The 54,648-nt window shown below is 62.0% G+C and carries 67 protein-coding genes, 1 tRNA gene and 1 pseudogene (2 of these 69 only partly in view); 15 read left to right on the forward strand and 54 right to left on the reverse strand.

Annotation, left to right across the window (positions count from 1 at the left end):
• From O6W96_RS07010 to O6W96_RS07045, 8 genes are all read left to right on the forward strand, one after another.
• Positions 1-540 carry the final stretch of a lipopolysaccharide biosynthesis protein gene (locus O6W96_RS07010; RefSeq protein ID WP_353468881.1) on the forward strand. Its footprint begins 813 nt before the window's first position, so the window shows 540 of its 1,353 coding nt (coding positions 814-1,353); its start codon lies off the left edge, out of view; the stop codon is at positions 538-540.
• Positions 541-642: 102 nt separating this feature from the next.
• Positions 643-1,104, forward strand: coding sequence for a DUF2141 domain-containing protein (locus O6W96_RS07015; protein ID WP_353468882.1), 462 nt, complete (start codon positions 643-645; stop codon positions 1,102-1,104).
• A 201-nt stretch (positions 1,105-1,305) separates the two neighbouring features.
• The gene (locus O6W96_RS07020) at positions 1,306-2,313 is read left to right on the forward strand and encodes a diacylglycerol/lipid kinase family protein (protein WP_353468883.1); all 1,008 of its coding nucleotides are present in this window, start codon (positions 1,306-1,308) and stop codon (positions 2,311-2,313) included.
• Positions 2,310-3,209, forward strand: coding sequence for a hypothetical protein (locus O6W96_RS07025; protein WP_353468884.1), 900 nt, complete (start codon positions 2,310-2,312; stop codon positions 3,207-3,209). The genes O6W96_RS07020 and O6W96_RS07025 overlap by 4 nt, the downstream gene beginning before the upstream one ends.
• Positions 3,206-3,961 carry a nucleotidyltransferase family protein gene (locus tag O6W96_RS07030; RefSeq protein ID WP_353468885.1) on the forward strand — a complete coding sequence of 252 codons (756 nt, stop codon included), beginning with the start codon at positions 3,206-3,208 and terminating at the stop codon, positions 3,959-3,961. The genes O6W96_RS07025 and O6W96_RS07030 overlap by 4 nt, the downstream gene beginning before the upstream one ends.
• Positions 3,962-4,063: 102 nt before the next feature.
• Positions 4,064-4,834: a 4-hydroxy-tetrahydrodipicolinate reductase gene (dapB, locus tag O6W96_RS07035; protein WP_353468886.1), complete on the forward strand. Its 771-nt coding sequence runs from the start codon at positions 4,064-4,066 to the stop codon at positions 4,832-4,834.
• 4 nt (positions 4,835-4,838) lie between these two features.
• The gene (gene nth, locus O6W96_RS07040) at positions 4,839-5,534 is read left to right on the forward strand and encodes an endonuclease III (protein ID WP_353468887.1); all 696 of its coding nucleotides are present in this window, start codon (positions 4,839-4,841) and stop codon (positions 5,532-5,534) included.
• Between the two features lie 57 nt (positions 5,535-5,591).
• Positions 5,592-5,668, forward strand: a tRNA-Arg gene (locus tag O6W96_RS07045).
• A gap of 4 nt (positions 5,669-5,672) precedes the next feature.
• On the opposite strand, the gene O6W96_RS07050 is transcribed toward O6W96_RS07045, so the two are convergent.
• Genes O6W96_RS07050 through O6W96_RS07070 form a run of 5 tightly spaced genes read right to left on the reverse strand, consistent with a single transcriptional unit; the run spans position 5,673 to position 7,669 of the window.
• A complete protein-coding gene (locus O6W96_RS07050) occupies positions 5,673-6,779 on the reverse strand; it encodes a site-specific integrase (RefSeq protein ID WP_353468888.1) in 1,107 nt (368 codons plus the stop codon).
• Positions 6,776-6,946, reverse strand: a complete 171-nt coding sequence (locus tag O6W96_RS07055; RefSeq protein ID WP_187502704.1) for a hypothetical protein — start codon at positions 6,944-6,946, stop codon at positions 6,776-6,778. Before O6W96_RS07055 ends, O6W96_RS07050 begins: the two co-directional genes overlap by 4 nt.
• The gene (locus tag O6W96_RS07060) at positions 6,943-7,293 is read right to left on the reverse strand and encodes a hypothetical protein (RefSeq protein ID WP_353468889.1); all 351 of its coding nucleotides are present in this window, start codon (positions 7,291-7,293) and stop codon (positions 6,943-6,945) included. The genes O6W96_RS07055 and O6W96_RS07060 overlap by 4 nt, the downstream gene beginning before the upstream one ends.
• Entirely contained in the window at positions 7,290-7,511 is a 222-nt protein-coding gene (locus O6W96_RS07065) for a hypothetical protein (RefSeq protein ID WP_353468890.1), read from the reverse strand. The genes O6W96_RS07060 and O6W96_RS07065 overlap by 4 nt, the downstream gene beginning before the upstream one ends.
• Entirely contained in the window at positions 7,511-7,669 is a 159-nt protein-coding gene (locus tag O6W96_RS07070; RefSeq protein WP_353468891.1) for a hypothetical protein, read from the reverse strand. Before O6W96_RS07070 ends, O6W96_RS07065 begins: the two co-directional genes overlap by 1 nt.
• Before the next feature lie 104 nt (positions 7,670-7,773).
• On the opposite strand from O6W96_RS07070, the gene O6W96_RS07075 reads away from it, so the two are divergent.
• Positions 7,774-7,935: a hypothetical protein gene (locus tag O6W96_RS07075; RefSeq protein WP_353468892.1), complete on the forward strand. Its 162-nt coding sequence runs from the start codon at positions 7,774-7,776 to the stop codon at positions 7,933-7,935.
• A 271-nt stretch (positions 7,936-8,206) separates the two neighbouring features.
• Here the strand turns inward: O6W96_RS07075 and O6W96_RS07080 are convergent, their stop codons facing one another.
• From O6W96_RS07080 to O6W96_RS07090, 3 genes are read right to left on the reverse strand one after another with little or no spacing between them, the layout of a single operon-like run.
• Complete coding sequence (locus O6W96_RS07080; protein WP_353468893.1) at positions 8,207-8,545, reverse strand: ogr/Delta-like zinc finger family protein; 339 nt, start codon at positions 8,543-8,545, stop codon at positions 8,207-8,209.
• Positions 8,542-9,036, reverse strand: coding sequence for a hypothetical protein (locus O6W96_RS07085; RefSeq protein WP_353468894.1), 495 nt, complete (start codon positions 9,034-9,036; stop codon positions 8,542-8,544). The genes O6W96_RS07080 and O6W96_RS07085 overlap by 4 nt, the downstream gene beginning before the upstream one ends.
• Entirely contained in the window at positions 9,033-9,392 is a 360-nt protein-coding gene (locus O6W96_RS07090; RefSeq protein WP_353468895.1) for a hypothetical protein, read from the reverse strand. The genes O6W96_RS07085 and O6W96_RS07090 overlap by 4 nt, the downstream gene beginning before the upstream one ends.
• On the opposite strand from O6W96_RS07090, the gene O6W96_RS07095 reads away from it, so the two are divergent.
• The gene (locus O6W96_RS07095; protein ID WP_353468896.1) at positions 9,391-10,203 is read left to right on the forward strand and encodes a S24 family peptidase; all 813 of its coding nucleotides are present in this window, start codon (positions 9,391-9,393) and stop codon (positions 10,201-10,203) included. The two genes, O6W96_RS07090 and O6W96_RS07095, sit on opposite strands and share 2 nt — an antisense overlap.
• A gap of 32 nt (positions 10,204-10,235) precedes the next feature.
• Here the strand turns inward: O6W96_RS07095 and O6W96_RS07100 are convergent, their stop codons facing one another.
• The 20 genes from O6W96_RS07100 to O6W96_RS07195 form a co-directional block, all read right to left on the reverse strand.
• Positions 10,236-10,424, reverse strand: a complete 189-nt coding sequence (locus tag O6W96_RS07100; protein ID WP_353468897.1) for a hypothetical protein — start codon at positions 10,422-10,424, stop codon at positions 10,236-10,238.
• Positions 10,425-10,515: 91 nt separating this feature from the next.
• A complete protein-coding gene (locus O6W96_RS07105; RefSeq protein ID WP_353468898.1) occupies positions 10,516-11,526 on the reverse strand; it encodes a contractile injection system protein, VgrG/Pvc8 family in 1,011 nt (336 codons plus the stop codon).
• Complete coding sequence (locus O6W96_RS07110; protein ID WP_353469379.1) at positions 11,523-11,915, reverse strand: phage tail protein; 393 nt, start codon at positions 11,913-11,915, stop codon at positions 11,523-11,525. Before O6W96_RS07110 ends, O6W96_RS07105 begins: the two co-directional genes overlap by 4 nt.
• A gap of 2 nt (positions 11,916-11,917) precedes the next feature.
• The gene (locus O6W96_RS07115) at positions 11,918-14,449 is read right to left on the reverse strand and encodes a phage tail tape measure protein (protein WP_353468899.1); all 2,532 of its coding nucleotides are present in this window, start codon (positions 14,447-14,449) and stop codon (positions 11,918-11,920) included.
• A 4-nt stretch (positions 14,450-14,453) separates the two neighbouring features.
• Complete coding sequence (locus tag O6W96_RS07120; RefSeq protein WP_353468900.1) at positions 14,454-14,570, reverse strand: GpE family phage tail protein; 117 nt, start codon at positions 14,568-14,570, stop codon at positions 14,454-14,456.
• Positions 14,571-14,581: 11 nt separating this feature from the next.
• On the reverse strand, positions 14,582-14,887 hold the full coding sequence (locus O6W96_RS07125) for a phage tail assembly protein (protein WP_353468901.1): 306 nt from the start codon (positions 14,885-14,887) through the stop codon (positions 14,582-14,584).
• Between the two features lie 61 nt (positions 14,888-14,948).
• Complete coding sequence (locus tag O6W96_RS07130; protein ID WP_353468902.1) at positions 14,949-15,455, reverse strand: phage major tail tube protein; 507 nt, start codon at positions 15,453-15,455, stop codon at positions 14,949-14,951.
• A gap of 38 nt (positions 15,456-15,493) precedes the next feature.
• Positions 15,494-16,663, reverse strand: coding sequence for a phage tail sheath subtilisin-like domain-containing protein (locus O6W96_RS07135; protein ID WP_353468903.1), 1,170 nt, complete (start codon positions 16,661-16,663; stop codon positions 15,494-15,496).
• Between the two features lie 10 nt (positions 16,664-16,673).
• A complete protein-coding gene (locus O6W96_RS07140) occupies positions 16,674-17,042 on the reverse strand; it encodes a GPW/gp25 family protein (protein WP_353468904.1) in 369 nt (122 codons plus the stop codon).
• Between the two features lie 11 nt (positions 17,043-17,053).
• Complete coding sequence (locus O6W96_RS07145; RefSeq protein WP_353468905.1) at positions 17,054-17,224, reverse strand: hypothetical protein; 171 nt, start codon at positions 17,222-17,224, stop codon at positions 17,054-17,056.
• Positions 17,221-17,802 carry a phage baseplate assembly protein V gene (locus O6W96_RS07150; RefSeq protein WP_353468906.1) on the reverse strand — a complete coding sequence of 194 codons (582 nt, stop codon included), beginning with the start codon at positions 17,800-17,802 and terminating at the stop codon, positions 17,221-17,223. Before O6W96_RS07150 ends, O6W96_RS07145 begins: the two co-directional genes overlap by 4 nt.
• 65 nt (positions 17,803-17,867) lie before the next feature.
• A complete protein-coding gene (locus O6W96_RS07155; RefSeq protein ID WP_353468907.1) occupies positions 17,868-18,095 on the reverse strand; it encodes a hypothetical protein in 228 nt (75 codons plus the stop codon).
• Between the two features lie 35 nt (positions 18,096-18,130).
• The gene (locus tag O6W96_RS07160; protein ID WP_353468908.1) at positions 18,131-20,236 is read right to left on the reverse strand and encodes a hypothetical protein; all 2,106 of its coding nucleotides are present in this window, start codon (positions 20,234-20,236) and stop codon (positions 18,131-18,133) included.
• A gap of 12 nt (positions 20,237-20,248) precedes the next feature.
• A complete protein-coding gene (locus O6W96_RS07165; RefSeq protein ID WP_353468909.1) occupies positions 20,249-20,794 on the reverse strand; it encodes a phage tail protein I in 546 nt (181 codons plus the stop codon).
• Complete coding sequence (locus O6W96_RS07170) at positions 20,791-21,690, reverse strand: baseplate assembly protein (protein WP_353468910.1); 900 nt, start codon at positions 21,688-21,690, stop codon at positions 20,791-20,793. Before O6W96_RS07170 ends, O6W96_RS07165 begins: the two co-directional genes overlap by 4 nt.
• Positions 21,691-21,790: 100 nt before the next feature.
• Positions 21,791-22,003, reverse strand: a complete 213-nt coding sequence (locus O6W96_RS07175) for a hypothetical protein (RefSeq protein ID WP_353468911.1) — start codon at positions 22,001-22,003, stop codon at positions 21,791-21,793.
• Positions 22,004-22,112: 109 nt separating this feature from the next.
• Positions 22,113-22,373, reverse strand: coding sequence for a hypothetical protein (locus O6W96_RS07180; RefSeq protein ID WP_353468912.1), 261 nt, complete (start codon positions 22,371-22,373; stop codon positions 22,113-22,115).
• Positions 22,374-22,608: 235 nt separating this feature from the next.
• Complete coding sequence (locus O6W96_RS07185) at positions 22,609-23,460, reverse strand: hypothetical protein (RefSeq protein WP_353468913.1); 852 nt, start codon at positions 23,458-23,460, stop codon at positions 22,609-22,611.
• A 195-nt stretch (positions 23,461-23,655) separates the two neighbouring features.
• Complete coding sequence (locus O6W96_RS07190) at positions 23,656-23,928, reverse strand: hypothetical protein (RefSeq protein ID WP_353468914.1); 273 nt, start codon at positions 23,926-23,928, stop codon at positions 23,656-23,658.
• Between the two features lie 265 nt (positions 23,929-24,193).
• On the reverse strand, positions 24,194-24,892 hold the full coding sequence (locus O6W96_RS07195; RefSeq protein WP_353468915.1) for a Crp/Fnr family transcriptional regulator: 699 nt from the start codon (positions 24,890-24,892) through the stop codon (positions 24,194-24,196).
• A gap of 241 nt (positions 24,893-25,133) precedes the next feature.
• Between O6W96_RS07195 and O6W96_RS07200 the strand changes: the two genes are divergently transcribed.
• Positions 25,134-25,475: a hypothetical protein gene (locus tag O6W96_RS07200; RefSeq protein ID WP_353468916.1), complete on the forward strand. Its 342-nt coding sequence runs from the start codon at positions 25,134-25,136 to the stop codon at positions 25,473-25,475.
• A gap of 165 nt (positions 25,476-25,640) precedes the next feature.
• Here the strand turns inward: O6W96_RS07200 and O6W96_RS07205 are convergent, their stop codons facing one another.
• From O6W96_RS07205 to O6W96_RS07285, 17 genes are all read right to left on the reverse strand, one after another.
• On the reverse strand, positions 25,641-25,958 hold the full coding sequence (locus O6W96_RS07205; RefSeq protein ID WP_353468917.1) for a hypothetical protein: 318 nt from the start codon (positions 25,956-25,958) through the stop codon (positions 25,641-25,643).
• A gap of 394 nt (positions 25,959-26,352) precedes the next feature.
• The gene (locus O6W96_RS07210; protein ID WP_353468918.1) at positions 26,353-26,640 is read right to left on the reverse strand and encodes a hypothetical protein; all 288 of its coding nucleotides are present in this window, start codon (positions 26,638-26,640) and stop codon (positions 26,353-26,355) included.
• Positions 26,641-26,900: 260 nt separating this feature from the next.
• Entirely contained in the window at positions 26,901-27,491 is a 591-nt protein-coding gene (locus O6W96_RS07215; RefSeq protein ID WP_353468920.1) for a hypothetical protein, read from the reverse strand.
• 153 nt (positions 27,492-27,644) lie between these two features.
• Complete coding sequence (locus O6W96_RS07220; RefSeq protein WP_353468921.1) at positions 27,645-28,115, reverse strand: phage virion morphogenesis protein; 471 nt, start codon at positions 28,113-28,115, stop codon at positions 27,645-27,647.
• Complete coding sequence (locus tag O6W96_RS07225) at positions 28,112-28,612, reverse strand: phage tail protein (RefSeq protein ID WP_353468922.1); 501 nt, start codon at positions 28,610-28,612, stop codon at positions 28,112-28,114. Before O6W96_RS07225 ends, O6W96_RS07220 begins: the two co-directional genes overlap by 4 nt.
• A gap of 303 nt (positions 28,613-28,915) precedes the next feature.
• On the reverse strand, positions 28,916-30,148 hold the full coding sequence (locus tag O6W96_RS07230) for an SGNH/GDSL hydrolase family protein (RefSeq protein ID WP_353468924.1): 1,233 nt from the start codon (positions 30,146-30,148) through the stop codon (positions 28,916-28,918).
• Complete coding sequence (locus tag O6W96_RS07235) at positions 30,145-30,936, reverse strand: Calx-beta domain-containing protein (protein ID WP_353468925.1); 792 nt, start codon at positions 30,934-30,936, stop codon at positions 30,145-30,147. Before O6W96_RS07235 ends, O6W96_RS07230 begins: the two co-directional genes overlap by 4 nt.
• A gap of 3 nt (positions 30,937-30,939) precedes the next feature.
• Positions 30,940-31,146 carry a hypothetical protein gene (locus O6W96_RS07240; RefSeq protein WP_353468926.1) on the reverse strand — a complete coding sequence of 69 codons (207 nt, stop codon included), beginning with the start codon at positions 31,144-31,146 and terminating at the stop codon, positions 30,940-30,942.
• A gap of 40 nt (positions 31,147-31,186) precedes the next feature.
• On the reverse strand, positions 31,187-31,651 hold the full coding sequence (locus O6W96_RS07245) for a hypothetical protein (protein WP_353468927.1): 465 nt from the start codon (positions 31,649-31,651) through the stop codon (positions 31,187-31,189).
• On the reverse strand, positions 31,648-32,163 hold the full coding sequence (locus O6W96_RS07250) for a lysozyme (RefSeq protein WP_353468928.1): 516 nt from the start codon (positions 32,161-32,163) through the stop codon (positions 31,648-31,650). The genes O6W96_RS07245 and O6W96_RS07250 overlap by 4 nt, the downstream gene beginning before the upstream one ends.
• Positions 32,163-32,516, reverse strand: coding sequence for a hypothetical protein (locus tag O6W96_RS07255; RefSeq protein WP_353468929.1), 354 nt, complete (start codon positions 32,514-32,516; stop codon positions 32,163-32,165). Before O6W96_RS07255 ends, O6W96_RS07250 begins: the two co-directional genes overlap by 1 nt.
• A 4-nt stretch (positions 32,517-32,520) precedes the next feature.
• The gene (locus tag O6W96_RS07260) at positions 32,521-32,736 is read right to left on the reverse strand and encodes a tail protein X (RefSeq protein WP_353468930.1); all 216 of its coding nucleotides are present in this window, start codon (positions 32,734-32,736) and stop codon (positions 32,521-32,523) included.
• On the reverse strand, positions 32,736-33,218 hold the full coding sequence (locus tag O6W96_RS07265) for a head completion/stabilization protein (protein WP_353468931.1): 483 nt from the start codon (positions 33,216-33,218) through the stop codon (positions 32,736-32,738). Before O6W96_RS07265 ends, O6W96_RS07260 begins: the two co-directional genes overlap by 1 nt.
• On the reverse strand, positions 33,215-33,409 hold the full coding sequence (locus O6W96_RS07270) for a hypothetical protein (protein WP_353468932.1): 195 nt from the start codon (positions 33,407-33,409) through the stop codon (positions 33,215-33,217). Before O6W96_RS07270 ends, O6W96_RS07265 begins: the two co-directional genes overlap by 4 nt.
• A 113-nt stretch (positions 33,410-33,522) precedes the next feature.
• Positions 33,523-34,266 (reverse strand): phage terminase small subunit, encoded by a 744-nt coding sequence (gpM, locus tag O6W96_RS07275; RefSeq protein ID WP_353468933.1) that lies wholly within the window; start codon positions 34,264-34,266, stop codon positions 33,523-33,525.
• 95 nt (positions 34,267-34,361) lie between these two features.
• Positions 34,362-35,429 carry a phage major capsid protein, P2 family gene (locus O6W96_RS07280; protein WP_353468934.1) on the reverse strand — a complete coding sequence of 356 codons (1,068 nt, stop codon included), beginning with the start codon at positions 35,427-35,429 and terminating at the stop codon, positions 34,362-34,364.
• 50 nt (positions 35,430-35,479) lie between these two features.
• Entirely contained in the window at positions 35,480-36,304 is an 825-nt protein-coding gene (locus tag O6W96_RS07285; protein ID WP_353468935.1) for a GPO family capsid scaffolding protein, read from the reverse strand.
• 171 nt (positions 36,305-36,475) lie between these two features.
• Here O6W96_RS07285 and O6W96_RS07290 point away from each other — a divergent pair, with 171 nt between their 5' ends.
• From O6W96_RS07290 to O6W96_RS07300, 3 genes are all read left to right on the forward strand, one after another.
• Complete coding sequence (locus O6W96_RS07290) at positions 36,476-38,296, forward strand: terminase large subunit domain-containing protein (protein ID WP_353468936.1); 1,821 nt, start codon at positions 36,476-36,478, stop codon at positions 38,294-38,296.
• Positions 38,296-39,330, forward strand: coding sequence for a phage portal protein (locus tag O6W96_RS07295; protein ID WP_353468937.1), 1,035 nt, complete (start codon positions 38,296-38,298; stop codon positions 39,328-39,330). The genes O6W96_RS07290 and O6W96_RS07295 overlap by 1 nt, the downstream gene beginning before the upstream one ends.
• Positions 39,331-39,478: 148 nt before the next feature.
• Positions 39,479-40,282, forward strand: coding sequence for a DNA adenine methylase (locus tag O6W96_RS07300; protein ID WP_353468938.1), 804 nt, complete (start codon positions 39,479-39,481; stop codon positions 40,280-40,282).
• Between the two features lie 39 nt (positions 40,283-40,321).
• On the opposite strand, the gene O6W96_RS07305 is transcribed toward O6W96_RS07300, so the two are convergent.
• The 4 genes from O6W96_RS07305 to O6W96_RS07320 all read right to left on the reverse strand — a co-directional run bounded on the left by O6W96_RS07305 (position 40,322) and on the right by O6W96_RS07320 (position 44,895).
• Positions 40,322-40,582, reverse strand: coding sequence for a hypothetical protein (locus O6W96_RS07305; protein ID WP_353468939.1), 261 nt, complete (start codon positions 40,580-40,582; stop codon positions 40,322-40,324).
• A gap of 626 nt (positions 40,583-41,208) precedes the next feature.
• Positions 41,209-41,733, reverse strand: a complete 525-nt coding sequence (locus O6W96_RS07310; RefSeq protein ID WP_353468940.1) for a hypothetical protein — start codon at positions 41,731-41,733, stop codon at positions 41,209-41,211.
• Positions 41,734-42,133: 400 nt separating this feature from the next.
• Positions 42,134-44,011: an ORC-CDC6 family AAA ATPase gene (locus O6W96_RS07315; protein ID WP_353468941.1), complete on the reverse strand. Its 1,878-nt coding sequence runs from the start codon at positions 44,009-44,011 to the stop codon at positions 42,134-42,136.
• Entirely contained in the window at positions 43,984-44,895 is a 912-nt protein-coding gene (locus O6W96_RS07320; protein WP_353468942.1) for a phosphoribosyltransferase-like protein, read from the reverse strand. Before O6W96_RS07320 ends, O6W96_RS07315 begins: the two co-directional genes overlap by 28 nt.
• Before the next feature lie 255 nt (positions 44,896-45,150).
• On the opposite strand from O6W96_RS07320, the gene O6W96_RS07325 reads away from it, so the two are divergent.
• Positions 45,151-45,294, forward strand: a complete 144-nt coding sequence (locus O6W96_RS07325) for a hypothetical protein (protein ID WP_353469401.1) — start codon at positions 45,151-45,153, stop codon at positions 45,292-45,294.
• A gap of 240 nt (positions 45,295-45,534) precedes the next feature.
• Here O6W96_RS07325 and O6W96_RS07330 read toward each other — a convergent pair.
• The 5 genes and pseudogenes from O6W96_RS07330 to O6W96_RS07350 form a co-directional block, all read right to left on the reverse strand.
• Positions 45,535-46,161, reverse strand: a pseudogene (locus O6W96_RS07330) (N-6 DNA methylase); the annotation flags it as partial.
• 294 nt (positions 46,162-46,455) lie between these two features.
• Positions 46,456-47,169, reverse strand: coding sequence for a replication protein A (locus O6W96_RS07335; RefSeq protein ID WP_353468943.1), 714 nt, complete (start codon positions 47,167-47,169; stop codon positions 46,456-46,458).
• 399 nt (positions 47,170-47,568) lie between these two features.
• Positions 47,569-49,863 carry a GDSL-type esterase/lipase family protein gene (locus O6W96_RS07340; RefSeq protein ID WP_353468944.1) on the reverse strand — a complete coding sequence of 765 codons (2,295 nt, stop codon included), beginning with the start codon at positions 49,861-49,863 and terminating at the stop codon, positions 47,569-47,571.
• Positions 49,864-50,354: 491 nt separating this feature from the next.
• Complete coding sequence (locus O6W96_RS07345) at positions 50,355-52,406, reverse strand: discoidin domain-containing protein (protein WP_353468945.1); 2,052 nt, start codon at positions 52,404-52,406, stop codon at positions 50,355-50,357.
• Between the two features lie 37 nt (positions 52,407-52,443).
• Positions 52,444-54,648, reverse strand: partial view of a TonB-dependent receptor gene (locus O6W96_RS07350; RefSeq protein WP_353468946.1) — the 3' portion only. It continues 675 nt past the right edge of the window; the window shows 2,205 of its 2,880 coding nt (coding positions 676-2,880); the start codon falls outside the window, past its right edge; it ends in the stop codon at positions 52,444-52,446.

A 54,648-nucleotide genomic window follows, 5' to 3' on the forward strand; every position in this document is an offset into this window, starting at 1 on the left:
GGCGCGTCGATCGGCCCGGCCGCGGCGGGCGCGTTCCGGCTGGCGACGCAGTTGGCGCAGGCGCTCGCGAAACTGTCGCAGATGCTGTCGCGCGCCGCCTTCCCGGAAATCGTCCGTGCGGTTCGCACCGCCGAACCCTCGCGGCTTCGCCGTATCCTCGTGCGGACGATGCTGGCCAGCACCGCGGCGGCGCTCGTCATCCTCGCGGTCGTCGCGCTGGTCGGCGAGCCGATCCTCAAGCTGGTCGGCGGCAAGTCGTTCGGCGGCGCGTACCCGGTATTGCTGTGGCTCGCCGCCGCCGGGTGTTTCGATCTCGCCACCGTCAGCCTCGATACGGTGATGACCGCGCTGCACCGCGCCGGCACGGTGTTCGCGATTCGCGCGGTCGGCGTCGCTCTGATGTTCGTGGCGGCGTTCGCGCTGATGCCGGCCTACGGGTCGGCAGGTATCGCAGCTGCCGTGGCCGCCGGATCCGTCGCCGTCGCGATCCTGCTCGGGTTCGCGGCCGCCCGGATGACCCGTACGCCAGACCAAGCGTAGCCGGTACAGAACGACGGGCGTTTGCGATAAACGCCTCGTTCACGTCGCAAATGTCATGTGCGCGCCGCTCTATCGCCACTATTTTCGGGTCTAGGTCTGCCGATGAACGACGTAATCCTTATCGCGCTGGGCGCCGTTGCGGCGCTAGCACCGGTCCAGGCTCGTGCCGCCGAAACGTGCGAAGGCACGCCGGGCAACGGCAATGCCAAACTGGTGCTCGAAGCAACGACGCTGCGCAACACCGCCGGCGAGGTCGCCTTCGCGATCTATCCCGACGACAAGTCACGGTTTTTGGCAAAGGGCGCGAAGGTCGGCCGTGCCCGGGTATCGGCGACGAGCCCGCGCGCCTGCTTCTGGATGAAGCCCGGTCACTATGCGATCGCGCAATATCACGACGAGAATGGCGACCATAAGTTCAATCGGACGCTGTTCATGCCGAAAGAAGGTTTCGGCTTTTCGAACGACGCGCCGACCTCGATCGGGCTGCCGTCGTTCGACGCGGTCCGTACCACCCTGCCCGCATCTGGCGCCGTCGTACGGATGAAGATGCGGTACCGCGGATAATTTGCGTCCGGGCTGCGACAGATTTGGGCTTTCGCCCGAATTGCGACCGACGCGGAACGGAAATCTTGCTGACACAAAATTGTAGCGGTTCTGTACCGTGACGGGTATCTCTATATCGTGGCCGATGCTGTTTCGAACTTTGATGCCTTTGGCAGGCAATTGCTCCCCCCTCCAGCGGCACCCGCGTGGTTGCCCGAGGGCATGTTCGATTCGGCCCTGTCGGAACGGTCTGGCGTGAACCCGCGCGAAGCCGCCGCAAAAATCCGCACCGGGATCATCTGCAACCCCAAGAGCCACCGCAACCGCAGTAGCGTCGAGGCAACCAAGCCCTTCCTGTCGGGCACGGTGCTCGCCGTCACTCCGCGTACACAGGACGAACTCGCCGAGGTACTGACCGACTTCGCACGGCACGGCATCGAGCTGCTTGTGATCGACGGCGGTGACGGCACGATCCGCGACGTGATGACTGCCGCCGCGCGAGTCTGGACCGGCGCGGCGCCGCGCGTCGCGATCGTTCCCTCGGGCAAGACCAACGCTCTCGCGCTGGATCTTGGTATTCCCGATACCTGGACGCTGGATCAGGCGTTGACGGCCGCACGGCATGGTCGCGTCAAGCTACGCAGCCCGGTCGAGGTAATCCGCAAGGACAGCGGCGCGAAACTGTGCGGCTTCCTGTTCGGCGCAGGCGCGTTCGTCGACGCCACCGCGCTCGCGCAACGCACGCACCGCGCAGGCGCCTTCAACGGAGTCGCGGTCGGTCTCGCGTTGTGCTGGGCGATCCTGCAGACGCTGTTTGGCGGCGCGAACAGCGCATGGCGCGCGGGCAACCGGATGCGTATCCGCTTCCAGTCGCGCGGCAACGAAGGCGCTCATGCCGCCGGCGAGCATGCCAACACCGATCGCGCGCGCTACATACTGCTCGCGTCGACACTGAAGCGCATGCCGATCGGTATCCGTCCGTTCGGTGCACCGCGTGTCGGGTTGAAGACGCTGGTGGTCGACGCACCGCCGCGCTGGCTTGCCGTCGCGACGCCGCTGATCGTCACCGGGTCGCCCGCCGCGTGGCTCGATCGCGCGGGCTATCACCGGATCGATTCGCCAAGCTTCGACCTGTCGATAGATTCGGGCTTCATCCTTGATGGCGAAGTCTATCCCGGCGGCGACCTTACCGTCCGCGAAGCGCGCGCGATCAGTTTCGTCGTTCCGTGATCACGCTCGGCGACATCGTCCACCGCCAGTTGCACGTCCCGACCATTCCCGCGGTTCGCGACGTCGCGCAGAGGCTGGCGCAAGGTTCGCCTGATGCCGTCGCGGTGCTGTTCTACGGTTCCAATCTGCGCACCGGCGCGACCGAGGGCGTGCTCGATTTCTACGTGCTGACCGCAGGTCCGCCGGAACGAGGCATGTGGCCGACCGTCAGCTACCGCGAATTTGACCTGGACGGCGAGACGGTGCGCGCGAAGATCGCCACCATGCGGATGGCGACCTTTGCCAGGGCAGCGGCGGCGCGGACGCTCGACACGACGATCTGGACCCGGTTCGTGCAACCTTCCGCACTGGTCTGGGCACGCGATCCGGGTACCGCTGTGCAAGTAGCTGCAGCGATCGGCGACGCCGCAAAGTCTGCCGCGCGGTTTGCCGCCGCGCTGGGGCCCGAGACGGGCACCGCCGATGACTATTGGCGCGCACTGTTCCGCGAAACCTACGCCGCCGAGCTCCGAGTCGAGCGCAAGGGCCGCGAGGGACAAATCCTCGATTTCGACCCCGCGCGATACGCCGAACTCCTGCCGCTCGCCTGGACCGCCGACGGCATCGCATTCCGCGACGACGCCGGCGTGCTGAGGCCGGATCTGACGACGCGCCGGGCCGCGTTGCTCGGCGCGTGGCGCCGGCGACGCCGCGCCGGCAAGCCGATCAACGTCGCTCGCCTGGTCCGCGCTGCCTTCACCTTCGATGGTGCCGCACGCTATGGCATCTGGAAAGTCGAGCGCCATACCGGCGTGTCCGTGCCCCTGACCCCGTGGCGGGAGAAACATCCGATCCTCGCGGCGCCGGGCGTGTTCTGGCGTGTGTGGCGTGCGCGTAGCGGGCCCAAGGCGGTATGAGCGATCGGTTCCGTGCGCTGATCCTCGCCGGATCGCGCGGCGGCGTGGATCCGGTCGCAGCTTATGCCGGCGTAGCGCACAAGGCGTTGATCGAACTCGACGGTCTTACCCTGCTCGACCGGGTATCGCGGGCATTGCGCGACGCCGGCGCTACCGAGATCGCCGTCTCCGTCTCCGACGATGCGGTCCGCGCCGCCTCTACCATGCTCGGGCTCACCGTCCTGACCGCCGCATCCGGCCCCAGCCATAGTGTTCGCGACGGCATCGAGGCGCTTGGTGCACCGCTGCTTGTCACCACCGTGGATCACGCGCTGCTCCAGCCCGAATGGATCACGCGCTTTCTCGCCGACGTGCCTGCCGACGCCGACGTCGCCGCGATGCTCGCGCGCCAGGATGTGATCGAAGCCGCCGCGCCGGGCACGCGCCGCACCTACCTGCGCTTTGCCGACGGTGCCTGGTCGGGGTGCAATTTGTTCTACTTCGCTACCCCACGCTCGGTCGCCGCACTCGATCTGTGGGCACAGGTCGAGGCGGATCGCAAACGACCGTGGCGGATCGTCCGCAGGCTCGGGATCGGCACGCTGGTCCGGTATATGTCCGGTCGCCTGACACTGGTCGCCGCGTTGGCACATCTGGGGCGCCTCGCCGGCCTCGAAGCCGCCGCGGTCGCGACCCCGTTCGGCCTCGCGGCGGTCGACGTCGACAAGCCTGCCGACCTCGATCTTGTCCGGGACCTGGTTGCACGGGCCTGAGGCTGGCACGGCGTGGATGGCGGTGCCGTCTTTCGCGGAGAAATCACCTCGGGCTACCGCTCCCCCCTGTCCCCGAACCGCGGCATGGTGCAAAGCAAAGCCATGCAGACGCTCGCGCCCCAACTCGCCCCGCCTATCGCCGGAACGACCTCGATCGGCATCTACGGCAGCGCCGGCCGCATGGGTCGTGCGATCGGTGACGCGATCGAAGCCGCCGGGGCAACGCTGGCCGGTGGTGTCGACGCCGGCGAGGACCCTGCCCCGCTCGCCCGCACCGCCAACGTGCTCGTCGACTTCTCGACTGCCTCTGCGATCGAGGCCCATCTGAGCGCCGCGCGCGCGGCTGGTACCGCTATCGTGATCGGCACGACCGGCCTGTCGCCGCAGCACCAGTCGATGATCGACGACGCCGCGAGGGACATCGCAATCCTCCAGACCGGCAACACGTCGCTCGGCGTGACGCTGCTAGGGATCCTCGTGCGCGAGGCTGCCGCGCGGCTCGGACCGGACTGGGACGTGGAAATCGTCGAGATGCATCACAAGCACAAGGTCGACGCGCCATCGGGCACGGCCCTCCTGCTTGGCGACGCCGCCGCCAAGGGTCGCGGATCGTCGCTCGCCGAACTGCGCGTCGACAGCCGCGCCGGCCTGGTCGGCGCGCGAACAGAAGGCACGATCGGCTTCGCGAGCTTGCGCGGCGGATCGGTAATCGGCGATCACAGCGTGATTTTCGCAGGCGAAGGCGAACGGATCGAGCTCAACCACCGCGGCGACGATCGCTCAATCTTCGCACGGGGTGCTGTCCGTGCCGCGATCTGGCTGGCGGAGCAGCCTGCCGGACGCTACCGGATGGGCGACGTGCTCGGCCTGTGACGCTGTGAAGAAAGCCGACGTCGTCGAGTTTTACGCGCGTCTGGCCGAGGCCGATCCGCACCCCGAGACCGAACTCGAATTCGTCAATCCGTACACGCTCGTCGTAGCGGTCGCGCTCTCCGCGCAGGCGACCGACGTCGGCGTCAACAAAGCGACGCGCGCGCTTTTCCGGGACGTCGATACGCCTGAGAAGATGGTGGCGCTCGGGCTCGACGAGCTGAAGCGCCACATCAAGACGATCGGCCTGTTCAACACCAAGGCGAAGAACGTCATAGCGCTCTCGCAGATGCTGATCGACGACTATGGCGGCGAGGTGCCCAACGATCGCGCGGCGTTGGAACGCCTGCCCGGCGTCGGTCGCAAGACCGCCAATGTCGTGCTCAACGTCGCGTTCGGCGCGGAGACCTTCGCCGTCGACACGCACATCTTCCGGGTCGGCAATCGCACCGGTCTCGCTCGCGGCAAGACGCCGCTCGCGGTTGAACTCAAGCTCGACAAGGCCACCCCGCAACCCTTCCGCCTGCACGCCCATCACTGGCTGATCCTGCACGGCCGCTATGTCTGCAAGGCAAGGACGCCCGAATGCTGGCGGTGCATTGTCGCCGACCTCTGCGCGTTCAAGCCGAAGACCCCGCCCCCAAAGAGCAGATCGGGTAGGAGTTCGGTTGCGGGGGAGGTCCCCGATCTGGCCGCTGGGTAGCCATAAACACGAAAACGTCTGGCGCACCCCGTTTCGCTTTGCTAGGCGGACCATCCGGCACCCGTAGCTCAGCTGGATAGAGCGCTGCCCTCCGAAGGCAGAGGCCACTGGTTCGAATCCAGTCGGGTGCACCAAACTTCATTTATTTTCCCCTGTTTTCAATGCCTTAGCGGCATCTTTGGCTAACCTTTCCGCAAGGTTAGCCAAAAGCTTGTCTGCGGCGGTGTCTGAAAGCGTGCGCTGATCGGCCGCTGCGGTGTAGCGCGCGACCTCGCTGTCGGTCGTGTGACCGGTCCAGGCCTTGATCTCTTGGTTCGAGCAACCTGCCTCGGCGAATCGCCGCGCGGCGGCCTTGCGAAGGCCGTGCGCCGAGCAGTTCGGCAAGCCGGCCTCGTCACACCATTGGCGAAATTTGTTGCCGAAACCCTTTACCGAGAATTGCTTGCCGAACTCGGTGACGACAAAGAACGCCCCAACGGTCGGCGTTGCTAGGATCGATTCCGCCAAGCCGGGCATGATCGGCAGTGACACGAAGACTTTCGTCTTTTCCTGAGTCAGTTCGAGCCGGGTATCGTGGACGCTGGCCGGCCCCATCTTGCGAGCATCACCACCGCGCTGGCCCGTCCAGATCATCAGGTCGAACGCAAGGCGCGCGACCGTACCGATCGGGTGGCGCCGTTCGTAAGCCGCGATCTCTTCCTCGGTCCAACTGTGGAACCCTCCGCCGCTCACCTTGAAGGGGCGGGTGACGATGACCGGGTTCGTACCGGCCATGCCGATCCGCATCGCGAACTTCATCAGCGCCGACAGCCGCTTGCGGAGCATGTTCGCCGAGGTCCGGTGAGGTAGCAGCTCGGCGAGCATGGCCTCGACGTGCCGCGGCTGCAGCTCGCGCACCATGATCTCGCCGTAGCGCCGCCCTTTCCGGCTCCGCGCGCGCCAGCGCTCCAGCGTCCCGCGATAAACTACACGAGTACGTTCGCCCGGATCGAGAAAATCGGGCGACCGGTAGTAGCGCGACAGCAGGTCGTCGAACGTGCCGACCGTGGCGCGGTTGGCGCCGGCCTCGATCTCGGGAGCACTGACGCCGTCGTTGCAGGCGCGCAGCTCCGCAAGAAACGCGTCGGTCCCCGGCTCGTTCTTGAAATAGTAGGTAACGAAGCCGGTGCGGCGATACCGGTAATGAGCCTTCCCATGCCGATCGCGAAACGTGCTGACATGCTTCGGTAGCCAACGCCGCTTCATGCAAACATCTCGTCTAAGCTGTTGGCGCCGGCGGGCACGATATCCCTGCCCGTCGTGACAACGATCCGGCCGGGCTCGATCTCAACCCGAACGGGGATGCCGACTTTCTCCGCAGCGCGAAGAACACGCGCAAGGTCAGCTTGACGGATCAGGGCGCGCGCGCTCATGCAGCATTTCCCATGCATTTGGCTTGAGGTTCGATCTCATCACGTAGCTTGCGAGCATGATCGAGCATCTTCATACCGCGTGTTTCGAGCGTGTTTGCCGCCAACGTCAGGTCCAAGTTTGACACGCCACGCTCAGCGTTTAACTTGTAGTTTAGCGAGCGGACGGTGATGCCTAGAGCGCTCGCCAGCCTGCCCTTACCGCCGAGGATTTCGAACGCGGTTTGCATGCCCACCATCCTCCGTATCTCGATCGGATAGCCCCGCTGTTCCTGCTTTTGGGAACAGTTGACTGGCTGTGGCGACAACGGGGTCTGGCGAGGTTCGTTGGGCGCAGCGCTGATCATCATGAATGACCCTGCTTTTGGATGCGTTGATGACCACTGCCATTCGGCGAAAGGTGTGAAATGCCGTCCGACACTTGCAGCGGCAGTTCGCTTTCACCGAGGGCGAGCCTGACGATGCGCGGCCACTGCGGAATTAGGCTGTTGGCGATGGCGCCAACCGCAGTCGCACCTGAGGCAACGAACAGTCCGACACCGATGTCGTGAAACAGAGCAACCGACATTACGCGCGCCGATCCGGCATGCCCGCGACGACCATCATGATCGCGACCGGGATCCACACGAAAGCGAACGCAATCAGCAGGGCCACCTTTGCGATGCGGCGGCGACGCATGCAACGTTCGACCTGGCGCGGCGCCGTCGAGGCGGTGGCGACGTTCACTGGTACACCGTGAGCGGAAAGGCCGTACCACTGCAGCGCGTGCAGGTCTTGTCGTCCGCGAATGTGCAAGTGCCGACGTCATCGGGCGCGACGCACGGATCCCAATGACTGCATCCGCAACCGGCGCAAATTCGCGGATGCGTGGCGGCTGGGCCGTCACGCAGCTGGAGGTAGACATCGGCGTCGACAGGGTATGCGTCGCGGAGTGCGTGGATCGTTTCGACATACCGGGCAGCGGCACCGTCGGTTTCAAGCAGGCGGATTAACGCAGCGCCTTCAGTCCGATTGTTCGGTGCGATGACTTTGGCGGCGTCTGCTACCGAAACGCCGGCGGCGTTTCTGCGGAGACGAAGGTACCCTGCCGGGGTGACCGGCGCGATCAGCGCAGTCTTCAGGGTCACGCAGCGATGGGTCGACGAAGATACGTGAAGCATGGTTCAATCCTCTTCGGGCAAAGGTGTGGCGTCACCGAAAGCTGGGGCTTGCGGCAGGGTGTTCAGTCAGCGGGGACGAGGAGCGCGGCGTTACCGCGCGGGATCAGCTGGGCGCGGGTCCAATCGCGGCCGGCGACGTCACGACGTCATCGTTGGCCGGTGCACGGGTGTCGTCATTCGCCGGTACCGGTCGGGTCCGACAGACGTTCGGATTTGAAAAAGGGAGACGGATATCCGGGTTCGGACGGGCGCTCGGTACGATCGTGCGGATGACCTGCAGTTCGGCGACGAACACATGACCGCACTCGTCATTCTCGCAGCGATAGCGAATGTGACGAACCGTCGTAGTCAGTGCCGCGCTGTTACGGATGCCAGCCGGACCGTCGCAATGCGGACAGGAAAGGCCGGGAATTCTGTGCTTGGTAGGCTTCGAGATAGTCATTGGGTCCCCCCGGTGTTCCCCGAGTGCGACCCCGCGCCGAACCGGAAGAAACTTGGTAGGCGTCGCATGAGCGCGCCTAGTGCTGTCTCAACCTCGTGTGCCTCGACCAGCGCACGGCTATGCGCGTGCGGGGAGGCACCGGGTTGGCCGGCTTCAATAAGGGCTGCACCGAGTTCACCGGCTTCGCGAACGAACTTGGCGGTGTCGGCAGCGAGCGCCTGGTAACAGGCAATTTCGCTGGAATACTCGACGTCGACCGCGAAGGCGAGTGCCTGGGCATAGGGTGCATATTCACCGCCGGCTGCGAGATACGCGGCATCGAGCGCAGCCGCTTGGTGCAGCATCGGCGTCGTCTTGCAGTTCGGCTGGCTCCAGTACCGGATCGTACGCGTCGACCGCTTGACGATCTTCTTCATGGCCTCCCAGCTCAGCAGACCAGCGATCGTCGTCGTTGCCTGCGCGAAAGTCTTAGGCGGGCGGGCGATCGTCATGCCCCTGCCCGCTTCAAAACCGGCAATCGATCGAAAGCGACGGATGCGTGATTCGCGCCGTATGGATGCGGCATGGTGTTAGCAGGGAGAGGTGGGCGACCGATGCTGATTAATGCGGCAACCGCGTCACGGGGTATTGTATGATCAGGCCAATTCGCAGGTACCCGAAACCACGAAGCGAACTTTTCCAGATTGGTGACGGAGAAGGTCTTTCCATCGCGCAACCGGTTAAAAAATGCTCCGCTGCTCACGACGATCGTTGCTACTCGCGACAGCGATTTGCCACCCCAGCGGGTGACTTCGGCATCGTACGAATCGGCGATGGTTCGCAATGCGTTCTGATATGCAGCACTCATGACGCATGTTTACGTCACATTTACGGCAGTCGTCAACGTAAATATTCCGCATGCTATGCGTCACTTCATGCGTCATGAGTGCAGCATGAGAAAGAACGTACCTGACGTGTTGAAAGAGCGCCTCTCGGCAAAGATTGCCGAGAAGAATATGTCGGCTCGTGAGGTGTCGATTGCGGCCTTGAACAAGCCAGACGCTATTCGCGCGATCTTGGCTGGTCATATGCCGGGGCTCGACCGGCTCGATGCGATTGCAGATATCCTCGACACAACTTCCGATTGGTTGCTCGGACGCGATCAGGGTATTGAGCGCACGATCCCGGCGGACGGCCATACAACGCTAGAAGCGCTTCGACGGCTTCCAAAGACGTTGCCCATCTATGGCACAGCGCTCGGTGCCGACCTGGAATTCGACGGTTGCAACGGGATCGTAGTAACTGTCGAGCAGACAGAGGTGCATATGTCCGCACCCCTTGATTTCATGACGCGGCCGATAGGCGTCACCGGCAGGCCAGACCTCTACGTCGTCTCGGTATCGGGGCACTCGATGGAGCCGCGATTTGATGCGGGAAGCCGTGTTCTCGTCGATCCTAAGCGGTCGCCCGGCGTTGGTGATGACGTGGTGGTGCAGTTGCGCGGTCCAACATTCGACGGCGAAGAGATCCGTCATGTCCTTATTAAGCAGTTGGTGCGGCGGCGCCCAACCGCTGTGATTCTTCGACAGTTCAACCCTGCCGCAGAGTTCGAAGTCCCTAACGAGCAGGTGTCGTCGGTCCACCGGGTGATGCCATGGGACGAGGCGATGGGATACTAGCGGGCATTAGCGGAATGGCCGCAATGGGAAGGTTAGCTGCCGTTCACGTTAACGCGCGCTGCTCGGAAGACCGCCTTCAGTCCGCAGTAAGCACCGCCCATGACCACGAAGCAGACGGCAAATAAACCCGCCTTTACGCCGAATGAGCTCTGGCCGTCGGCAATGACCAGCCAAAAGACGATGACGTATATTGAGGCAAACTCGATTAGATCGCGCTTCAAGTCGTCCATCCCATGTGGGCTGCTCTCGACCATGTAGAGCCTCACAGCGAGGTCCGCAATTGGGCGAAAGACGTCATCAAATCGATGACGGCTACGCTGCGCTCTCCAGCGTCAGGGCCGTCGTGAAACCGCGATCGGCGATCAGTTCGTGAGTGACATCGGAAACCAGCCACTTCACCGCATCAATCTCGGCCTTGAACCCCGCAACCGTCACCGGGCGGTCAGGGTAAATTTCCAACCGGCCGAGGGCGAGCCCAAGATCCAGGGTGCGCGGCTCGCGCGCAGCACGGCCCTGCTCGGCAGTCGCGGCGCGGCGCGCGGCATCCTCGGACGAGTAGGTGCGCGTGAGCCGCTTCGTCTCGCCGGTACCGCTGCCGACCCTGACGGTCTTCTTCTTCGCACCCTTGCGGTCGTGCCAGTCGGCCGACACGCTGCCCGCCTCGTCGCGTTTCCTGATCCTGAAGCTGTGCCGATCGCCGTCGCCGCGGCGAATCATAATCCCCGGGATTGCAACGCCGGTAGCAGTCGTGACCGAGCCGATAGGCGCGAAAATCAGTGCGCCCGCCTTGACCGTCGCGGTGGCGTCGTTCTCCCGCCCCAGCCGGCGCAGCAGGGCGATATCGCTCTCGCGGGTCTGTGCCATCGCCTTGACTGCAATCGCCGCCAGCGCGGGCGCGCATCGGGGCGTCAGCTTGTTGCGGCCGGCGATCTCCTTGACGATCGCGCCGAGCGTCGTGTCGTGCCAGCTCTTCTCGCGCCGGGTGGCGATGGCGCTGGTGAAGTCGGCCGCTCGAGCGCGTATCGTGATCTGGTCAGGTGGGCCGCTATGTTCGACCTCGTCCACCGTGAACTTGCCCTTGTCGACCAGACCGATCGTCACGTCGGCACCGGCGGACCAGCCGAGCTGTACCGTGAGCGTCGCGCCGGCACGCGGCACCGCAAGCTTGCCGTCCGAATCGTCGACGGTGATCTCGAGCTGGTCGGCGTCGCCGCCCCGTTTCTCGCTCAGGCGTAGCGAGATCAGGCGCGGGCGGATGCGATCGGTAAGGTCGGTGCCGTCGAGTGTGACCTTGAAGTCGGGGACGTTGTTGATCGCGGTCATGCTGCACCCGTTGCGCTATCGGCGATCTCGAGCAGATCGACGGTGAAATCGATCTTGCGCGGCGTCCCGTCCGCGAAGATCTCCTTCATGCCTTCGTCGATGCCGGTGATGACGAAAGCGCCATAAACCCGCCCGGTGCCATCGATCATCGACCACGCCTCCCCCTTAGCGGCCATGTCGCGCAGATCGTCGAGCGATGCGCGCCCCGCCATCAGCTCGGCATAGGCAGTGCCTGAAAGGGTGATCGTATCGTTCTCGCGGCCGACGAACTGCGTTGCGTCGATTGCGCCGATCCGGCCGCTGCGCGCATGCCGCCAGGCGCTTTTGCGTTGCATGTCCTGATACGCCAGCGTCGGTAGCGAGAAGACGAACATGCCAAGGGCCATCATGTTCACTGGTCGGCTCCATCGGGAGTGTCGGAGAAGGACGATCGCGACATGGCGCGCTGGCGGCTTTGCGCACGCTCGAGGGCGCGCTCGACCGCCGCGGCGAGCGCCTGTTCGCTTTGCCCCGGCGCGCCGTAGACGTTGATCGTGATCGGCGCTGGCGCGGGGGCCGGGCGACCATAGGCTGCGGTTCCGGCGGGCGCGGCTGCGTTGGCTGGGGTCAGCGCCGGCAGCGCGGAGCCGATCGCGAGCGCGGCGGTGAGACGGCGCGACAGACGATCGACGCGGCGCACCGGCGCATCCTCGTCGGCCATCATGGCCGGCGGGCGTAGCGAAGCGGCGGACATGGCACCGGTCAGGTTGCGCGACAGGCGGTCGATCCGGCGTACCGGTTCGCGCGCGCCGCCAGCGATGCCGTTGCTAAGGCCCTGCATCATGAACCCGCCGAACCCCGCAAATACGCGCGAAGGCGAGCGGATCCCCAGTTTCTGCTTGAACCAGTTCGCGGCCGACGATGCCGCTCCGACGATCGTCGCCTTCAGTGCCCCCAGCATGCCGGTGATGCCGTTGATCATCCCCATGATCATGTTGCGGCCGAACTCGCCGAAGCGCGCAGGGAGAGCGCCAAACCAACCGAGGACGCCGGTGACGACGCCGACGATCCTCTGCCATAGCGAGCTGAACCACGCGGTGATCGGACCCCAGTTCGCGTAGATCAGGTACACGGCACCCGCGAGCAACGCGATCACCGCGACGATCGCGAGAACGGTGCCGAGGATCGGCAGCAGCCCGATCGACGCGGTTCCGCCCGCCACGCCCATGGCGATCAACCCGGCGTTGAGGATCGCGATCGGCCCCATGATCGCGGCGATGACGATGGCAAAGCCGCCCAGCACGATGAATAGCAAAGCGAGGACTGCCGCGCTGATCGCGATAGCCTTCGCCAGTACCGGGTGACGTTCGGTCCATCGTGCCAGACCGCTGGCAAGGGCCGAGGCACGCTGCGTGATCGCATTGACCGCCGGCAACAGCATCGAGCCGAGCGATACCGATAGCACCTGCGCGTTGATCTTCAGTTGCTTGGTCTGCTCGGCCGAGTCCTTCATGCGCTCGGCGAAGTCGGTGTCGGTCGTGCCCTTCGCGCCGGCCGCGGTCGCGCGGATCCGGCGATATTCCTCCATGTTCTGGATCAGCGGACGCAAACCCTGCTGCACCTGGGCGTCCTCGAACAGGAAGCCGATCTTGCCGAGGTCGCCGCCCGTCGCCTTCTTGGTCAGTTCGGCAATCGCCTCAAGCGGCGTCTTGCCCTCGGCATACGCCTTTTTCAGCGCGTTCGGCAGATCGATGCCGAACTTCGAAAACGCCTTGATCGTGGCTGGCGAGGCGATCTTCTGGATGATGTTCGCAACGTTCGACGCCGCGGTCGACGAATCGCCTGCACCCTTGCGCGCGATCTGCAGCGCCGCGGCGAGATCGGCGACCGCACCGGTCCCCGTCTGGCCGAGCGCCTGATAGCCCGCAGTCAGCGCCGGGAAGGCACCCGCCATATCCTTAATCTCGAACGCGCCGCTCTTGCCCGCCTGCGCCATGATGTCGATGACGCGTCCGGTCTGCTCGATCGGTACCTTCAGATTGTCGTTGGCGGCAAACGCTGCGGCGGACAGATCGGCGATCTCGGCCTTGTACGCGGTCGCGGCGCGCCCGATCGGCTTCATCATCGCGACCGCCTTGGTCGGATCGAGGCCGAAGCCTGCCAGCGTGTCGACGCCCTTTTGCAGTTCGTCCGGCATCTGGTTTGCGGCGCGTGCAGCCGCGAGCAGGTTGCGCCCCATGCGGTCAGCACGATCGCGCCCGAGATCCGCCTTCTGGGCGATATCGGTCATGACTGACTGGTATGCTTGCGCGTCCTCGACCGCGCCCATGATCGGACGTGCGAGCGTCCGACCAGTGGCAATGCCAGCCGCGCCGCCCGCAGCGATGCCGGTCGCCATGTTCTGCGTCCGCGCGAACCCGGCGCGCGCCCTCGCAAAGCGGGTCTGGCGCTCGTCGAGGCGATCGAACTCGGCACGCTGCTGGCCCATCGTCACGGTCGTTGCGGCAATGTTGTCGCGCAGGCGCTGTTCGTGCGCGCCGAGGTTCTGCACATCGACGCCGGCCGACGTCAGCGCCGACCGCATCTTCACGAGCTGGGCGCTGTGTTCCTCGCTTGCGCCGACGAGCTTGCGCTCCTTCGCCTCGGCCGCCGCGAGTGCGTTCATCATGCGCTTGGTCGGCGTTTCGGTCCGCGCGATCTCGTCGCGTAAGCCCCGGATATGGCGACGGGCATCGTCGATCTGCCCGAACATTTCGCCGCCCTTGGCTTGGCCCAGCTTGAACTCGCCGATCGCGCGTGCCTGTGCGCTCAGATCCTTCAGGCCCTGCCGCGTGATCTTCAGCGCCGCTGCCGCCTTGGCAGATCCGCCAACGATATCGCGCAAGGGCTTGGTGACCTTGTCGCTCGCCTCGAGCAGCATGCGGATCCGGAGATTGCGGTCCATGGCGTCAGCTTTCCGGGTTGTGCCGCTCGGCCGCACGCGCGCGCCAGCGCATCAGGTCGGCGATCGTCATGTCGTCCATGGCGGCGGGGGGCCAATGGAAGACGATCGCGAGATCCGCCATCGCGTCGTCGACTAGTCCTGGGAGCCCTGTTCCTTCGCTGCTTTCGGCAACAAAAAATCCTGAATTTCCATGCCGAACTGGGTCAGGTCGGCGGGATCGAGATTGTTGATCTCGGTGTCGGTCAGGGGCGGCATGGTGATGCGCGGCAGCAGCTTGGCGGTCGCGGCGACATTCATCTGCACCAGATCGGCAATGTTGAGGCCGCGCAGCTCGCCCGAGCGCGGGCGGCGGACCTGAACCTTGTCGATCGTCTGATCGCCGCGGGTGAACGGGAAGTCGAGATTGACGGTGGCGAGTTCGGTCTTGGTGTCGGTCATGCAAAATTCCGTGGATTGAGGCGGGGATGGTCATGAAGCCGGCGCTGACGCCGGGGCGTCCTCACAGGATGATGTCGCGCATCTCCGCGAGACGATCGACGCCCCCGACGATGTGGATCATGTTGAGGACGTCGATCTCGATCAGCACCTCGCCGTTCCACTCGAGGCGGTAGTAGACGAGCGCCATCTTGGCCTTGAACTCGCCGCCCTCGCCGATCTTCTGCTCGCCCATGTCGATCTCTTCGTGACGACCGCGCACGGTCACCTCGACGGCATCGGAAGTGCCTGCCGAATCGTTCTGATACTGGCCGGCAAAGCGCAGGAAGATCCCGCCGATCGTCGAGGCAGTGGTCTGCAGCAGCACGTCGCGCAGCGGACCACCGGCGGTGAACTCCATCTCCATCGCCTCCGCGCCCATGTCGAGCTTGACGGTGCCGTCCATGCCACCGCCGCGATACTCCTCGAGCTTGCGGGTCAGCTTGGGAAGCGTGACCGAGGGAACCTCGGCAAGGTAGCTCCGGCCTTCGTTGAACAGGTTCATGTTCTTCAGTTTGCGGGGTAGTGCCATGGTCGGCTCCTAAGTTCGGATCTGGGAAGCGGGGGCGATCAGGCGACGGTGAAGTCAGCGAGATACGTGTCGGTGATCCGCTGGGTGAGCAGCAGGTTTTCGAGCGGCGGGACCGGCGTGAAATTATAGTCGATCGACAGCTTGCCCTGGGCGAGACTGGACGGCGGGTTCTTGTCCGCGACGAACCACGCCTTGCCGCCAATGAGCTGCCCGGCGGTGACCATGCCGGCGATCGAGATGTTGATCGTCTCGACGATGTCCTTGGCGAGGCTCGGCCGCAGCGGCTTATCGATCGCCCACATCATGCCCGCGCCGATCGTGTCGAGCAGGACCTGCGCGGTGCGCGTGGCGGTCTCGAAGCTGAACGGCGACGTCGGCTCGATGCAACTCCGGTTGCCCCAAAAACGGAAGCCACCGCCGGCACGGATGAGCGCGGTGACCTGCTTGTCGTTGAGGCGCGCGGCGTCGCTGTTCGCGTCCTGAACGTCGAACTGGATGTCCTTGGTGAGACCGACGACGCCCTCGACCGTCACGTTGGACAGCGATTTGTGGAAACCCTGCTCCTGATCGATGCGGGCGCGAAGGCCGAGTGCGCGTGCGACGGCGTAGCTGGTCGCGTTGGCGGCGACCCGAGTGTCGAAGGCGATAAAGTCGGGATGGATCAGCATCAGCTCGCGCGCGCCGAAGTTCGCCCGGTATGCGATTGCCGCGGTGATATCCGCGCCGATCGCCGCGGCATAGACGAACCCGCGCAGCTTCTGCGCGATGACGACCAGTGCGGTGGTGACCGCCTGCGTATCGAGGCCCGGCGCGCCGAGGATCCGCGGTTTCATACCGAGCTGCGATTCGGCCGCGAGCAGCGCCTGCATGCCCGTCTTCGAACCGTTCACCGTGGTGCCGATGACGTTCGCGCTGGTCGTCGCAGCGTCAGCGCCAGCCGCGACGCGTACAACGACGACCGGGGCTTTCGCCTGATCGGCAATGGCGCGGAGCGACGAGGCCAGCGTGCCCGTCGTGCCGGCGACGCCGATCGCCGCCTCGAGGTCGACGACGAGGACGGGGCGGTTGAGCGGGAACGCCGCATCGAGCGCTTCCGTCGCCGCACCGGCGGGCGCGGTCGCGGTCGCAACCAGCCCGATTACCGCGGTTGCGGTCAGGACGAGCGAACGTGCGCCCTCGGTCAGTTCGGTGATGGTGATGCCGTGCATGGTGGCTCCTTCAGGCGTAAACAGTGATGCTGCTGCTCGGCAGCGGGACGGTGAGACGGGTGCGGGCGTTCGAACCGGTGACGTCGGTGCGCTGGCAATCGAGGACCGCGGCGAACGCGGCGGGGCCGGTCTGCTGAATCGCCACGGCCAAAAGTTTGACGCGCGGTTCCCAGCGCTGGATCGCCAGCGCGGTCGCCGCCATCAGGCGCATGCGACCGAGCGCGTTCATCGGCTGGTCGACCAACTCGGGCAGCAGTGAGCCGTAATCGCGCCGACCGATGCGTGTGCCGATCGGCGTCGAGAGGATATCGCCGATCGACTGACGAATGTGCGCGACGCCGTCGAGCAGCTTGCCGGTGCTCGCGTCCATACCGGTCATGGCTCGCGCATTCATGCCATCTTCTCGTCGGCGGTGCGCTTATCCGCCGGATCGAACTGACCATAAAACCGGGCACCGGGTGCCATATTGTTGACGTTCCGGAGGTCGGCTTCCGAAAACTCGACCATGATAGCCTGTTCGGCGCTGACTTCGTGCCAGCTCGATCCGATTTTGACCCTCACTGCGGCGCTCCCGAGACACCGCCGCCCGTCTGGACGCCGAGATGCTTGTGGCTCTTGAGGCTCTTGCCACCGCCGACCACGTCGTCGCTGGCCGTGGCTTTGCCGGTGATGTCGACATCGCCAGTGACCGTCACTGGTCCGATAATCTTGACGGGGCCGGTGATGGTCACGCCGGCCGGCGCATCGATCTGCACCTTCCCACCGGCAGGGAGCTGCGCGACGAGCAAATGCGCGGTCGCGTCATAGGAGACGATCGCGCCGTCGCCGAACCGGATCAGATCGATGTCGTCGCTCGACGGTGCGGGCATGGCGTCGGAGAACAGGCCGAGGATCGCGACACCGCCATCGGTGTCGCCCTCTGGGCAGATCAGGAGGCATTGCTCGCCGACCGTGGGTGGCGACCAGATCCGGGTGTTGCCGGCACGCTGGACGATCCAGCAGACATCGCCGGTGACGATCTCGCCCACGCGGACGCGGCACGTCGCATCGGCAAGATCGACGGACTCGATCGTGCCGATGCGGACGATGTTGCCGATAATACGGCGGGGATCGGGGAGCGCGTGCATGACGCGGGACATTGGCGCGGTGATCTGGCCTGCGCGCGGTCGGGCGGGTGTGGAATGTGATCCCACACCCGAAGGGGTCAGTCAGCGGCGATCGGCTCCGGATCATTTGCGATAACACCGAGGCCGATCTTTACCGTCACACCGCGGCCGACTTCGTCGATGCGGGCAGCGGTCGCGACCGGATCATACGCGCCGGACTTGTCGTAGCATGCGTTCACGCTGCGCTGGTGGACGACGTCGCCGCTGGCAAAGGTAGCGGAGACGGTGCGGGAAGCGGCCTCATGCTCGCCGATCGTGATGTTCATGGGTTATCCTTTCGGTAGGGTGGGAGAATGGCGGGTCAGCCGTGCTGGACATCGATCCACGCGCGCCCGTCACGCACCGCCCAGACCTTGCCGAGACGCTTGCGATACTGGGCGAACGTGATCTTGGCGGACGGGATAGCGACGGCCTTGATCCTACCGCTTTCCTCGCCCGCGACGACGTAATCGCCGACCGCAAACGGGCCGCTGACCGTGACCGGGACCTGCCCGCAGAACGCGATCCGGTCGACGTTTGCGCGTGCCGCCTCGAGGGCTTCTTCGAACGCCGCCAGCTCCGCAAGATACGCGTCATAGGCGAACGCCAAATCGTCTGCGGTTTCGTCGGTCGGCTCTATCGGGCGTTCGCCGAGGTGCGCGCCATAGGTGTCGTTGCCAACGAAGCCCGGCTGGTCCGACTTCACGACGAAGCTCAGCGCCTGAGACCAGCTCGTCACCAGTTCGCCATTCGCGTTGACGCCGCACACGTCGCCGGCAGCGATCGGGCCGCAGCCGTCCGCCTTCTGCATATACTCGGCATAATCTGCGCCGCTGGCGTTGATCGTCCCAGCTGCATTAATCGACCGTCCGGTGCCGCTGTTTTTCGAGATATAGAACGCCGACGGGGCTTCGCTCTGGCCCGATGAATTGGCGATGTTGAAGGAGCCGATATAGCCGTTCGGACCAAGAAAGCCGGTATGCATCGCGCCTTCCGCGCCGCCTTTGGCGAGGACGTGCGCGCTGCCGCTGGAAACGCCGACGAGCAGGTTGCCGGTGACGTCGCCGGTCACGCTGCCGATCGACCCAGAGGGTGCCGTGATCGGACCGGTAAATGCAGCCCCGGCCAGAAGCGCGAACTCGTCACCCTGGCGACCGTCGAGCAGATCGGCGTCGAGCCCCGACCCGGCGCCATCGTTCGCATTCGTCCACATCAGCGCCCCGTTGAACGCGATCGTGGTCGGCGTGACGCGCAACCGTAGCTGACCGAATCCAAACTGCCCTTGGTAAAGGCTGAAGGCGTTGTCGGCGGATGACCCCATGTACCAGTTGAGTGATACATTGACGTCGGATGCCTCACCGAACTGCATATAGCCGTAGCCATTGGTACCGTCCGAGATGCGCAGGCCTGCAGCGAGCCCGGCGTGACGAATGCCGACCGGCCCTGTGAAGTTATCGCCGGCCCGCAGGATGAAATCGGTCGCGTGACGACCGTCGAGCAGGTCGGCGTCGAGTCCTGATCCAGCGCCATCGTTCGCGGCGGTCCACATCAGTGCCCCGTTGAACGCAACCGTGGCCTGCGTCACGCGCAGTCGCAGCGTGCCCGCTCCGAATTGCCCTTGGTAAAGGCTGAACGCACTGTCGGCCGACGTGCCCATGTACCAGTTGAGCGGAGTATTCACTTCGGACGCATTACCGAATTGAATATACCCATAGCCGTTGGAGCCGTCCGAGATACGCAAGCCCGCAGCCACGCCCGAGTGGCTGATCCCGACCGGAGCCGTGAAATTACCGCCGGACCACAGGGCAAACTCCGCGCCCTGCCGGCCGTCCAGCAGGTCGGCGTCGAGCCCCGAACCCGCGCCATCGACCGACATCAGGCGCGACAGGACATTCGCCGCGGTGAAGATCGCCGCCATGTTCTTTGGGGTAAGCGCGCGGACCGCGTCGGTCAGCGCGGTGGCTTCGGCGTCCGTCGCCAACTCGATTACGCCGGCCGTCGTGGTGGTCGCGGGCGGGTTGAGGAAGTTCGCATTGCCGAACGTGATCTGGCTGGCGGCGACGTCGAGCAACGTCGCGTCGATCGCGAGTAGCAGCAGCGCACCGGCCGACTTCTCGATGATCGGCGCGGCCCGCCCATAAGAGGCGAACAGCGTGCCGTCGGTCAGGTACAACGCAAGGCTGCGCACGGTGTAGGTATCGGCGCTCTCATCGCGCACCACCAGATGAATGACATCGGCCGCAACGCCGGCACCCGAGATCGTCTCGATCCGCTTGACCTCGCCCGGCAGCGCGGCGGTGTTTGCCGCGGCGACGATCGCGGTCGGGGTGACGCCGACGGATGCAATCCGCACGGCGTTGGTGCCGTCGCGGGCGGCGTTGACGAGCGCGGCGCGGCCGGCGTCGGTGATGCGTAGAACGATCGACATGATCTCTCCGGGTCAGGCCGCGGGTGCGGTCATGGTGAGGCGGGCGAAAACGGCAGGGCGCGCGGCTCCAACGGGCACGATGCCGGCGGTGGCGTTGAGCGCTTGGCTGAAGGTGAAGTGCGAGCGCACCGGTTTGGTGCGGTAGACCTCGGCGATCACGGCATCGACGAACGCGGCATCGACGGGCGCGCCGCCTTGGTCGGTGATGTTAAGCAACAGATTGAAGGTGTGGGGATCGCCGGGTGGCGTCATCTGCCACCATTCGCGGACGGCAACGGATCCACCAAAGGACTCGACGACGTCGCGGACCGATGAGGCGGTGCCCTTGCGACGTTGGATCGGTAGCGCTTGGCGCACGCGCGCGCGTTTGATCGTTTCCGACCACTCACTCGACCACGTGTCGATCGAAAGCGCCCATGCGAGATAGGGCAGCAGTTCGACCGGGCACGTGTCGGGGTTCCAGAGCGTGCGCAGCGGCACCGGCACGTCCGCCAGTTGTGACATGCCAGCCTCGATCGCGCGCTCGAGCGCGGTGGCGTTGGGTGGGAGCAACGTCACTCGCCTAGCCCGGCATGCACGACGTTCGCCCTTGTGCACCATCCGGCCTGCGTTCGATCGAGAACGACGTCGGCCGCAGGACTGGTCAGGACGACGTTCTGCACGCCCTCGACATGGAGCGCGGCGAAGATGCCCGAGCGGGTGATGTCGCGACCAAGGCGGTGCGAGTTGGCGATGTAGGCAGCAAGGCGCGCACGAGCTTCGGCGATGACGATCGAGCCATCGGGGCCGGCGAACGTCCTGATCTCCGCCTCGACCGCATACTGGACGATCTCCGCCGACTGAATCGTGACATAGTCGGTCAGCGGGCGGCGGGTTTCGGCAGAGACGTAGGCAAGAACCGCGGCGAGCAGCTCTGCGGAGGCGATGCCGGTACCGGCGCGCGCAAGGATCGTGAGACGGACTTCGCCGGTGGCCGGACTTGTTGCGCTGGCATCAAGAACGTCCGACGAGGCCGACAGCGAATGGAAAATGTACGCGCCTTCCGGCCCCGCGACCGAATAGCCCTCCGGTGCCAGGACTAGACGACGGCGAAAATCCTCGTCGCTTTCGAGAACCGCCACAGCACCGGTCTGTTCGTTGGCCGGTTTGATGACGAGCCGAGCCACGCCCATGAGCGCAGCGAGGTTATCGAGGTCCGCACCTATGGCGTAAGCCGGCATGACTGCCCGCGCCGCATCGTTCACGCGGGCGCGCAGCAGCATCTCGCGGTAGGCTGCGACCTGCAGCAGTTTGACCGCAGGATCGGATTCGACCGTGGCGTCGAAGTCGGGAACCAGCGCAACGAACTGCGCCAGCATCTGCCCGTAGATCGTATCGAAATCGAGGGTCTCGACGATCGTCGGCGCTGGCAGGCGCGATAGATCGACAGCGGTGAAGGTGGACGGCTCGGCCATCGGGCCATGTCGTCGATTAGGTCAGGGCAGCGCCATCATGCTCGGGTGTCATATGGCTTTTCACACCCGCGTCTAATGTCGGATATGGGAAGGATAGCGGTCATCCGCTCCAGTGCCTAACCGTGATCGCGAGTCCCAAGGCGGCGAACACAGTCCACGAGGCTGCAAACGCCCAAAAGGTAAGTGGAGCCGTTTCGCGGTTCGTATCCAGCGCACTGTAATTGGACAGCATTTTACCCGTCACCATACCGGCTGTCAGTATGGCGACGGAAATCAAAAATAGCAGAACACCGCTGATTGCCGTTTCGGTCATCGCAGGATGTTACGAGCCTGCGCTATGTCCGCAAGTGGGCGGAAGCGTAATGGCGGAAATGAAGAGAAAAGCAGACCCATCGCTTTTACGGAGGGCAAGCTGCATTCGATTACACCGATTTTTTAGCGCTCTCATCCATCACATTATTGATTAGCGAAGCGGCGCCAGCCTCGCCCAGCATCCGCCCCATCTTGATCGCTACCGCCGGGGTCATTGAAACGATCTCTCCGTCATGTCCCTCGACGAATACATGTCCGTCCTCGACCCATACCTGGCGAGGATCTCCGTACCTTTTTGCACCAGCCAAGTTACTGATAACTTGATCAATCTCATTCGCATTTAGCAAATTTCTTGGCTTATCGAGATCCATTGCAATCCTCGCGATCAGAATAAGTTGGTGAGTGATTTACCATCTCTTACATCGGCAGCAATGGGCGCTAATGGTCCGAGCCCGTCACCTTCTTACATTCGCGTGCGCTATTGAGCGAAAGCGGTATGGCCGGAATGGGCAGGAAAGCGGACCGTCCGCTATGGGCAGAGATAGCGCGTTGCGAACAGTCGACAGCGACGGCATCTTGATCAATGAAAACAGCAGGTAGACCACGTCATCTCAGAGTAGGTTTGTCACGTTGTCGTAAGATGAAGTCCGTCATGGCGATCCGCTGGGAACCTGCGGGAACCTGCTCTTCAGTAACATACAAGGCTTTGAGCAGGAAGTGGTCGAGATCAGTTAAACCATTGGGTTTCTCTATAGCCATGCCATCGTCGAACAGCGCCATAATCGTTCCGCTAGTTCCATCGTTCGTGTGCTCGGGGTTGGCTAACACTACCATGGTAAGGTAGGCGGAGAGTTGCTTCCACGTTGTGTCGCCACATCGAGGTAAATCGACAATCACTAGCAACCGATCTTTGTTTTCCCTCGTTGGTTGGGAAAGCCGAGACGGGACGCCCAAGCGCAATTCTCTGACCGTGCCCACGGTCCATCGTACCGGTTGGGGACCTAGCAGTTCTGCCCGGTCACGCGAGCGCGGTCTTCCGTATCGGGCAATGTCCCGAAACATATTGGGTTGATGACGCAAGAACTGACTTGCGAGCGCGTCTGCTTGTCCCGAAATAATGATTTCAACATTCGGGGAACATGATCCGCCCTCAACCACCACCCCTACCGCTCGCGCATTCAGTTCGAGTGTGTCAGCGATAGCGTGAGCTCGGTCTGGCATCACGCCTCGTACGACAATGCAGATAGAGGAGTTCCAACGCGGAATTTGCGTTCCATTAGAACCAGTCATTCTTTTTACCGTGCGGTCAATTCGTGCTCTTGTTGTACCCATCACGACTATGTCCCCAGCCGCCGACTTGGCCTGTTGGGGCGCCGCCTGCGCGGGTGCGGAAATTAGTAACGCTACTACGGATATCGCGAGCGAAGGCGATTGACGCAGCCGTTTGATTCTCGTCATTTCTCCATCCTGACGCCCGCTAATAGGCCGGGCAAGAGCGTTTCCGAACGTCCACCGGTTGGCGCTAGCAGGACGGCCGAATGGGGAAGGAAAGCCGACCGTCCGCTTTCGAGAAGGTGGCCTCAGAGCAGGCGCTGGTTTGATACAGTTGCCTCTTCAATTTAACGCCCTGCTCCACCATGGTTTTCTGCCACGTCATAGCTGACTGACCCGCATCGATAGCTGTATGAGCAAGACACAGGTAATGAAGCCCATCATCAGCGGAAACTTCCGCGATTTGTCGCCGATGCGACGAGTTTCCGCACGATAGACTCGATAGATCGCTACGCTGGAGCCGAGCGCCAGTATCGACAGCACGCCAAACACCGCCGGATGATCAATGGTAGCCCGCATCGGTATTGCGCGACTACCGATCGTCACAATTATCAGAACAATGGCGAAAGCGAGGAATGACGGCTTCATGCGCATAGGAGGCAGACAGATGCCGCAATCCGTTATTCGCCACAAGAGCGCTGCTCAATGTCCGCAATCGGGCGTATGCAGAATGGCGGGAATGGGAAGGAAAGCGGACGGTCCGCTTTCGAGAAGAGGACGTGATCACTGGCTTACGTATGTCTTGGCTCGAAGTGCATCGGCGACATCGCCAGCCAATGGGTCGGTCGCTGTTAGTCGCCTATGTGCGTGTTACGGCGATAGGACCGAAATGACGAAGCATTCGTATGCGCAGCGTTACTTATCCATTCAATTTCAGATAGCGGCTGTTGAAGCCGGCCGCTTGGACTAAACGTTCCCAGCTTGGAATAGTGATACCGTGCTTGCGGCGGGTAATTAAATTATCTTTAACAAGACCCATGATCATCCTATTGATATGAACCGCGGTTAAACCAAGTGCATCTCCTAATTGCTCTTGCGTCATCGGCAGTTCGTAGCTCGTCCCATCAGGCACGCCATCAATGTTTAGCCTCAACGCAATTTCGCACAGAAAATGCGCGACCCGTGCACGCGCGTCGCGACGACCGATACTCAACATCCATTCGCGAGACATGGACAATTCAACTAGAGTGGATGCAAAGAATGCGCGTGCAATCGATGGACGTTGATTGACTAGACGACGCAACGCAGCGTGGGATATGAAGGAAATCTGACATTGGTTCAGGGCCTGAACATTATTATCAGCTTCATCTAGATAGAGCTGCTGAAGATTTATTACCTCCCCCGGTAGGCAAATAGAGACTATCTGTCGAGATCCATCGGAGGTGACCTTATGCCGATAGGCAATACCCGAAACCAGAATTGCGCAATGACTAGTAATTTCACCATCACGAAGCAGGTAAGTTCCGGCCTCAAATTGACGGGAGGAGTAGGGTAGTTCGTAGAAGGCAACACGGTCTTCTGCTGAGATCAAATCGTGAAGAGCAAGTTGGTCGATCAACTGCTTGACTGGATTGAGGTTTGGCCTAGGCATTGCACCCTCTGAAATGTGATCGAAACCGGGTGCGGCGCCATATTAGAGCCTCTTTCCGTCCGTCAGAGTAAACCTACCATACCCACGGCAGACTAACTAAGGTTAATGTAGATCTTCCAGATTGCCGCCGGGATGGCCGGTGGGGAGAGGATTGCTGTCCGTCCGCTTTTCCCCCAGCTTGGGTTTTGATCCTGTAGGGAATACGCAAGTGCTCATCATCGCCACCCTGCTATTGGCTACCGCTCCGCCGATCCTGTCTGACCAGGACTTGCTCCGGCTGTCGAAGAGGCCCTTCGATAAGGCGAAGAAGATCGGACGGCGCGAGGTCCTTGGAACTCACAATCGGGTTCCGGTGCTGGCTGTATACCGCTGCGGCGACGTTTGCCCGGCCTACACCACCCGCATCATCCACTACGACCTGAGCACCGGACCTGATTGTGCCAAGCATGGTGGCGTCGTCGATTATCGGTGGGTCCCCATGGCAGCCGCTGTCGGTAAGCAGGCCTTCTGCGTGCCATCGGCCTTAGCCGACCGTTCGACGGCAAAGTGACTGTGGCTGGAAGACGCTAGGTCCGCTCTTGGGCGAAAAGCGCCATGCCCCACCCGCCATTCGCCCTAAGTAAAGCGGCGCCAGGCTATAGTGATCAAATTCAGGCTCTCACGAAAAAGGCCTCCGCCAACAGGCAGAGGCCTTTTCCATTATGCGAGGCGCGATTTACTTCTCGCCGTTGTCCTTCACGCCGATCGTGGGGACGTCGACGGTTTCTGTCTCGGTCTTGACCTTAGGGACTTCGACCTTGGTCTTCGATGTTCCGACGACGACTTCCTTCGAGTCCATGTCGACCTTTGGCAATGCCCCGCCCTTGACCGAGACTTCGGGAAGCGCGCCACTCTTGGTCACGTTGGCACTCCAGAAGCCGGTGGCGAACAGCAGGCCGACCATCACGACGATGATGAGCAAGACGATGGCGATCGTCGTACCCGGGCCGCGGCGTTTCACGACGACGGTATCGGTGGTGCGGTAATCTGACATTTTACTCTCCCTGTTACTGTCCGGAAAACACCCGGAAGAACAGGTTGTTCCGTCGTCGCAACGGTATGAGCGAAGGCCTGCTATTCTGCAGAGCCGCGCGCGGTACTAAACTGAAGCATATTAAGCACCTAACAGAGAGCAATTGCGGCCGCATGCAGAGCAGAACCGAGAAGAGCCTGCAATCGGGGAAACCAGCTTAGAGCACATGCCTGCTTGGAAACCGGTGGGCCGCGAACGGTTGCCGCTGCAGCGTTCGTCTCGCAACTGCACTCGCCCCAGTCGGCTAGAATTTAGCAGATCGGAATGGCAGGATACGCAGTAAATGAGCAACTATTGCGCTCGCCCTTGTCGGCGGTCACCCGGCATGCCACCGCGAACGTACCCCTCGAATGGTTCATACAGGTGGCGGCATGACGTTGGTGGCGCACAACGCTGCGCTTATGTCGGACGGGCGAAGCTCGATTCTTCCCGCAAACGCGCCATTGATCCTGAAGCGGCGCTCAAACGCTTTTTTTATAATGTCATTTTTCTGTGTCTCGTTTAAGCGTCTGACTTGAGAGAGAAAACGCTTCTCTGCACTAACGGACATAATTCCGCGAACGATCGTTCGCTTCGGCAAGATCACCCCTGGCACACCATTGTCTTCGAACTCGAATTCGAACTCGCGATCTGCTTCCAACATTCGTCTCCCCGCATATTATGACTGCTTCGGATACGGTTATCTAATGGCAGGTACGCTTGGGTGCTGGCATGGATGCAGCCAGCAGAGGTGAGTTGGTGATGACTGACCGCCCCCGCTTCATCTATGCCTAGTCCGAGATGCCACATGCTGCCAAGGACGTCTGCAAGAACCGGGCGTAAGCGGAATGGCCGATATGGGCAGGAAAGCGGACCGGCCGCTTCCGGCACCATGGGTTGGATAACTACGTCCGGATTGATTGGTTATCTCAAAGCGATCCACATCACGCCGATAATGGAAGCGCTAAGCGTGATGCACGAAGCCGGAATTGCTAAAAACGCATATAGTGCGTTCGAGGGCTTTCTGACCGATTCTGTTAAAAACCCGGCCTTAGCTTGTTCTAAGATTATCAGTATATCACGGGGATCACACTCATAGTCCTCGGCCAATATGACTAGCTTGCCGCCACTGTGTTGAGGTAAGACTATCGAGCGCGCCGCACTTTTACTATTCAAAAGTTGCAATACGGGTTTTCCCAAGGCGGACCAAGAATGGTAAAGCCTCGTGCCATTCACGGTCAGTTCCACCCCGTCTATAGCCACGCTGAGCAAATCAGGATCAGCTAACCGACGAAGCGTGCGCACTAAAAGGCACGTGAAGATGAGCGGTATAGCTACCATAATCGCAAAAATAGCAATATCGGCTAGTTCTACGTGATGTTTACCGGCCAGGGCGTAACCGGAAATAATAGCTAGGAGCAAGAATGGAAGCAAAAATGCTGCAAGCACAATCGCTTGCGGCAGAATCTTCAGCCTGCTTGCCCTCAGTGTCACGGTGCGGTTTTCGGCGCTCATGAGCGACCCCTACCTAATAGTGGTTGCCGAAACCTTCTCTTGAGGACCTTGCTGATGGATGAGGGTTTACTCCATTTGCCGAGTCAAATGAACGAATGGCTTATATCGGGAACCCGGATCGCCGGCATGAACGTCTGGAGATGGGCGTAAGCGTCAAGGCGCGTCAGCGGCGACATTCTGAAAGAGGATATCTAACAATGCCTGCCGTTCTGCTTCAGTGTCACCGAGCAGGATGCGTTTGGCATATCGTACCGGCGTGCGACCTTTGGAGGGGGCGTCTTCAAGCCCCTCTTGGTGTACGCGCGCGATCTGCGCAGCTCGCCCGCTAAAGCCGACCCACGCCTCTATGTCCGTCGATCCGGCCTGCAAATTCGAGGCGTTGCGGAGTTTGCGGAACATCGCTTTGCGCTTGATCGTGCCCTTTCGGCGCAGCCGCCCGGTGGGCTGCGCCTTGCGCGCCGCATAGGGCTGCCCGTCAGGATCCTGCTGCCGAGCGATACGCGCCGATTGGCTGCGCTGAAGCGTCCGCGCCATCAAGCGCAGGATTTTGCGACGCTCGCCTGAACCGACGCGACGCAACAGCGCACCGGCGAGCTGCTCGATCTTGGCGAGATCGTCGGTCATGCGTTGGGCACGAACGCGGGGTCAGACGTCTGCGCGACCAGCTGATCTCGCATGAACAGCTGCCACAGGCTCACGCAGCACACGCCGGGAAACTCGTCGAGGTCACGCGGCTCTTCGAGGTGGTCCGCATCGAACCCGCCACCCTCTTTTGGGGTGACGCGGACCGCCTCGGTCAGTTCGATGCTGATCGAGACGTCGGCGCTATCGGCGTCGAGCAGTTCGGATTCGAACGTGAAAGGCTCGGGGTCGGTCCCCTCGAGCCGGTCGGGTTGATGCTCAGCAAGCCATGCAAGGAGCGGTACCATCAGATCGTCAACCGCGCCGGCATAGTCTTCCACGACGATGTTCAACGTGTACCGGTACTCAAGCGACAGTGTTCCGCCTGCCCGCGCAGCAATCCGCCCTTTGTCGACGAACAAAGATAATTTCGCTGGATCGACCGCGAGTGTCGGGACGAACCGCTGCAACATTTTCTTCAAACTGTCCGGCTTCTTCACGGCGCAATCCTCTTGACCGACGTCATTGCGTTCATTGTTGCAAACCCGGTTGTGGCTTGCGAAGGCGAGTCAGACGGCGCTGAAACGCGCAGTAATCGCGGGGGCGAAGCAGTGTTCAATTGGTTGGCGGCAATTTGGCGATCGGCACTAAAGCTACTCCGGCAGATCGACCCCCTACCTCCGCTTGCGCAGCACGCTCGAACGCATTTTGGAGATGGCGGAATGTGTCATTTCTGCGGTGAGACGGCGCTACCCGACCAGACAGAATGTACGAATTGCTGGTCGGGGCGGCACGTCTGACGGTTAGTATCCGACACATTCCCAATCGGCGCGCATCCGAACGCTCTTCACGCTGAACGTCGAGAAAGCTTCGGCAGCGAGCACCTGGCCGTCCGCCTGAATGTTGACGCGCAGCGGCGTCATCGGCTGGTTGGCCCCGTCGAAAAGCTGGATCGTCGCGTTCCAGACCTGAATGCGGGGCCGATGCGTCGAGTTGATGGCAAAGAGGAACTGGCCCTGTGCGATCGACAATCCCGCATGGTTTAGCCGCCCCTCGAGGTAGACGTGGCTCGCAATACGCTTCGTCGACATATTTTCGAGGTTACCCGGCGCGACCGATCCGGGCTGCGTAAAGCCGCTGGTGCCCGGCGTGACATCGCGACGGACGCTCGCATTTCGGTAGACCGACGGAACGAGGTACTCGAACAAGATTTGCGCGAGAATGTCGTTGTGCGCGTTGATGGGGTGGAGACGATTGTCCGTGAGCCATGTGTTCACCCCGACACTACCGGCCGCGAAATCGACGGTCGCCTCGGGAAGCCGCGCGCCGAGGTCGAAGAACGCGCAGCCGTATGCCTTGGCTGCTGCGGCGACGATCGGGCGGGAATATGCCTTGAACAGCATGTCGCGCTTCCACGTCGTGCCGGCGTTGACGGTGCCGTCCGCCTGCGCCGAGGACGTGCACAGCACGACGGCGCAACGCCCCGGCGATCCGTTAGCAGAGCCGCGGATCGCAGTCATCATCGCATCTAGATCCGCCGCGAAGGACTGCGGCGAACCGCCAGCGTCGATCGCGGGCGTGTTCGTGCCGTCCCAGTTGCTGATAATGAGATCATGGCCGGCTGCGATCACGGCATCGAGGGCCTTGCTATTCGATGCATAGGGTCCGGTCTTGTTGACGAACTGCTTCAGAGTAGTGTTGCCGACCCCGTAATTCACGACCGTGACGTTTGGCAGCTGCGCAAGCAACGCCTGCAGGATAGGGCCGCGATAGCTTTCGGTGTTGCTGTCGCCGATCATACCGACCGTCATCGCCGTGCCCGCCTTCAAGCCATTGAGCCAGCGGAACAGCCAAGCGAGGCCGAATTCCAGACGCGCCGAATCCATGCCGGCTGCGTTGGGAACCATCGTCCCCGGGCCGTTGCCGAGCGAACCGACGAGCGCCGACGCGACCTGCACCGGCACGACCGAGGCTGCCGAGTTAGCTGCCGCCAGCTCCAGCTTTTGTGTGTCGTTCATCTGCGAAAGAATGGTCATGCTGCCAACTCCAAATAGGCACCGTCCGAAAACTGGAGCGGTTCGAGATTGCTGAAAGCCAACGCCAGCGTGGGCGTCGGCGTTGGGGTGGCCGTATCGTCATTGAGGATCGTGCCGATCGCGCTCATGGCGGCACCGTTGCCGTATCCGGCCGGGGCGGTGAGCGAGACGGTGAACGTCTCGTCTGACTCCACCGTCGTATCCCCGCTGACACTGACCGTGAAACTGCCCGTTGCGGCACCATCGGGGAACGCAACCGTGCCGCCAGCCGGATAGACTCCACCGGCGAAATCGTCCGCCGAGGTAGTCCCCGCCGCGAATTGCCAAGGCACTCCGATGGCGCCAACCGACGCGGATCGAGTTACCGTGTAGATATAGCTCGTCGCGCCGCTGTTGCCTTCGCTCTTACTCTGCGCGGCCGAGATCGAGACGGTCGGCATCGGAACCGGCACGACGGCGGAAGCTGTGCCGATGAGCGTGACGGGATACTCGATAGCGACCTCGCCATCGTTTTCCCTGATCATCGCCCTTTGTGTGACGCCGTCGCCCAGCGCCGCGGTAGCGCTGATCGCTCCCGATGCGGCGTCGAGTGTCAGGTTTGCATTCGTGCCGTTGACAAGTGCGAGCTGGCTGGCGCTACCGAGCAGACGGGATAGGGTGAAAACGACACCGGTTGCCGTCGCAAAAACCATCGCCAGTTTCGCAACTGGGCGGATCTGCGACGACACCGGCGCTCGAGGTGAACCGAGGTCGGCGTATTCGGTGATGACGTAGCGTGTACCGGCCATGTCTTATCCCTTGGGCGACGGGCACGCGGCTGGCGTGTTCCAGTTGATGAGACGATCGAGGTGATCGGCGTTGGCGGCAAAGGATCGTGCGAGCCGGATGATTCCGGCGCGGATCCGCGTTGGGATCTGCGCGATCAGTGCCGGATCTTCGGGCAGGCCCTCGGGCCGGCTAGCGCACCGCAACAGCTCGGCAGGGGGCGTGTCCTTCACCTTGACCACGATCGGCGTCGAGACGACGGCGGGCGGGGCCTCAGCGTGCCGCGCGCAGGCCGGCAACGCCGTTAACAGCGCGAAACCAATCGCTATCGACAAGGTTCGTCCGTTCCGCTTGTGCATCTGCCATCTCCATTCGTTGTGCAGCCGAGCTTGCTGCCTCAGCGGCAGCGCGCGCGGCGCGGGTGTCGTCGTTCTGTCGGGCGTCATGATCGGCCATCGCTTGGGCGAGCGTCGCCGCGGCAAGCTGGTCGCTATCGCCCTTGAATTTGACGAGCCCGGCGACCGTCTGCGCGCAGCGGACGCCGCGCGCCGTCTTGCCGATCGCGGCGAAATCGGCACCCGAGCCAGCGCAGATCAGCTCGGCACGGTGCTGGAGATCATCCCGGTCGGCCGTGACCTGCCGGTACTGGACGTAAAGCCATGCGCCGACCGCCGCGACGGCGAGCAGCACGAGGAAGAACGCCTCGGCTTTCACCTTGGCAAACAGGGTTCGGATCATCGGGGCAGCTCCTTCAGGCAGAGGTCGCGCTCGGCGCGGCGACGGCGATCGAGGCCGCGCACGACCTGCCCGCCCGCCTTGTTCCACATCAGGAAGGCGTCGCAGGCGCCGCGCCAGTCGTTGGCGTTGAAGCGGCGTGCGACGGTGGACTTGCAGTAGCCACCGGTGCCGATGTTGTAGGCGAGGCTGATCGCAGCCGAGAGCTGGCTGGGATGAGTGCGTAAGGTCGGCGTACAGGCGAGAACCGGTTCGGCGTGACGGATCAGCGCGGCTTCCTCGCGCAACTCGCAGCCGGCGACCGTCTCGACCATGCCGGGCTTCACGCCGAGCGTCTCGCCCCCGCAGATCGTCCATACCTTGACGATGTCCTGATAGGCGACGAGCCGCGGCGTGCCGCCCGACTCCCATCCGGATACGAACGGGGTGACGATCAGCGCTGCTGCCGCACCGATGGTGCCGATCAGCGTCTTGCGCTTCATCGTCGACGACGATCCCCTGTCAGGCTGGGGCATTACTTGGGGTCCTTTCGTGGGATGAGCGCGAGCAGACGCTCGCTAAGCTTGCCGGGCAGTTCGGCGAGGACGGCGCTGCAGCCGGCGATGAAACCGGGCGCGCCCTTGAAGGCGACCATCGCAACGAGAAAGCCGATCGCCTGCGATACGAACGGGTGCATGCCGAACAGCGCGCCGGCCGCGTTGGTGACGAAGTAGCTGACGACAATGCCGACCCAGACCTGCGCGATACGCTGGCCCCATGTCAGACCGGTCTCGACCAGCAGGCTGACGACCGACCCGAGGCCGGCAGGGATCAGGCTGACGACGAACGCCAACAGCCATGTCCCGAAGTCGTGGAGAAGATCCTTCATACGGTCAGTCCCAAAGCTGGATGAGCGGGAGCATGCGGGGCGCGGGCGTCATGCTGACGGGCATCGCCACGGTCGCACCCAGCGGCAGGATTGCGCCGATGTCGGCGACACCGGGGTTGAGCGCGAGCACGCGGCCGATATCGGCAGCACCGAGCCCGCGTTCGCGCCAGATCAGTTCGTCGAGCGTGTCGCCCTGCTTTGCGGTTAGAACATCGGCCATCAGATCAGCTCCGCGCGCACGCGGGCACGGCCGAGCATGTCGCGGACGGCGTGGATCCCGTCGCGGCGCAGATCGACGATCGACGGCTCGACCGCATCGGCATCGCGCTGCCCCTGCGCGGTCAGGTCGGTGTCGCGGTACGTCTCGACCAGTTCGGCCTTGGCATAGGCACCGATCGCGCGGGTGTAGAGCAGGACGAGGCGGCTCGTTTCGCCAAGCTTCGGCGATGGCACCGCGGCGAGATTGGCGTGGCCGGCGAGCAGATGCGCGACCTGCCATGCCGCGAGCTGGTTGCCGACGGTGATGATCGCGCCGGTCACCGCAAGCGCCAGCCGCTCGGGCGTGACCACGTCGCGGATACGACGCGCGGCGCGCAATGCAGTCGCGTCGATGTCGGGAAACCAGCCGTCGTTGGGGATCAATACGACGCCCGAGACGACCGGTGCGGGGGTGAGCGAGGGGGAACAGCCGAACCCACTCATGCGAGGAGGATCCGGCCGGTACCGACCGAGCCGATCACGAAGAGCGCGAGGCCTACGACAATTACTGCCAGGCAGAACAGCACGCTCGCGCGTCCCAGCATCAGCAGGATCACGACCCCTGCCAGCACCAGCCATACGCCGAGCCCGAGGCTCAGCAGTGGCAGCGCGGAGGTGACGATCGTGGCGAGCATGGCGGCGGATCCTTGAAAAATCTCGGGGGTGGGGATCAGGATCGGTCGATGGCCCTCAGCGCTGACGCGCCCTCCCATCCCGCGTGATCCGCCCCCGAGCGCCGGGGGCGAGCTTAGGAGCCGGTGGAACCGGCGGTATCTGGTGTGGCGTCTGGCGCGGCTGACTCGGCGCGCTTGGTGATGACCTTTTCGAGCCGCTTGATCTGACCAGCGACGCCGACCCGGTCATGTAGCCGGACGGCTTCACGAAGCGGCGCGAGTGCGCGAACGGCGGCAACGACGAACTCGGGCTTGGTCGGATCAAGATCCTCGGCCGTGCGCGCGAGTTCGGTGCCGATCGCCTTCTGCAGCTTGGCGCGAACCTGATCGTGCATATCCGCGTCGGCGGTCAGTTCCTCGACATGCTCGAGGACCTCGAGCGGGAACGCCTGCTTTGCGGTCTGCGCGCGGATCGCGGCGTCGGCGATTTCCTCGACGATCAGCGCCGGGGCAGACCGTTCGTAGCGCGACGGCAGCGGCACGTCATAGGCAACGACGTGGTCGGCGAGTTTGAGCGCCCGCGCGTAATCGCCGGTATCGATCAGCCAGACCATGATGGTCGGCAAGACGTCCTCGGCAACACCGACGCCGGCATTGCGCCCGCCCTCGAGCAAACCGGCAACCCAGTCGGCATAGGCGGGCAACAGCTCGCGCTTGGTCTCGATCTTGCGCTGGATCGACTGAATCTCTTTCAGGCGGCGCAGATCGTGCTGCAGCCGCATCGCGATTGATGCGGCTGCGCGTTCGGCGGGGGTGCCGGCGTCGGATGCCGACGCCGTAGGGGATAACCCGCTCTCCGTGACGGGAGCAGATGCCATCTGGGATGCAAGGATACGATCCCGATGTTTGCGAGCGAGGCTCATGGCATGTCCTGTGGAGCGCGGGCTAACTGGTGGGGCGGAAGCCGGGCCGATCAGGCCGGCTTTTTGCCCATGACGATGTTCTCGACGAGCGCGACCTTGCCCATGTCCTCGATCACGAAAGCCTGATTGACGCTCTCGTAATTCTCGATCTGGTCGCGCTTGGCGTTGTCCTCGATCTTGCGACGCTCGCTGCCGATCTGCTCATAGACCGACAGGTTCGCGAGCGTGGTGATCAGCAGCGCGTTCTTGGGGAACTTCGGCACGCGGACCGCCTGCAGCCCACCGAGCTTCTTGTCGGAGAGCAGGACGTCGCGGGCGAGCTGTTCGGTGGCCTTGTCGCCGGACGAATTGACGATCGAGAAATACTTGTCGTGAACGAGGTCGCGACCGACGATGACGACCAGATCGGTGTCGTCGCGGTAGTTCTCGTCGAGCAGCTCGATCGCATCGTAAATCAGCGCGTCGACGTTGACGTAATCGACGTCCTTGCCGACCTCACCGGCACCGACATAGATCGCGCCGGCAACCGTCACGACGTTGTTCACGCGGGTTGCGGGCTTGAGATCGCCCTCGGCCAGCACGCGGGCGGGCGCGTCGAGGCGGATGTGCTGCAGCCAGCCGATGTTGACGTCCTGCAACAGCGGGTACGTGTTCGGGTCGGTCTCGACCGCGACCTTCACGCCGTTGAAGCCGATCGTGATGATGTCGAGCGCCTTCGCCTTGACGATCGCGTCGCGCAGCAGGATCTGGAAGTTCGGCTGGTGAGCCCACGCATCGAGCGTTTCGTACCGAACGAGCGTATCGAAGTCGGTCTTCTCGCAACGGTAGCGCGTCTCGTCGAGATCGCCGGGATAGCGCGGCTGGCGATCGTGAACGCGCGTATCGGTGCGGCTGGCGATCGTGCCCTTCACACCGACGCCGACCTTGTCGCCTTCCTGCGCGACGACCGGGATGATGTTGATCGACGTCAGGAAGGCGCTCGACTGCTGGATCTTGCCGCGCAGCGTCTGGGCGACGGCAGGCGCGACCGTGAACGATCGGCTGGGATCCTCGATGCCGTTCAGCTTGCCGATCTGCAGCGTGAAGGCGTTATATTTGAGACGGGTTTCGTTGCGCATGGGGGCGGCTCCTGGGCGAATGTCGGTCGGGTCGAAGGGATGGCTGCGGGTCAGCAGTCCGTGGCCGGCTCACCGCTGCCGCCATTGGCGGGCGTGCGGCTGAAACCCTGTTCGGGCGTGGCTTCGAGCTTCGCCTGCAGCGTCGCGAACTCGCCCTGCAGCGACGTCTGCGCGTCCGTGATCGGCTTGAGCGCAGCGGCGAGCGTGGTCGCCATCGTGTCGCCCATGGCGACCGCAAAGGTGGCGAGATCGTTGTCGTTCGCCGGCTTCTGCTTCGGCTCGGTCTTCGGCTTCTCAGGCTCGCTGGCCTTGAACATGGCGGCGACACCGGCAAAGCCAGCCTTGATCGCGTCGGCGATACCGGTCGGCTCGACCGGCTTGGCTTCGAACTCCAGCGTGACTGCATCAGGCGATGCGGCGAACACGGTGCCGGGTGCGGTGCGCGAGAATTGTAGACGCTGCGTGCCGATCGACGCGGGCGTGTCGGTGAAGGCGAGACCGATCAGGCCGATCTTGTCGGTGCCGGCATAGCTCGGAGTCAGTTCGACCGAGGGGTATGGTTTCTGGTCGGCGTTGGCGAGCGCGACGAGCTGATCGTTGGCATCGACCTGGCAGTAGAGCGCCTTGCGCTTCTCGACCTTCCCGCCGATCGTGAACTCGTCGTTCTGCACCTTCACGGCGACGACATCCCCGTAACCGTTAAACGGAGGCTCGGGGCTGTAGCCCGACAGATGCTCGATATTGATGCGCGGGCTGTAGGTCTCGGCGTTGAACGTCGAGAAGACCTCGTCGATCATCTCGTCGGTGATGACGCGCCCGTCGCTGATCGTCGCGCCGGATACGAATGCGCGGAAGAACTTGCTCTTGGTGCCCATGGCGGTCGGTCCCTCGGGGTTCGAAATCGGTGGGCCGCGTCAGGCGGCATCTGGAAGCCGCAAAGGGACCGAAACCGCCGCCTCTCTCAAGCGTGCGCAGGTGTGGGATCGCATTCCACACCCTAGACACGGTGCGGACGGCACCGATCGCGCGGCAAGGTCCGCCGCGACATGGACAAGCTCCCCGCAGATACCGGCATGCCGTTGCCGTCCTCGACGTTCCCGATTCCCGTGGACGTGCGTCGACAGGCGCGCAGCCTGTACTGGCAGCGCTGGGGGATCCCGCAGATCGCGGAGGAACTGCACCTAAATCCGAAGACGGTCCAAAGCTGGAAAGATCGCGACAAATGGGACGATGCGCCCTGCATCGCCAAGATTGAGGACCATCTGGAGGCGCGGCTTTGCGGGTTGATCGCGAAGGACAAGAAGACCGGGGGCGATCTGAAAGAGATCGACCTGCTCATGCGCGGCGTCGTCAGTGCCGCGCGCGTACGCCGGTTCGAAGCGCCCGGCGGGCACGAGGGCGATCTCAACGAGAAGGTTGCCAACCGCAATGCCGGCGAGCGCAAAGCCGGCAAGCCGAAGAACCACTTCACGACCGAACAGGTCGAGCAGCTCGAGCAGATCTTCCATGACGAGCTGTTCGGGTATCAGGAGGACTGGTGGGGCGCGAAGGATCAGCGCACCCGCATGATCCTCAAGTCACGCCAGATCGGCGCAACGTGGTATTTCGCCCGCGAGGCGCTGCTCGATGCGCTACGCGGAGGCGGCAACCAGATCTTCCTGTCGGCGTCGAAGAACCAGGCGCACATTTTCCGCAACTACATCGTCCAGTTCGCGGCCCGCGTCGGCGTGAAGCTGCAGGGCGACCCGATCGTGCTGACCGCCGACACGATCCCCGAAGGCGAGCCCGCGGCCGAGCTGATCTTCCTCGGCACGAACGCCCGCACCGCGCAGGGCTATCACGGCAATTTCTACTTCGACGAGTTCTTCTGGACCTACGGGTTCGAGGAACTCAACAAGGTCGCCAGCGCGATGGCGATGCATAAACGCTGGCGCCGCACCTACTTTTCGACGCCTTCGACGATCGCGCATCAGGGCCATCCGTACTGGACGGGCGAGCGGCGCAACCGGCGGGTCAGGAAAGCCGACCGGATCGAGATCGACGTTTCGCACGCCCGGCTGCGGGCGGGCGTGTTGTGCGAGGATCAGGTCTGGCGACAGATCGTCACGATCGAGGACGCCGCGGCGCGCGGCTGCGACCTGTTCAACCTGGACGAGCTGCGCATCGAATATGCGCCCGACGAATTCGCCAACCTGCTCATGTGCCAGTTCGTCGACGACAGCCTGTCGGCGTTCAAGTTCAACGAGCTGCAGCGGTGTGCGGTCGATGCCATGGTCGACTGGACCGACGTCGACATGCTGGCGAAACGGCCCGTCGGCAACCGCGAGGTCTGGGCCGGCTATGATCCGCAGGAAAGCGAGGACGGCGACAACGCCGCGCTGGTGATCGCCCTGCCGCCCGACGGTCCCGGCGGGAAGTTCAAGCTGCTCGAACGCCACCAGATTAAGGGCGACTTTCAGGCGCAGGCCGAGTTCGTCCGGGCGCGCCTGGCACGCTACAATTGCACGTATCTCGGCATCGACAAGAAGGGCATTGGCGCGGCGGTCTATCAGATCCTGCGCGACGCCAAGGTGCGCGGTGTGGTCGCGATCGAATATTCGCTCGAGGTGAAGACCGGTCTGGTCATGAAGGCGCAGCACACCTTCGCCCGTCAGCGCGTCGAATATGACGCCGGGTGGATCGACCTGCAGTCAGCGTTCCTGTCGATCAAGAAGGCGCTGACCCAGAGCGGCAAGAGCGTCACCTTCAGGACGAGCCGCACCGAGGCAGTGGGCCACGGCGACCTTGCCTGGGCGGCGATGCACATTTTTATCAACGAACCCCTCGACGGTCAGGTGCGGCCGAAGACGCGAATGGAGCTATTCTAATGGACCAGCTGCCCGCCTTCGGCGCGAACATCCCTGCGCGAACCAGCCGGGCGACCGCGTTTTCGTTCGGCGACCCCGAGCCGGTCCTGAACCGCCGCGAGATCATGGACATGGTCGAATGCTACAAGACCGACCGCTGGTACGAGCCGCCCTTGTCGCCGGACGGACTCGCGCGGGCCTTCCGCGTATCGCCGCATCACAGCTCGGCGATCATGCTCAAGCGCAACCTGCTGGTCGCGTCGTTCGATCCGGTGATGCGCGGCGCGTCGACGGTGCCGGTACTGTCGCGATCAGCGTTCGGTCGCGCCGTGCAGGACTATCTCGTGTTCGGGAACGCCTATGTCGAGCGGCGCAACAACGTGATTGGCGGAGTGCTTCGGCTCGATCACTGCCTCGCCAAATATATGCGCCGCGGGATCGTCGATGGCGAGTTCTTCTGGTCGCCGGGGCTCGCCGCGGCGACTGCGTTCAAGCCGGGCAGCGTCATTCAGATCATGCAGCCGGACATCAATCAGGAGATCTACGGTGTTCCCGAATATCTCAGTGCGTTGCAGTCGGCGTTGCTGAACGAGGCGGCGACGCTGTTCCGACGTCGCTACTATCTGAACGGCAGCCACGCCGGGTATATCCTCTACGCCACCGGTGACATCGACGAGAACGACACCGACGAGCTGCGCGACGCGCTGAAGAACTCGAAGGGGCCGGGCAACTTCAAAAACCTGTTCGTCCACGCGCCCGGCGGCAAGGAAGGCAGCATCAAGATCCTGCCGATCGCCGAGGTGGGCGCGAAGGACGAGTTCCTCGGGATAAAGAACGCGACCCGTGACGACGTGCTTGCGGCGCACCGCACCCCGCCGTCCGTGCTCGGAATTGTGCCGGCGCAGGGCTCGCAGCTCGGCAAGATTAGCGAAGCCGTCGACATGTTCTTCGAGCTGGAGATCCTGCCGCTGCAGATGGCGTTCATGGAGATCAACGATCGCGTCGGTTTTGAAGCCGTCCGGTTCACGCCGCGCGCGGCAGCGCCGGCCAAATAGCTTTCGCGTCCGGCATAGCCGGGCGGGGGATGCCGGGCTGCAACCCGGCACACCGACGAGGATCACTCTCGCCACGACCAACGGCCATCGGCCATCCCGCTCCCGCGTTTTGCGCGGGCGGGATCTCTACAAGGCGAGGAAATCCTACATGTACACCCTCAATCCCGTTCAGCCCGTCGCACCCGCGGCCGGCTATATCGGCGGCAAGCGTAATCTCGCGTCGCGCCTTGTCGCGATAATTGAGCGCATCGATCATGACGGCTATGCCGAGCCTTTCGTCGGCATGGGCGGTATCTTCCTTCGACGCCGATCGCGACCGAAGATTGAGGTCATCAACGACGTGTCGGGCGATGTCGTGACGTTCTTCCGCGTGCTTCAGCGCCACTACCCCTACATGATCGACATGCTGCGTTTCCGCGTTGCTGCCCGCGCCGAGTTCGAACGGCTGAAGGCGACGCCGCCCGAGACGCTTACCGACCTCGAACGCGCGTGCCGGTTTCTCTACCTTCAGCGTCTGGCGTTCGGTGGCAGGGTCAACGGCCGCCACTTCGGCGTCAGCACGACGACGGGCGCGCGGTTCAACGTCGCCAAGCTGGAGCCGATGCTCGCCGATATCCACGAGCGCCTCGCAGGCGTCGTGATCGAGCAGCTCGGCTATGCTGACTTCATCCGTCGCTACGATCGCGCCGGCATGCTGTTCTATCTCGATCCGCCCTATTGGGGATGCGAGACCGATTATGGCCAAGACGTGTTCGGCCGCGCCGACTTCGACCAGCTCGCTGAACAACTAGCGGGGATCAAGGGGCGCTTCATCCTGTCGATCAACGACACGGAGGGAGCGCGAGCGACGTTCGGTCGGTTTCAGATCGCAATGGCCGAGACATCGTACACCGTCGGTGCCGGCCCGGCGATTAAAGCCGGCGAGATGATCGTTTCGAATTTTCCAATCTAAAAGATGAAGCCGCGTGTCTGTGCACGCGGCTCATCGTCTTCAGTTGCCGGTGGCGTCTACTGCTGCCACAAGCGCATTCAGGTCGGCTGCATCCTGATCAGGTGTGGGACTTGCAGTGCGTGAGAAGCGCGGATCGGAAGTGCCAATCGGACCCCCGACTGGCGCGGTGCAACCCACATCGTTGTCAACGCCATCATCCACTTCGCGCTGGCAGTAGCGCTGCGCTTGGGCCGGCATGACCTGAACACCTACAGTTGCCAAAGTCACGAGGGCGAAAGCCAAGCGTTTCTTGATAGCCATTTCTGTTCTCCGATTCGCTGAGTGAAGCCAGCGACGGAGAAGATGACACAATGTTCACGTTTGCCAACCCGTTACGATCCTTGGCCTTCTGGGTCGCCCTGCATCAAACAGGTTGCTCTTTACGGGTTGGGCAAAGGGCATGCCGGAGCCCGGGGTGGCGCCTTGTCATCGACCCCGCCACGACGACCGACCCAAGCGCCCGGCACGCGGATCTCAGCGCCGCGACCCCAAATACCGCGCAAGAACCCCCGCCTCGCCCGCAAGCTTTTTAGGTGGCTTTGGATGCAGTTTGCGGATGTGCTGCAGAGAACCAAAAAGTCTAGCCCTTAAGGGCTGTTTTCGAGCACATCGGTCGGATGCAGATTGCCGCACCTGAAGCGCGTCAGCAAGGCCGACGTGCGTTTTGGAAATGCACCGGATTTGCGCATCCAAAACGGTGCAAGAACCCCCGCCTTGCCCGCGACCTCTTCACGTTGATTTCAACGCAATTGGTAAATGTCATTCATGGGGTTGGAACCACGCGGCTTCCGCGACGGATGTGCGGATCTTGATGATGCGGACTGATGCGGTCGTTGGCCTTAATTTTCCTCGTATTCCTTCTCCCTGAGCGCGCGGGTTTATGCCTGCTACCTCCCGCGAAGGAAGTCCGAAGCTGAGTAAACAAGACAACGCCCTACCCCCCGAGTTCGCCCTGCTCGACGCAATACGTTGTCGTAAACGATCTCCGCACGATCATCATTTGCTATCGCAAATAGAACTGCACCAAGAGCATGGGGCTTGGTACCAATTAGCCCGATGCGCAAAAGATCATCAGGCCTGATTTTCGCGATGCGCTCCATTTCATAGTATAAACTAAACGGGCAATTAGATTTTGCGTAGGAAAGATTTCGTATTGCCTTTTCTTGTTCCAAACCAACCGCGTTAGCTACAACGGAATCCAGCGGATAGTGCGGCATGAACCCTGGGACACCAAGCACTGGAAAAACCTTCCCGTGTGACGGATCGACTTCATTAAGCATATGAAGAAACCTAGCGCCTTCAAAACCAAGAAGCGGCACAAAGCAAGTTTGGCTTGGGCGACGATCTTCTAGTTTGGCGAACTGCGGCAGAGGACGAATTCCCCCGATACGCTCACTGAGGTCGTAAATCATGCCCCGGTCAGGCTGCAATGTCGAACTATACGAAGCTGGTTCTAGGTATACGACCATCAATTCCCGGCCTACCTCGATACAAACGCGCACTATTGGGGCCCAAGTCGCGTGGTCCAAACCGGTAATATCAAGATATATCGGCCCCGGGAGCCTTGTTAACATGCTCTCGATTGAAGCCCTTCTTCGGGTATGCACAACAGCGTGGTCCACCAAATCAGTTGAAAACGATCCGCTTGCCTCGCCAGTGACCTTGACGAAGGTCGTAGTCGGAAATGAGGAATGCAAATGTTGAGAAAACTGACTTCTTGGCTCCTCACCTACTGAGTATATGTACGTACCATTAGGCACGAGAACCAAACTCAACGGCCCCTCGTACTCGGTCGTAAATAACGGTCGCAACCTAATCATGTTCAAAAAAGCTTTCAAACAATCGCAACTGTCCAGGTAGTGGGCTCTCCGGGCGCTGCTCCCCTCCCACTATGCGCCTGATTGTTTTCTTAGGCTCGTTCATCAGATCCAAGATATCTCGTGCCTTCAACTGTATTTTCCGCATATCTCGATGACTAAATCCGAAGAAGGCAGCGAATATGGGATGCACAGCATAGTCATAGGACTTTAAGTCTAGGTCCATCCTTTGACTCGAAACTCGCCGTACCAACGCAAGGTGCATTACACCCGCATTAATTAAAGGCTCAACCGCACTAACAGAATCGCCCTCAGCGATATTGAAACGAGTGATCTCGGGACGTTTCCCCTCCGGCTCAAGAGCCAGCGTTTCAAACAGGCGACCTAACGCAAGAACAAGTCGAGTTAACTGCGCGCCGTGAACACCCAAACCTTCCAGCTCTTTTACATTGCGCCCGCCAACCGCGATTGCGGCTTTTGTTTGAAGAAGCGGGGAGATTGCCTCGCCTTCGGCCGCCCCTCCGTCGAGCCGCTGCAGCTGCAACGCCTCTCCTATCAACTGGAGCAGATAACGAATGTTACCGCCTGCCAGCAGCACGAACGTACGCCAGCCTGCATAGTACTTTCTGACTCCAGGCCGCGCACCTCTGAGGGTAAAAAGCAACGGCACCTTGTAATTATGAAGACGCCCCTTCCACATTGCAGAATCATCGTGACGAGAGCGAGCCATTTGACTAATCGAAAGCCGTTGTGACTGAGCCCAGTAAAGAAGCAACGCCAGCTCTAAATCGCTAGCATCTTCCACAAGCTGAATAGCTGCAGGATCGGTACGCTCCAGTTCTGCAAGAGCCTCCCTTGCCTTGGCATCAACACCAAGTAGCGTTGCCTCCTCATCGATTGATAAACCCGGAAGCATTGCTTCTAAGTCAATACCCTCTGGGAATCTACGTGCCGCCCTTAACCCGCAAACTTCGGTTGCAAATGCTAAGAACTGTTCCCCATCGAGGCGCTGTCCAATATCAATCCGTTCATAATCGGCTGGGGCCTGCAGCTGCTCACTATGATTAATCGTACTCCTTCGACGCCAGCCAAGCTCCCTTACACCTACCTTGAAAGTGTAATCGGGCCCCGAGTGTTTTATGAGGGTGTTAACGACTTCCTGCTGTTCATCGAGGAGATTTTCAAATTCATCTAGAATGAAAAATAGCTTCTTCCCGACAAATTGCGGAAGTCCGAGCACAGCGCTACTTACATCATCTATCAGTGCGCCCTGCAGCGACATTTTCGGCAGATTGTCGGGGTCGATGTTGTTAACCCAAGACTCAAAACGCCGAATTCCTTGCTGAATCGACACCAATAGTTTTTCTTGGGTATTCGCCAACGTACAGAATAGGCCTTCGGAGAACCTCAGGCACTGGCCTTCCGAAAGCTCCTCCACGCCGGGATGAAGACTCCGATACCATTCGAGAAATTCTATCAGGCGGCCACATAGTAAAAGATTTAGGTAGTGAGCAAAAAGCTTTTGCCACTGCCTTTCAGATAGCTCCTCGCCCTGAAATGCTCGAACACTATTCGTGTTTACCTTGTAATAAAATCCGTAGTATTTCCATTTCTTAATGCGTGAGACATCCTCCGACTCAAGCACATACTTGCCTTCATAAGAAAGGCAGCGAAGGACCGTTGTCTTACCAGTGCCTCGACCACCCACAAGTACACACGGCCTGGCAGTTTCAAGCTCAGGAAAGTAAGTTGGGCGACTGAATATTTTGAAGAGTGCGTCGCTGAGCAGCTCTGCCCGATATATCCCAAAAAGCTCGGCAAGATCGGCATTTTCAATTTTTTCGTTCATGATCGGCGGACCAGTGGCTGCCATCCGTTAGCATCTTCAAAAAATAGAGGCAGATTAGCGTCTGGCACTGAGTCCTCCATGGCGATACCTAACCCCAGTTTATGATAACCCCGCCAGTCCCGTAAGCCTCCGTTCGTGGCCGTGTATCCCAAAGAATGCCCAATCCGGCGCGCAAGCCGTATTCCGCTCGTACCCTGCGCTTTCGTCCATATCACGGAATCTGAAGAGATATGATTGTGGTCTAGCGGGATCATATTGCCTGTCACGAGGCGCACCGTCGGCGCAGCTCTGGCGATCCTATTCCGGCCATATTGGGTCATGAATACGTTGCAGTAGAAAACTGGCATCCTTCCGGCCAGCTGAGCAAACGACCAGGTGCCGGCCGTCGTCTCGTGCCTCCTGCGCCAAGTACGCAGAAATTGATCACCGGACCCTACAAAGTCATCTACAAACACGACGGGCGCGCTTGACCCGCTCGCTACGGCCTCAACGGCCTCTTGAGGCTGCATCAAATTCCCCTCAGGGATACCGAGAAGTTGCCGAGCTTTTCGAGCGAAACCCCAGCCACTGTCAGAAGGGTTTGGGTTCTCACCCATTACAGGCACCACGATGGCCTGGGCACAAAACGCTTGCCACAGACTTTGTCGGGTCGGAAAATCTTGACCGCGAGAGCCTACAAAATTTGACACGTCGTGAAAGGCAGACACGAAAAGCCGGTCGACTAGAGCGTGGGAGAGGAAAGTGAACCGGCTCAACATTTGCACGGCCAGCGGTCGATCAGCTCGGTCAAAATTTGCAAGCCAGCCTCGGTACTCGATTTTACCGCGCGGCCAGATCGCGAGATCAATCAAGCGATCACACGCGTCCATCACCTGGATCTCGTCGGCCAACTGAGTGAGATTCGACATAACTGGCGTCTAGCTTCCTATTCCTGCCGCACAAGCCAAGACAGGGTCATTATTTCAAAAGCAAGATGGTCGTTTTTACTAGACGACTAGCTCCATCAGCGAGGTCGCGGATATATGGCGAGCGCCAGTTCCTCTGATTTTACTCGTAAGCTGTGACTGCCCCGCCGGCGAAAGCAAACCTGCCCTGACACGCCCTACAAGCTCGGGTTTGCATCGGATCCTTAACACGCAGTCAGTCAGACGAGCGCTGCCCGATTGAACGATCGCAATCTTGCGTTCCAAGTTCCGATCGACGCGGGCGAGCAGAATGTCGCCAGCGACGGCACGTACTTCAGCCAACTTTCTCCTTTGGCGCGACAACCGAACCTTGCCGCCGGGAACCAAAGGGAAATCGCTTGAGTGAAACGTCGGATCCGCGGAAGCCGACGCCTCTGATGAGCTCAGATTTCCCCGCCGAATTTCGACTCCTAGTTCACGAAGGGTTTTACACCCTTGCCACTTAATTTGCGCACCTTTGTCGTGATACGAGTAATCCAAGCGCAACGAGGCAACCTCGGAATTAACTATAACGGGTTCAGCCCATTCGCCGAGCGCGTCGATCCGGTCGAGCCTGACCTCGGATCCTGTCCCGCCTCGCTCAACTATTACAATAAAGGTCTGAGCGTCTGTATTTTTAAAGGCGCGCCGAGGAAGCTGAACCACACGACTAACTCGATGGGATCGGAGTAAGCACTCCCGAAAGGTCCGGAATTTCAAAGCCGAAATTAAGGAGTCCGGGAGTACCAGCCCAAGGCACCCCCCCGGTCGAACAAGGGTCATCGCTCGAGCCACGAAAATTAAGTCTGTAGCGATGTCGCCAATTACGGCGGAGGGTGGCGGCAAACCAGCGGCTTCGAGGATACTTTCATACGCTGGAGACCATTCCGCGGCGCGGTATGGGGGATTAGAAATGACTAGATCTACCGGCTTTGTACCCGACATAGCGAGGAAGTCGAAGGTATGGTGCAAAACGTCTGCTGTAACGTGGCGATGAACGACACCGTGGTGTGGAGAAAGTACGCGGTTCATTTCAGCTTCGACAGCTGCGTCGACGTCGACCGTCATCAGCTCCCGTCCTGGCCAGCGACGAAGTGCGGCAACAGATAACGCCCCCCCCCCACAGCCGAGGTCCAGTATGGATAACGGTGAAAGGTCCTCGAGGCTATCAATCAAGATCTTCCCCAACCACGCGGGGCTGTCGAACCTACAATGCCGTACATCTGTCATCGCGTCTCGCTCCGGGTGTGCGATGCCGTACTACAAGGATCTGGCGGGTACCACCTTTCGTTCGGCATAGCCGCTACCAGTCGCAGATACTCCGGTTTGGCAGAACCATATCCGTCAGAAGTGAATCTTGATGTGAAAATGGCACCGAATTTGCGCACTCTCCCTAGGATGCCCGTGACGGCGCAAGCCGGCACGCTCACCCGCGGTCGCTGGATGTTGGCCCCGTTGGGTTCGGGACCACAGAGGCTTGGTAGACCAGCAAATTTGCGCACGCCAACGGCGTTCCTTTCATATCTAACCTTGTAGGGTCGGGTTCTGACCACCCGGTGAATTCGCGTTACAGAGATCTACGCGACGGCCTAGCGAAGCGAGAGCTCTCGCGAGAGGGGATTCATCGCCGGCACGGAAGGCGGCTAGCTCCTCGGCCGAGATCGTCGCTAGCATCGCAGCGGTTTGCTCTTTCTCGGCCCTCCTGCGGGTCACCTCGTCGTCTGGCATCGGACCCTTCCCCATCATCCGGCGGACCATGTCTGCCGCCTCCTTAGGCAGGCCAAACCAATAGGCGTTCGTCACCTGCTTCACCTGGGGGCCGAAGGCGTCGGGATCCTCGATCGGTTCAAAGCGACGGATCCAGTTGAGAAATCCGTGAGCCTTCAGCCGCGCAAGCGCGCTGACGATCGCGCCGCGCGAACGCCGCAGCCGTTCAGCGAGCGTCGCAATGGCGGGCTCAAGGCGTCCAGTCTTGAAGTCGATCATCCGCATCAACTCACGCAGCACGTCAACGCCGATCGCCCCGAGTGGCCCGTTACGCTTGCCAGCGATCTTGTGCTTCCGATCATACGCCTCGGCAGCACGCATCCGTGCGTTGCGCTCGGCTTTATTGAACGGACGCCAATACCGCTGCTCACGTTCGCCCGCGCGATAGCTGCTGCGGCGGACCGGCTGGCCCGTCCGGTGCCCCTTCTTTGCCTTTCCGCCTGCGATCTGAAAGAGCGAACGCGCGGTCACGACCGGTTAGCCAGTTTGTCGGAGAACCGCAGGCCCCCGTGGCCGGCGCCTCGTTGGTTAGCCAATCCAACATATTGAATTTGCGCGATTAATGCAGACCAGTCGGGTGCACCAAGGCTTTCCGCCGTTTCTTCCCCTCATTGAAAATCCTTATTCCGGTGGTGTTCCGGTGCCATCTGCGGATGGGCCCCCTTTAGATGCGTAAGGAAGGGTAAGAGCGGACCGACGGCAGGCTCGCGAGAAGGAAGCCCGTGGGACCGGCGTGATCGGCTGCGGAACGACAACCTTCATCGTTTCCTGGCTCATTCGAGCGGGCATTTCGAACGCTGATGGGCGCCTACGCCTCGCCGTACACCAACGGCGTACACCGCCCGAACCAGCAGCTTGATGAGGCCGCCCCTAAACAACAATAAAGTCGTGCGCGTTCAATTGCACGGTATCGGTCAACGATATCCGCAAGTCACCATTATCGAATTTCGCATTATTGTTGCTGTCGAACCAAAGCGAATGCTCGTTCTGCACGAACGCAGCATTGATCGCCCGACCGGCCGAAGACAATGCTGCTTGAGCGACCGCCAGGCTCTCAAAATTGCCAAGGAATGCAAACGGCGCCCCGGTGCCGGGCAATTGGATGCGATCGACGCCTGTGACGAAATCCACGATCACATCGCCTCCTTCATCGAAATTATTATAGACGAACAGGTCGGCGCCCAATCCTCCGGTCAGCGTATCGGCGCCGCTCCCGCCGATAAGAACATCGTTCCCCTGACCTCCAACGAGGATGTCATTACCGCCGGCACCGTGCAGCGTAACGAAACCGCCATGATCGTCCGCCGGATTTACGGCGAGACGATCAGCCCGGTCGGACCCGATTACGGTGGACATCAGGTCCTTGCTGCTGCCGATCCACACCTCCTCGACATTCTCGATCGAGTAGAGGGCGTTGCCCGACAGCGCATACCCCTGTTTCAGATCGACATGGTACCCCGCCGCGAACGACGCCGTATCGTTCCCCGAGCCGCCATCAATGGCCCCCCGGGCTACCAAGGAGTCGAACAGCGGCGAATACATAGACCCCTTGCCGTGCACATAGTCGTCGAAGGCGTCTTTGACCCCCGTCAGTGCATCGTCGATCGCTGCCTGATAGCTGAGCTGATGACCAAGGAGGTTGGGATGAACGGACTCGCCCGGACCAAATAGTTCGTCCTGGCTGTGATGCAGTTCGGCATCGAACCAGAATTTCTCTGCATCGATCAGGATCGCGCCTGTGTCATGCGCGACGGTCCGGATCATCGCGTTGACGGCCAGGTAGGTCGACAGGACCGTGAGCGGCTCACCCTTCCAGTCGATCGTGACCAACGCTCGCTGGGCGATCGCATCCAAATCAGCCTGGGTCGGATTGGCGATCACGTCGGGGTAGACGAGCGGAAAGCCGGGCGGCAGACCGAGCGGCACTCTGCCGGTATGGGGGTGCGGCGTGGTCGTCAGCACGATGGCAACGCCGGCAGCCTGCAGATCAGCGATGCGTGCTCGCAGGGCGCGCTCCGCTCCGGGAAGGCTCTCCCCACTGTAAAATTGCGCGGCGCCCCCATCGTTCATTCCGAACGCATCGAAAAGGATATCCGGGCGAAGCGGAAGGATCGCCGATTTGGTAAGGTTCATACCGTCGTAGAGCGTCGATCCGTTCACCGACTGATTATTGAACTGCAAGGAATTCAGATCGGCGGCGGTCAGGATCGCATTCAGCTGCCGGGTAAAATAGGCGACGGGCGCATCCTTCGACGGGTCCGCCAGGGCCGCCCCGGCGCCAACCGATGACCCTTGACCGACAACGAGGTTATCCGACCGATCCGGACCGGAGACGATGATCATGTCGTGTCCGGCACCGGTCGCCACATGATCGCCGTCATGCACGGTGACGAGATCGATGCCTGAGCCATCGATATGGCGTCCTTCGAGTGCGCCCTGCTGGATCCATTGCAGCATGGCACGCGCCGAATCGTGCCCGACCTGGCGAGCGATGTCGGGATTGACCGCGAGGTACGCCGCCGCATCGAAACCCGTGGTTGCGCGATATTCCATCGCACCGTGATTCAGCCAGTGCTGTTCGGCCGCAACCAGATTCAAGCCATAGCCGCCGCGGGCAAGATCGAGATTGCTCGCCACGTACAGCGCGGCATCGAACCCCGTCGTCACGCGACCTTCGAACGCCCCGTGATTGAGCCAATGGTCCATCGCTGCCGGGGGATTGGCTCCGTACCCTGCCCGGATCAGATCGGGATTTGCCAACAGATACTGCTTGGCGTCGAAGCTGGTGTACGACCGGCCCTCCAATGCTCCATAGTGGAGCCAATGGTCGATCACGTTGGCGGAGTCGCGACGGTACCCACCTTGGATCAGGTCCACGTTGCTTGCGAGATAGTTTACGGCATCGAAGCCCGTCGTAGCCCTGCCTTCTTTCGCGCCATGGTCGATATAGTGGTAGGTCGCGGTGACCAGGTTTTCGTAATAGCGACCGCGGATCAGGTCGATGTTGCTGGCGACGTACATCAGCGGATCGAACGTGTCCGTCGCGCGCCCCTCCGCCCTCCCGAAATTCTCGTAGTGCGCCAGCGCATTTGGCAAGTCGTGGCCGTAACCGGCGAGCGTCAGATCGATATTGGAGGCAACATAGATCAAGGGATTTAGGGTCATGCGCACCCTATAGCCCGGCCGCAGCCGCTTACAAGATGTCGGCAACGGACAGCAGAATACGATGCCGAACTTCCCATGCGAAATCCGCACGTGGGTATCGAAAAACAGTGACGCGCTCGACACTTACTGCGCAAGGTGAAAGTATCAGCATTTTGGGAGACGCCAATCAACTGGCGCGCGTCCTCCTGTGGCAACGCTGCAATAAAATCGTAATTGTAAGATATTCCATGCGAGACTGCGTAAAGCAGCTGCTCGATCGACTTTATTGCCCCTCCAAACCTCGTGTCAGTTGCCGGCCTTTCGGAATAGACTCGCAGGCGGACGAGAAAGAGGAAGATCCAGCGCGCACAACGCGGCGCGGTGGCCTCGGTCGAAGAGTCCGCGTCCTGCGCGGCGGTTTGCCGCTACCGCTGCCGACGGTTACGGTCTTCTTCTTTCTGCGCTTGCGATCGTGCCATTCAGACGAAACGCTGCCTGGCGAATGGCGGAGCTCAGAAAATCTTGAATTCGACCAGTCGGGTGCGCTTCGTGGGTGCCTGGGGGAAACTGACCCGGACCTTGCTGGCCGAGACCGGCGTCCATCCGACGGTCGTGATGCCATTGGCAACGGGTATCGTGGCCGGCGCACCAAGCGGCTTCCAGCGTTCGCCATCCCAGATCTGGAACTGGAGCGACCGCGGGGCGGCGAACTCTTTGTCGTCGGCGAAGAACGCGAGCTCCGCGCGTGACACATTGACCGGCTTGCCGAAGTCGACCGAGTACCACTGCACGGCCGACACCTTGGCGGACGATGCGGCCGGCGACTTGGCGGACGACCAGCCGTTGGCGAGTTCAGGGAAGAACCAGATGCGACCGTCGATCGCGTCATGGACGTTTTCCGCGTCGATGGCGCTCGACGCGCTGCCCTTGGGGAAGGCGCCGCGGACGAGTTGCACGGCTTGGTCGATCGGTCGGTCGAGTGGGGGAACGGCCGCGCGCGCGATCGGCACGACGAGTCGCGACAGCGTCGGGCTGTGCGCTGCCCGCCGGCCGTCGATCTCGATGGTCAGGCCCGGCGTGCCGCGATAATGCCGGCCGTCGACATCCCACGTCACCGCGACGCTGTGGCCGTGATAGGGCACGTCCTGCATCCGGAACCACGCCAGTCCCTGCGGATCGGCAGCGCCGGGCAGCAACGGATTGACCTCGAGCACGTCGTCGGCACGCGGGCGTATTCCGACCAGGCCGGTTAGGATCAGGTCAGCGAACCCCGAGTGGAAATAATGATGGCTGCGCGCCAGCCCGACAATCGGGCGGCCGGTGTCCGGGTGGTAATCCTCCTCCAGGTCTAGCCGGTCGCCCTGATAATGCAGCGCCGCATATTGCCGGAGCAACCGCATATAATCGCCACGCGTCACCACCGACTGGCGAAAATGATCGAGCAGGTTGGCGATGCCGGTCAGCACCTGCGTGGTCTGGAACGGCCAGATCGGGCCGTTCCACTGGCATTCGGGCGCGGTACCCTCGTAGCGATATTGCCGCATGTAATGCTCGTAGCTCGGCTCGACCGTCCGCATGCCGGCGGGGCCGCTTAGCCCGTCCCTGGCGAGCAGGTGCGTCCAGGCTCCGGCGAACTTGGCATCGTCGTCGGCGAGGTCGAACGTCCAGGGCAGATACCCGACGAGTTCGCGTCCGCGGATCGGCGTCCAGTATTTCACGAAGGCGTTGTCGACCTTGTAGCGATCGATGAAATGGCCGAGCGGTTCGCTCCACAGGCTGGCCTGGACGCGCGCCTTTATCGCGGCGGCGCGCGCGGCGTATTCGGCGGCGCCCGCCGTGTCGCCGGTCAGCGTCGACAGCCGGGCGATCGCGCGGGCGTTGGCGTACATGTATGCGTTGATCGACGGGCGGAACGAGTCCCCGCCACGGAAGCCATCCTTGCCACCCGACGCGTCGATCGAAGAGATCGTGTATTCGGTCGCGTCGAGCAGTGGTTCGACCCAGTACAGCCCCTTGCTCGTGTCGAAATGGTCGTTCCACGCGGCATACAGCCGACGCATCGCCGCGAGATGCCGGGTCGCGCCTGCCTTGTCGCCATCGACCAGGAACCGGCCATAGACCGAGTCCGCCATGTAATCGGTGAAGTGGCGGTCGTTGCCGCGCCGGTACATGAAATCGATATAATCGTCGGCGAAGCGGCGGTCGCGCAGCCAGCGCCCCTCCCCGATGTGGAAGCCAGTGGCGTCGTTCAGGCTGGCATAGGGCTCGAGCTGCCAGCCGACGTCGTCGAGAAATTCGGTCGAGATATAGCCGTCGGCACCTAGATCGCGCTGGTGCGCGCGGAACAGCGACCAGCGGTAATAATAGACCGCGTCGAGTTTGGGATCGGCGGATTCGAAGAACGGGATACGGTCTTCATACCAGGGCGCATCGTTGCCGAACCGATCGCGGGCGATACGGTGGGTGTCAAGCGATGGCGCAGCCCCCGCCGGCGCGGCGACGACCGAAACGGCCGCCCCGAGCAAGGCGAGGCGGAGGATCGGCCTTACGATGCGTCCGATCATTCCGCCTCTCCTGTTCGGCCGTATGGGCTTGGCCCGATTACTTGAACGTGTAGCGCGCACCGATCGCAAAGGTGCGGCTCAGCAGCGTCGTCCCGAGGTTGAACTTGTCGGGGCCGCCGACGTCCTCGAACTTGTAATAGGTCTGCTGCTTCGACTTGGTGAGGTTCACCGCGTCGAAGGTGAAGCCGAGGCGGTCGGTCGCATTGAGAGTCAGCTGGAGATCGAGGCTCTTCTCCGGGTTGCGCCAGACGCCGATCGGATTGGCGAACAGCCGCGCCTCGTTGTTGGCGAGGAACGCCTTGCGCCAAATGTACGACAGACGCGCACCGATCGGTCCGCGATCATACGCCAGCGTCGCGTTGTACGACAGGTTCGACACGCCGAAGAACGGCGACGACGCCTGGCCCGTGATGTTGCCTGCGGCATCCGACAACGGAATGTTCTGCTTCGAATCGAGCACCGTCAGGCTGCCTTGGAAACCGAGCCCCTTCAACACGCTCGGCAGATAGTCCGGGAAGTAGGTCAGGCCCAGCTCGACGCCCTTGAGCACGCCGTCCGACGCGTTGACCGGCCGCGTGATCGCGAACGAGTTGGTGGCGCCGGCGACAATGCCGTTGTTCAGGATCGTCTCGCGCACCGTCAGCGGCACGACCAGCCCATCGACCTCACGGCGGAAACCGGTCACGAAGATCGCGCTGTTGCGATCGAAATACCACTCGACCGCGACGTCGTAATTCTTCGAATGCGTCGGCTTCAGCGTCGCGGTGCCGGCGCTGCCGCTGCCATAGCCGACATTGGTCAGATCGCCGACCAGGTTGAAGTTCGGATTGATGTCGGTGAAGTTCGGCCGGCGCAGCGTCTGGCCGTAGTTGAACCGCACGCGCAGCTTGTCGGTCAGCTCGTACCGCGCGGTAAAGCTCGGCAGCCAGCGCTGCGATCCGGTCGACACGAACGTCTGCGCGCCGTTGTTGTAGCGATCGAAGAAATTGTAATCGGTATCGACGGTGATGTGGCGGACACCAGCCTGCAGCTTCAGCGGGCGGCCGAAGATCGATACTTCGCCATCCGCCTGGATATAGGCAGCCAGCGTCGTCTCATCGATGTCGAACACGCGTTGCAGCGACAGCTGGCTGGACGTCTTCAACCCATAAAGGCCGCGGACCGTGTCGGCGTTGTCGTGCAGCCAATAGCCGCTCGGCAGCACCCAGCTGCTCGGGGAATCGCTCTTACCGTCGAAGAAATCGGAATTGGTGAACAGCGCTTCCGACGGTAGCGTCGACAAACTGCGCCCGCCAAGCCCGCCCGCATCCTGCGTCCGCACCGACGTCGAGGCCTTGCGATTGTCGTAGCGGAAGCCGGCCTTGATCTGGCGAAGGAAACCTTCGTCCCAACCGTAATAGCCGTCGAGCGTACCCGTGAGCGCGCTGCCCTTGTCGCGGTTGGCGTTGTCGTAGAACTGCGCGATGTTCCACTGTGCCGGGTCGGTCAGCAAGGCGTCGTTGTCGAAATGGTACGACGGAATGCCGCCGCCCGCATTGAAATCGACGTTGATCTGGTTCGCCGTGCGCTCGGTGCGCATCGCGGTGAACGAACTCGTCACTTTGCTCGTCTGGTAGGCGACGTCGCCGATGATCTTGCCGTGCGAACCGACGTCCCATTTGCCGTTGAGCGCATAAACGAAGCTGTCGGTCTTCGACTGGTTATAGTCGCCGCTGTTGAAACCGTAGACGCTGTTGGCGGTGCGGGTCTTGACGATGTTGGTACCGTCATACAGCCCGACCGGCTGCGGGTTGGCCCAGAAGTCGGCGAAGCTGAACTGGAGGCTGTTGAACGTCTCGCCGCGGAAGCCCGCGTAGAAGACCTCGGCGGTGTAGACCGAACTGCTGTTGGGCGCCCATTGCAACGCGATGTTGGCCGAAGGCCGCTCGCGCTTGCCGTACAGATCCGAGCTGAAGATCGCGTCGCGCGACAGGTAATAGGGCGTCTGCACGCCGTTGATGTTGAGCGTCGAGCCCGGCGCGGTCGCAAGCCCGCGGTCGAGACCGGGCGTCCAGTTCTCGTTGTTCGCTCCCGGAAAGATACGCTCGAGTGGCGCGAGGCCGGACCCGGCCGGCGGCGTCTCCGTCGCGAACGGCACCAGCGCGCCTGCGGTGATGGTCTGGTCGCGATACTTGGTGCGGGTGTAGCTGCCGTTCACCAGGATGCCGATATCGCCGATACCGGTGTGCCAGCGGTCGCTGAC

Origin of the sequence: Sphingomonas faeni (genome assembly GCF_040407495.1) — a bacterium.
GTDB classification, from domain to species: Bacteria; Pseudomonadota; Alphaproteobacteria; order Sphingomonadales; family Sphingomonadaceae; genus Sphingomonas; species Sphingomonas faeni_D.

Coding starts and splice junctions, on each gene's coding strand:
- O6W96_RS07015 (WP_353468882.1), top strand. CDS start 643: ATGAACGACGTAATCCTTATCGCGCTGGGCGCCGTTGCGGCGCTAGCA.
- O6W96_RS07020 (WP_353468883.1), top strand. CDS start 1,306: ATGTTCGATTCGGCCCTGTCGGAACGGTCTGGCGTGAACCCGCGCGAA.
- O6W96_RS07030 (WP_353468885.1), top strand. CDS start 3,206: ATGAGCGATCGGTTCCGTGCGCTGATCCTCGCCGGATCGCGCGGCGGC.
- dapB (WP_353468886.1), top strand. CDS start 4,064: ATGCAGACGCTCGCGCCCCAACTCGCCCCGCCTATCGCCGGAACGACC.
- O6W96_RS07050 (WP_353468888.1), bottom strand. CDS start 6,779: ATGAAGCGGCGTTGGCTACCGAAGCATGTCAGCACGTTTCGCGATCGG.
- O6W96_RS07055 (WP_187502704.1), bottom strand. CDS start 6,946: ATGAGCGCGCGCGCCCTGATCCGTCAAGCTGACCTTGCGCGTGTTCTT.
- O6W96_RS07060 (WP_353468889.1), bottom strand. CDS start 7,293: ATGATGATCAGCGCTGCGCCCAACGAACCTCGCCAGACCCCGTTGTCG.
- O6W96_RS07065 (WP_353468890.1), bottom strand. CDS start 7,511: ATGTCGGTTGCTCTGTTTCACGACATCGGTGTCGGACTGTTCGTTGCC.
- O6W96_RS07075 (WP_353468892.1), top strand. CDS start 7,774: ATGACTGCATCCGCAACCGGCGCAAATTCGCGGATGCGTGGCGGCTGG.
- O6W96_RS07080 (WP_353468893.1), bottom strand. CDS start 8,545: ATGACTATCTCGAAGCCTACCAAGCACAGAATTCCCGGCCTTTCCTGT.
- O6W96_RS07085 (WP_353468894.1), bottom strand. CDS start 9,036: ATGACGATCGCCCGCCCGCCTAAGACTTTCGCGCAGGCAACGACGACG.
- O6W96_RS07095 (WP_353468896.1), top strand. CDS start 9,391: ATGACGCATGTTTACGTCACATTTACGGCAGTCGTCAACGTAAATATT.
- O6W96_RS07090 (WP_353468895.1), bottom strand. CDS start 9,392: ATGAGTGCTGCATATCAGAACGCATTGCGAACCATCGCCGATTCGTAC.
- O6W96_RS07105 (WP_353468898.1), bottom strand. CDS start 11,526: ATGACCGCGATCAACAACGTCCCCGACTTCAAGGTCACACTCGACGGC.
- O6W96_RS07110 (WP_353469379.1), bottom strand. CDS start 11,915: ATGATGGCCCTTGGCATGTTCGTCTTCTCGCTACCGACGCTGGCGTAT.
- O6W96_RS07115 (WP_353468899.1), bottom strand. CDS start 14,449: ATGGACCGCAATCTCCGGATCCGCATGCTGCTCGAGGCGAGCGACAAG.
- O6W96_RS07120 (WP_353468900.1), bottom strand. CDS start 14,570: ATGGCGGATCTCGCGATCGTCTTCCATTGGCCCCCCGCCGCCATGGAC.
- O6W96_RS07125 (WP_353468901.1), bottom strand. CDS start 14,887: ATGACCGACACCAAGACCGAACTCGCCACCGTCAATCTCGACTTCCCG.
- O6W96_RS07130 (WP_353468902.1), bottom strand. CDS start 15,455: ATGGCACTACCCCGCAAACTGAAGAACATGAACCTGTTCAACGAAGGC.
- O6W96_RS07135 (WP_353468903.1), bottom strand. CDS start 16,663: ATGCACGGCATCACCATCACCGAACTGACCGAGGGCGCACGTTCGCTC.
- O6W96_RS07140 (WP_353468904.1), bottom strand. CDS start 17,042: ATGACCGGTATGGACGCGAGCACCGGCAAGCTGCTCGACGGCGTCGCG.
- O6W96_RS07150 (WP_353468906.1), bottom strand. CDS start 17,802: ATGTCCCGCGTCATGCACGCGCTCCCCGATCCCCGCCGTATTATCGGC.
- O6W96_RS07155 (WP_353468907.1), bottom strand. CDS start 18,095: ATGAACATCACGATCGGCGAGCATGAGGCCGCTTCCCGCACCGTCTCC.
- O6W96_RS07160 (WP_353468908.1), bottom strand. CDS start 20,236: ATGTCGATCGTTCTACGCATCACCGACGCCGGCCGCGCCGCGCTCGTC.
- O6W96_RS07170 (WP_353468910.1), bottom strand. CDS start 21,690: ATGGCCGAGCCGTCCACCTTCACCGCTGTCGATCTATCGCGCCTGCCA.
- O6W96_RS07175 (WP_353468911.1), bottom strand. CDS start 22,003: ATGACCGAAACGGCAATCAGCGGTGTTCTGCTATTTTTGATTTCCGTC.
- O6W96_RS07180 (WP_353468912.1), bottom strand. CDS start 22,373: ATGGATCTCGATAAGCCAAGAAATTTGCTAAATGCGAATGAGATTGAT.
- O6W96_RS07185 (WP_353468913.1), bottom strand. CDS start 23,460: ATGACGAGAATCAAACGGCTGCGTCAATCGCCTTCGCTCGCGATATCC.
- O6W96_RS07190 (WP_353468914.1), bottom strand. CDS start 23,928: ATGCGCATGAAGCCGTCATTCCTCGCTTTCGCCATTGTTCTGATAATT.
- O6W96_RS07205 (WP_353468917.1), bottom strand. CDS start 25,958: ATGTCAGATTACCGCACCACCGATACCGTCGTCGTGAAACGCCGCGGC.
- O6W96_RS07210 (WP_353468918.1), bottom strand. CDS start 26,640: ATGTTGGAAGCAGATCGCGAGTTCGAATTCGAGTTCGAAGACAATGGT.
- O6W96_RS07215 (WP_353468920.1), bottom strand. CDS start 27,491: ATGAGCGCCGAAAACCGCACCGTGACACTGAGGGCAAGCAGGCTGAAG.
- O6W96_RS07220 (WP_353468921.1), bottom strand. CDS start 28,115: ATGACCGACGATCTCGCCAAGATCGAGCAGCTCGCCGGTGCGCTGTTG.
- O6W96_RS07230 (WP_353468924.1), bottom strand. CDS start 30,148: ATGACCATTCTTTCGCAGATGAACGACACACAAAAGCTGGAGCTGGCG.
- O6W96_RS07235 (WP_353468925.1), bottom strand. CDS start 30,936: ATGGCCGGTACACGCTACGTCATCACCGAATACGCCGACCTCGGTTCA.
- O6W96_RS07245 (WP_353468927.1), bottom strand. CDS start 31,651: ATGATCCGAACCCTGTTTGCCAAGGTGAAAGCCGAGGCGTTCTTCCTC.
- O6W96_RS07250 (WP_353468928.1), bottom strand. CDS start 32,163: ATGCCCCAGCCTGACAGGGGATCGTCGTCGACGATGAAGCGCAAGACG.
- O6W96_RS07255 (WP_353468929.1), bottom strand. CDS start 32,516: ATGAAGGATCTTCTCCACGACTTCGGGACATGGCTGTTGGCGTTCGTC.
- O6W96_RS07260 (WP_353468930.1), bottom strand. CDS start 32,736: ATGGCCGATGTTCTAACCGCAAAGCAGGGCGACACGCTCGACGAACTG.
- O6W96_RS07265 (WP_353468931.1), bottom strand. CDS start 33,218: ATGAGTGGGTTCGGCTGTTCCCCCTCGCTCACCCCCGCACCGGTCGTC.
- O6W96_RS07270 (WP_353468932.1), bottom strand. CDS start 33,409: ATGCTCGCCACGATCGTCACCTCCGCGCTGCCACTGCTGAGCCTCGGG.
- gpM (WP_353468933.1), bottom strand. CDS start 34,266: ATGGCATCTGCTCCCGTCACGGAGAGCGGGTTATCCCCTACGGCGTCG.
- O6W96_RS07280 (WP_353468934.1), bottom strand. CDS start 35,429: ATGCGCAACGAAACCCGTCTCAAATATAACGCCTTCACGCTGCAGATC.
- O6W96_RS07285 (WP_353468935.1), bottom strand. CDS start 36,304: ATGGGCACCAAGAGCAAGTTCTTCCGCGCATTCGTATCCGGCGCGACG.
- O6W96_RS07290 (WP_353468936.1), top strand. CDS start 36,476: ATGGACAAGCTCCCCGCAGATACCGGCATGCCGTTGCCGTCCTCGACG.
- O6W96_RS07295 (WP_353468937.1), top strand. CDS start 38,296: ATGGACCAGCTGCCCGCCTTCGGCGCGAACATCCCTGCGCGAACCAGC.
- O6W96_RS07300 (WP_353468938.1), top strand. CDS start 39,479: ATGTACACCCTCAATCCCGTTCAGCCCGTCGCACCCGCGGCCGGCTAT.
- O6W96_RS07305 (WP_353468939.1), bottom strand. CDS start 40,582: ATGGCTATCAAGAAACGCTTGGCTTTCGCCCTCGTGACTTTGGCAACT.
- O6W96_RS07310 (WP_353468940.1), bottom strand. CDS start 41,733: ATGATTTACGACCTCAGTGAGCGTATCGGGGGAATTCGTCCTCTGCCG.
- O6W96_RS07315 (WP_353468941.1), bottom strand. CDS start 44,011: ATGGCAGCCACTGGTCCGCCGATCATGAACGAAAAAATTGAAAATGCC.
- O6W96_RS07320 (WP_353468942.1), bottom strand. CDS start 44,895: ATGTCGAATCTCACTCAGTTGGCCGACGAGATCCAGGTGATGGACGCG.
- O6W96_RS07340 (WP_353468944.1), bottom strand. CDS start 49,863: ATGACCCTAAATCCCTTGATCTATGTTGCCTCCAATATCGATCTGACG.
- O6W96_RS07345 (WP_353468945.1), bottom strand. CDS start 52,406: ATGATCGGACGCATCGTAAGGCCGATCCTCCGCCTCGCCTTGCTCGGG.